Raw genomic sequence first — 50500 nt, forward strand, 5'->3', positions numbered from 1 at the left:
AAGCCCGAGGCCCTGCTGCACCGCGTGCTGCTGGCCTCGACCCGGCCCGGCGATGTGGTGCTGGACCCCTTCTTCGGCACCGGCACGACCGGGGCCGCAGCCAAGCGCCTGGGCCGCCACTACATCGGCATCGAGCGCGAGGATGACTACATCCGCGTGGCCGAAAAGCGCCTCGCTGCCGTCGTGCCCGCCAACCCCGAAGACCTGGCTGTCATGGGCTCCAAACGGTCCGAACCGCGCGTGCCCTTCGGCGCCCTGGTCGAGGCCGGCCTGCTGCGGCCCGGCGACCGCCTGTACGCCCCCGACGGCTCGCGCGAGGCCCGCGTCCGCGCCGACGGCAGCCTGATCCACGGCGACCTGACCGGCTCGATCCACAAGCTTGGCGCCCTGATGGAAAACGCCCCCGCCTGTAACGGCTGGACCTACTGGCGCTTCAAGACCGATCAGGGCTTCAAGTCCATCGACACCCTGCGCGCCGAAATCCGCGCGGCGATGTAGGGGATAGCTCCTCCCCCGTTCACGGGGGAGGGGGACCGCCGAAGGCGGTGGAGGGGGCGGACAGGGCACGCCGTCTTCCCAAGCGCCTTCAGACTGCAGACTTTCAAACGCCTTAGGTGCGGTCGCCCCCTCCACCACTCCGTGGTCCCCCTCCCCCGCTGCGCTGGGGAGGATCAGGCAGCCAGCGCCCGCACCAGCACCTTTCTGAACACCGTCGGCAGGGTCGCCTCGGCCTCAGCCACCTCGCGCCAGATCAGGTCGGCCTGCCCTTCGGCGCGCATCACCTCCAGCTCCAGCTCGAAATGGGTGAAGACGTGGCGCACCGTGCCGGCCTCGACCCAGTCGGCGACGACGGGCGGTCCGCTGGCCTCCCCGGCATCCCAGCCCGAGGTCGGCAGGCCCAACATTCCGCCCAGCAGGCCCTTGTCCGGCCGTTTGACCAGACCGACCCGGCCGGCCTTGTCGACCAGTACCCAGACCACGCCCTCGCGCCGGGGCTTGGGCACCTTGGCCAGCTTCTTCGGCCAGGCCTCGGGCGGGCCGCTGGCCCGTGCCTGACAGTCCCCGGCTAGCGGACACTGCCCGCACAGCGGTGATCGCGGCCGACAGATGCGCGACCCCAGATCCATCAGGGCCTGGGCCCAGTCGCCGGGGTCGAAATCCTCCGGCTCCGGCGTCAGGGCATCGGCCAGCACCCGCAGTTCGGGGCGGGCCTTCGGCAGGGGCGTCTCGACGGCGAACAGGCGCGCCATCACCCGTTCGACATTGCCGTCGACCACCACAGCCCGACGGCCAAAGGCGATCGCCGCGACGGCTGCCGCCGTATAGGCCCCCAGCCCCGGCAGGGCGCGCAGCTCCGCCTCGGTATCAGGAAACACCCCGCCATGGTCGCGCGCCACCGCCCGGGCACAGGCCAGCAGGTTGCGCGCCCGGGCGTAGTATCCCAGCCCGGCCCACGCCCCCATGACGGCCCCGTCCTCGGCCGCCGCCAGCGCCCTGACCGTCGGCCAGCGCGTGGTGAAGGCCTCGAAATAGGGCGTCGCATGCGGCACGGTGGTCTGCTGCAGCATCACCTCCGACAACCAGACGCGATAGGGGTCAGCCCGCTCCGCAGATCCCGGTGCCATGCGCCACGGCAGGTCCCGGGCATGGACGCCATACCAGTCCATCAGCGCGCTGCGGATCGTGGCCAGTCTGTCAGAATCGGGAGGGCTCATCGTCTCCAGCATAGGAGCGCATGACATCCCGGGGTATAGTGACACCATGCCCCGCCCGCTGCCCACGGAAGACGAAGCCCGCGCCATCCTGGCCCGCCGCAAGACCCGGCCCCTGCCCCGTCCTGCCCCGCGTGTCGGCCGGGCGCTGGAAAAGCTGATCCGCACCCTGGACGACCGCTACGGCCGGGGGGCTGACGCGCTTGACGCCCGCTGGCCCGAAATCGTCGGCGAACGGCTGGCCGCCGTCACCCGTCCCCAGAAACTGACCCGCCCGCGCAAGGGTGCAGACGGTCAATCGACCGGTGTCACACTGGAGCTTCGGGTGGCCGGCCCCGCCGCCCTGCTGGTCCAGCATCAGTCGGCGGACATTCTGGAGCGGGTCAATCTGTTCCTTGGCCAGAGCGCGGTCGAACGCCTGCGCATCGCCCAGGGACCGATCGGCCCGCGCGCCGCACGCTCGCACGCACCCCTGACCAAACCTGCCGCCCCTCCCCCGCTCGGTGCTGCCGACGAAGCCGCACTCAGGGCCTCGGTCGCCGCGGCCCCCGCGCCACTGGCCGCAGCCCTCGAACGGCTGGGCCGCAGCGTGCTCAATCGGCGCAGCGGCAGGCCCTAGAACAAAACTTTGCCGCAAGGCGTCTCGACAAAGCCGGGGCGGGGTCCTAGCCAAGGACTCGCTGTATATGACCCGCCTTTCGCGCGCTGACCGTCAAGAGGATTGACCCATGTCCACCGGCCCCAAGACCGCCCGCTTCCGTTTCAGCGCCATGAGCCGCCGCGCTGCCATGACCGGCGCCGCCCTCGCTGCCATGGGCACGCTCGCTGCCTGCGGCGGGTCCGACGGTGGACAGGCGGCCCAGGGCGACATGGCCAAGGGTGCCCCTGAAGGGGCCAAGGTCACGGTCGTGGAATACGCCTCGGTCACCTGTGGTGCCTGCGCGGGCTGGCAGGAGCAGGTCTGGCCCGAGTTCAAGGCCAAATATGTCGACACCAATCAGGTACGCTTCATCTTCCGGGAGTTCCCGACCCCGCCCGCCGATGTCGCCGCCGCCGGCTTCCTGCTGGCCCGCTGCGCCGGTGAGGATCGATATTTCGAAGTGGTCGAGGAAATCATGGCCAGCCAGCGCGAGTGGGGACAGGGGATCCCGCCGGCCGCCACCCTCAGCCGCATCGCCACCTCCGTCGGCCTCAGCGAGGAAGAATACCGCACCTGCGTCACCGACCCCGAGGCCCTGGCCGCCCTCGAAGGTCGCATTCAGTCCGCCCGATCTGAAGGCGTGACCGCCACCCCAACCTTCTTCGTCAACGGGACGCGCGTGCCGAACAGCTCGATGGAAACCCTCTCGGCCGCCGTCGACGCCGAACTGGCCAAGTAAACCTCATGCGCGTCGCGGGTCTTGCCACACTGACTGCTCTGGCGGTTCTCGCCCTGGGCCAGCCCGCGCTGGCCCAGCAGGCAGTGCGGCCGGCCCCGCCGCCCATGGCCGCGCCCGAGCGGGTGCTGGCGGTCGATCCCGCTGATCGCACCCTCGGCCGGGAAGACGCCCCCGTGACCCTGACCGCCTATCTTTCGACGGTCTGCAGCCACTGCGCCACCTGGCATGAGGCGGACTTCCCCGAGATCAAGCGTCGCCTGATCGACACCGGTCAGGTTCGTGTCGTCTGGCGCGACCTGCCGACCAATCCCCCCGAGCTGGCCTTGGCCGGAGCCGTATTGGCCCGCTGTGCGGCACCCGAACATTATGACGACGCGCTGGGCGCCCTGTTCCGGGGTCAGGCGACCTATCTGCAAAGCGGAAACGTCGATGGCTGGCTGATCTCAGCCGCAACAGCCGCGGAATTGCCGCTCGATCAGGCCCAGGCCTGCGTCAGCGACGACGCTCGCTACGCCGAGATCGAGACCCGCGCCCGTCAGGCCTCCAGCCTGGGTGTGCGCAGTACGCCGACCCTGTTCCTCGACGGTGTCGTGACGTCGGCCCGCACGGCCGACGAGATTGAGGCCGCCATCGCCGGTCAGCCGCGTCCCGCACCCCCTTCGGCCGACTGACGCCCCGGCCCGATGCAGTTCCAGCGGCTCAGGCTTGTCGGGTTCAAATCCTTCGTCGATCCGACCGAGGTGCACATCACCCCGGGCCTGACCGGCATTGTTGGACCGAACGGCTGCGGCAAGTCCAATGTGCTGGAATCCCTTCGCTGGGTCATGGGCGCCAACTCCGCAAAGGCCATGCGCGGTCAGGGCATGGACGACGTCATCTTTGCCGGGGCCGCCGACCGCCCGGCGCGCAGTCACGCCGAGGTCTCGCTCAGCATCGACAATGCCCAGCGCCGCGCGCCGCAGCCCTTTACCGATTCCGCCGTGCTCGAGGTCTCGCGCCGTATCGACCGGGGTCAGGGCTCGACCTACCGCATCAACGGCAAGGAGGTCCGCGCCCGCGACGTCCAGCTGCTGTTCGCCGACGCCTCGACCGGGGCCAACTCGCCCGCCCTCGTGCGTCAGGGTCAGATCTCCGAGCTGATTGCCGCCAAGCCCCAGAACCGCCGCCGCATTCTGGAAGAGGCCGGGGGCGTCTCGGGTCTGCACACCCGCCGGCATGAGGCCGAGCTGCGCCTCAAGGCCGCCGAGACCAACCTCGACCGGCTGGACGACATCGGCAAGGAGCTGGAAACCGCCCTTACCCGCCTGAAGCGCGAAGCCCGTCAGGCTGAGAAATACCGCAAGATTTCCGCCGAGATCCGGGCCCTGCAATCCGCCGTGCTGCTGGCCCGCTGGAAGGAAGCCGTCCAGGCTCGCGACGACGCCACAGCCGCCCTGCGCGAGGCGGAGGTCGAGGTCGGCAAGACCGAGGTCGCCTCGGCCCACGCGCGGACCGAGGCCCTCAAGGCGCAGGAAGGCCTCAAGCCCGCCCGCGAAGAAGATGCGGTGGCCGGCGCCGTCCTGCACCGGGCCACGCTGGAGCGCGACCGTCTCGACATGGCCGAACAGGCCGCCCGCGCCGAGGTCGAACGACTGGAGCGCGAGGCCGCCCGCATCGCCGCCGACCTCGCCCGCGAAACGGCCATGGCGGGCGATGCCGAGAGCGAACTGACCCGCCTGTCCGACGCCGTGGCGGCGCTCGAGGCCGAGATCGAGGCCGCACCGACCCGTGGCCCCGAACTGGACCGCGCCCTCGAACAGGCCGAGTCTGCCCGCCAGACCGCCGAGGCCGAGGTAGAACGGCTGACCTCCGAACTGGCCGCCGTCGAGGCGCGCGCCCGCGCCGAAGCCGCCCGACGTCAGGAGGCCGAAACCCGGCTGGCACGCCTCGAGGCCTCCCGCGCCCAGACCGCCGCCGAGCGTGAGGCGCTCGCCCCCTCCGACACCCCCGAGCAGGCCGAGGCCGACGCGACGCTGGTCCGCGCCCAGGCCGATCTGGCCGCCGCCCGCGAGGCCGTCGAGCAGGCCGAGGCCGACCGTGCCGAGCTGGCCCGTGCCGAACAGGATGCCCGCACCACCGCCCGCACGCTCGAGGACAAGCTGGGCCGTCTGCAGACCGAGGCCCGGGGCCTCGCCCAGCTTCTGGCCCGCGGCAAGCGCGACCACCCCCCGGCCCTCGATTCCGTTCAGGCTGCCCGCGGCTATGAGGCGGCGCTGGCCGCAGCCCTGGGCGAAGACCTGGACGCCGCCCTCGACCCCGCCGCCGCCGCCCACTGGTCCGGGGCCGAGGCCGCGCCGCCCGTCTGGCCTGAGGGCGTCGCCCCCCTGTCCGATCACGTCACGGCCCCCGAGGCCCTGTCGGCGCGTCTGGCGTGGTGCGGGGTTGCCCCGGCCGATCGGGCTCCGCACCTGTCGCGCCTGCTGCCCGTCGGCGCCCGTCTGGTGACGGCAAAGGGCGACCTCTATCGCTGGGACGGGCTGGTCGTCCGGGCCGAGGCCCCCCGCCCCGCCGCCATCCGCCTTGAACAGCGCACCCGCCTGTCCGAGGTCGAGACCGAGATCGATCAGGGCCGCCCGGCACTGGACGCCGCCCAGACCGAGCTGAAATCCCTCACCGAACGCCTTCGGGGCGCCGACGAAGCGGTCAAGGCTGCCCGCCTCGTGCCGTTCACCCTCGACAAGGCCGTCGCCGCCGCCCGCGACCGGGTCGAGGCCCTCGCCCGCGACACCGCCCGCCGCGAAGCCCGCGCCCAGTCGCTGGATGAGTCCCTGGCCCGCCTCGACACCGAGATCGCAGCGGCCGTCACGGCGGTCGAGGACTCCCGCGCCATCGAGAGCCCCGCCACCTCGCCCGACGAGCTCCGGGCCCGGGTTGCCGAGGCCCGGGCCGCGTCCGAAACCGCCCGCACCGCCACCGCCCAGGCCCGGCTTGAGCGCGACACCGAGGCCCGCGCCGTCGAGGGCCGCACCCGTCAACTGCAAACCCTGACCCGCGAGCGTGATGCCTGGTCCGGCCGAGGCCAGGAGGCCCGCACCCGCCTGTCCGCCCTCGAAGCCGAACAGGCCACCACCGCCGATCAGCTCAAGGTCGCCGCTCAGGCCCCGGAGCAATTCACGGGCAAGCGCAATGCCCTGCTGGACACCCTGACCGCTGCGGAAACGCGCAAGAAGGCCGCGTCTGACGCCCTGTCCGTGGCCGAAACCCGCGCCACCGAAGCGGACCGGGCATCTCGCGCGGCCGACGCCGCTGCTTCACAGGCCCGCGAGGCCCGCGCCGGTCTGGTCGAGCGCGCCCGCGCGACCGAGGACGCCCTCGACCTCGCCGTCAATCGCCTCCGCGAAACCTCTCAGCTGACGCCCGAAGCCCTTGAAGCCAAGCTGTCGGAAGACGCTGTCGCCCGCCCCGCTGACGTTGCCGGTGCCGAAAGCCTGCTGGCCGGACTGGAGCGCGAGCGCGAGCATCTGGGCGCCGTCAATCTGCGCGCCGAGGAGGAGGCCGGCGAATACGCCGACCGGCTGGAAGCCATGCGCACCGAACGGGCCGACCTGACCGGCGCCATCGCCCGCCTGCGCGACGGCATCGACGAACTGAATGCCGAGGGCCGCGAACGCCTGCTGGCCGCCTTCGACATCATCAACGACAACTTCAAGGCCCTGTTCGAGGCCCTGTTCGACGGCGGTCAGGCCGAGCTGAAACTGGTCGAGAGCGACGATCCGCTCGAGGCCGGCCTCGAGATCTACGCCTGCCCCCCCGGCAAACGGCTGGCGGTCATGAGCCTGATGTCCGGCGGCGAGCAGGCCCTGACGGCCGCGGCCCTGATCTTCGCCGTCTTCCTCGCCAATCCGGCCCCCGTCTGTGTGCTGGATGAGGTCGACGCGCCTCTGGACGACGCCAATGTCGATCGCTTCTGCCGCATGCTGAACGAGATGCGCAACCGCACCGACACCCGCTTCATCGTCATCACCCACAATCCGGTGACCATGAGCCGCATGGACCGCCTGTACGGCGTCACCATGCCCGAACGCGGTGTCTCACAGCTCGTCAGCGTCGACCTGAAACAGGCCGAGAAGCTGGTGGCCTAACGCTTCAGCGCGGCCTTCAGATCGTCCATGATCGGGCCGATCAGGTGCCAGGGTTCCACGCAATAGCGGTGGAACAGGCGCCGGGGATCGACCGCCAGCCGGTACAGCCATTCCAGCCCCGCCTTGCCCATCCAGCGGGGCGCGGCCTTCTGAACCCCGGCCTCATAGTCGAAGGCGGCGCCGACGTTCAGCACCACACAGTCGGGCAGGGCGTCCAGATGGTCGGCGATCCAGATTTCCTGCCGGGGCATGCCCATACCGACCAGCAGCACCTGCGGCGCAAACTGGGCGACCTCGGCCACCAGTCGGCGGTTGTCCTCTGATCCCGGCGCCGCATCGAAATAGCCAGACCGAACTGCCAGATCGACACGACCGTGCCGCGCCTTCAGTCGCTCGGCCGCCATGTCGGCCACGCCCTCGGCGCCACCGATGAACATGACCCGCCAGCCCTTGCGATCGGCCAGGCTCCAAAAATGCTCGCGCCAGTCCAGATAGGTCGAGCGATGCTTGCGTCGTGTGCCGCGCCCCACCAGACGCCCGAAGGCGATCAGCGGCGTGGAGTCGATCTGCACCAGATCGGCCAGGGCGAAGAATTCGGCCACGCGCGGCTCGGTCCGGATCAGGTGCAGGCTGTGCAGATTGTGGTTGGCGATGACCGCCTTGACCTCGGCCTCGACCCAGGTCTCCAGCTGGTGCATGACCTCCTCGGGCCGCACCTTGTCCATCAACTGGCCCAGCAGGCGGATGCGTTCTCCCTCGCGACGAGCCAGCCGATGCGGTGCTCGCGACCGAACCCGCCGGTCCGGCGCGGCAACCACATTGGAAAGGGCCATCTGCTGGTCAAACATGGTGGGAAGATACAGCGGGCCTCTAAAAGCGGGATGATCGGATGCAGTTAATGAAATCCATCCCCGCGGCCCTCGTCGCCGGGATCGCACTGGCGGGATGCCAGACAGTCGCACTCGCGCCGGCAGGCCCGGAACTGCTTCTGACCGGGGTCGGCCGGTTTGCCATCTTCGCCGACCTTTCGACCCGCTCCCGCTCGGGCGATCAGGCCCGCATTCGGTCCCTTCAGGTGGCCGAACCGGGGTTCGAGGTCGAGGGTCAAGCTTTCTGGGGCGGCTGGTCCTGGTGGGCGTTCGACTGCGAGGCGCGCACCGCCGACCGACTGGATTTTGCCTCGGTCCTCGCCGACGGCGTCGAAGGTCCGTCCGTGCCGGAGGATCAGCCGCCCTTTCCCGTATCACCGGGCGGTGACGCTGAGGAAATGCTGACCGTGGCCTGCACAGGCACAGCCCCTGAGGGGCCGGTCCTTGGCAGTGTCGAGGCCGCCGTCGAAGAGGGCCATCGCCGGATCCTGATGTGACTTTCCGGTCCTAGGCAAGCTCCCCGTGATCCGTCATGGTCAGGAACAGTCAGGGGGGCCTGACAGGATTTTGCGGTACCAGAGGTACACGCAACAGGAGCACGATCATGCTGACCACCAAATTTACCCTCGCGGGCGGCATTGCTGCTCTCGCCCTGCTGGCCGCAGGCACGGCTTCGGCCCAAAGCGCACCGCTGAACTATCAGCAACATCTGACCTGCTCGGCCATGTTCTTCGCCTTCTCGAAGATCCAGGCCGACCCGGAAGACGTCAGCGCCCTTGAAGCCGCCACCGGCGTCATGCTGAACCGCGCCCAGGCCCTGCCGGCCGCCCGTGGCCTGTCGGAAGACCAGGTCATCGAGGCCGCCGTCGCCGAGGCCGTCCAGATCATGGAACGGGTCGACGCCCAGTCCGGGATGACCGCCAAGCAGCAGGTTATCTACAGCTGGGGTCCGGGTCTGGACCGCTGCCTCGAAGCCGTACTCGAAGAAGAATAGTCGATTCCTGACCTGATCAGTCTGCATCAGGCCCCGGCCAACGCCGGGGCCTGATGTCTTTCTGGCCTTCCCTTTCTCAACTTCGAGATAGTGATGATCCTCTCCTCCCTCATCGCCCTGTCACTGGCCTCCGTTGGTGCGCCCTCACAGGATCCGGCCATCGAGCCACTGGACCTCGACGACAGCATCGCCTGCGCCGGCATCTTCTTCGCCCATTCGCGTCAGCCCGAGATCGCAGCACTGGACGGTGTCCAGATCTATGAAGACATGACAGTCGTCTTCCTTGATCGTGCGGAAGCCCTCGGCGGTCGTGTGGGCCTGACCCGCGAGAACGTGATTGAGCGCGCGGCGGGTATTTCCGATCAACTGACCCGTATCCTGGCCCTCCAGGAAACGCCCGAAGCTCGCGAGTCCATGCTGGAGGACTGGTTCGAGGTCGAACAGCTGTGCGTCGCGGGCGGTCAGGTGCCGATCCCTGACGCCTGAGGCCGTTTAACCGGCGGAGGCCTCGACCAGATCGGCCAGCCGCGCCGCCGCATCCGGCAGAGCTACCGCGCTCGCCCCTTCCGCCATGGCTGCCAGACGGCCCGGCTCTCCCAGAATGCCCGACAGGGTCGCGGTCAAACCTTCGACGGTGAGATCATCCTCGAGGATCAGCACCGCCCCGCCCGCTTCGACCAGACCCCGCGCATTAAACCGCTGGTGGTCATCGGTGGCGATCTTCAGCGGCACCAGAACCGACGGCAGGCCGACCACCGCCAGCTCGGTGCAGGTCGAGGCCCCGGCCCTGCCGATGGCCAGATTCGCCTCGGCAAGCCGCGATGCCATGTCAGAAAAGAAGGGCGCGACCTCGGCCGCGACGCCCGCCCCGGCATAGATGGCGGCGGCGGCGTCCAGAAACTCCGGCCGTGCCTGCTGCACCACCTTCAGCCGCTTGCGCAGCGCCTCGGGCAGGGCCGCCACCGCGCGCGGCACGGTGTCCGACAGGATCCGCGCGCCCTGACTGCCGCCCGTCACCAACAGGTGGATGTCGCCCCCGGCACCCGGTGCACGATAGGCCTTGCCCGCCAGCTCCGCGATCGGCGGACGAACCGGATTGCCGACCACCTCCAGCCGGTCCTTCAGCCCGTCAGGCAGACGCCCCAGCGTGGGAAAGGCCGAGGCCACTGTCCCGACCCGTCCGGCCAGCAGCCGGTTGGTGCGCCCCAGCACCGCATTCTGCTCATGGATTAGCGTCGGCAGGCCCATGCTCATCGCCGCCAGCAGCGACGGGGCCGACGGATAGCCGCCAAAGCCCACCACCACCGAGGCCTCCAGCCGCCGAAACGCCTTGCGCGCCTGGGCCACGCCTATAGCAATCTTGACCCCGGCCTTCAGCAGGCCGATCGGCCCGCTGCCCGTCGCCGAGTCGAGCGCCAGTCGCTCGTCCGCCGGGAAATGCTCGGCAAAGGCCTGACCCCGCCGATCCGTGGCCAGCACGATCCGCCAGCCGCGCCGCGCCATCTCCTCGGCCAGCGCCTGGGCCGGAAACAGATGCCCGCCGGTTCCTCCGGCAGCAACGACACAGACCTTGGTCATGGATGTCCCTATGGAAGAATGCGGCCCAGCTTGGGCGCCGGGCGTCGACCGGTGCCGGGCTCGTAGGCCCCCGCTCGCCTGCGGGTCAAGGCCAGGGCCAGCCCCATGGTCAGCCCCATGGCCACCATCGACGACCCGCCATAGCTGATGAAGGGCAGGGTCATGCCCTTGGTCGGGATCAGGTTCAGATTGACCGCCATATTGATCGCCGCCTGCAGGCCGATCAGCATGAACAGCCCCGCCGCCGCCGTCTGTTCAAACGGGTCGTTCAGCCGCATGGCCCGCGACAGGCCTCTCAGCACGATGAAGGCATAAAGGCTGATGATCACCAGCGACAGGATCAGGCCGAACTCTTCCGCCCCGACCGAATAGATGAAGTCGGTATGAAGGTCCGGCACATGGCGCTTCATCACGCCCTCGCCGACGCCGCGCCCGAACAGGCCCCCGGCCCGGATCGCCTCGGAGGCGCGGTCGATCTGGTGGGTGTCCTCCTGACCGGGCGCGAGGAATTTGGCCACCCGTTCCCGCACGTGATCGAACAGGAAATACAGCGAGAAGATTCCCGACATGACCAGCCCGCCGAGCACCGCCATCCACTTCAACGGCACGCCCGCCATGAAGAAGACCGCCATGAAGGTCGTCGTGATCAACAGCGTCTGGCCGATGTCTGGCTGGATCAGCAACAGGCCAACCGTCACGGCATAGAAGGCAAAGGCGATCGACACGCCCGGCACGCCCTGACCCTTCTGCCCCTCGGCGAACATCCAGGCCGCCAGCACGATCAGCGCCGGCTTGGCGAACTCGGACGGCTGCAGGCTGAACGGTCCAATCAGGATCCACCGGGTCGCCCCCTTGGCCTCATTGCCTAGGATCGGCAGGATCGCCATGACCAGCAAGGCCCCCACCAGCGCAAAGGCCGCCACTCGCCGCACACCCCGCGGCGACAGCAGCGACGCCCCCAGCATCACCCCGACCCCCGCCGCCACGAACGCGATCATGCGGATCGAATAGTGGAACGGGTTGGACAGTCCCTCGTCGGCCAGAATGGCTGCGGGGCTTGAGGCGAACGACAGGGCCACGCCGATGCCCATCAGAACCATGGCGGCGATCACCAGCCCGCGGTCCACCGTCCAGAACCACCGGGCCAGCAGGCTCTGGTCGCTGCGGGAAAAGGGCGGCACATAGGTCTGGGTCATGCCGCCCCTTCAGGCTGGGCACCAAGGGCCAGGGCAGCGGCGCGGAACGCCTCGCCCCGCACCTCGAAATCCGGAAACTGGTCAAAGCTCGCGGCCGCGGGGCTCAGCAGCACCACCTCCTCGCGCCCGGTGGCAGACGCCGCCTCAAAGGCCTGCTGGACCGCGCTGGCCATGTCGCCGCTGATCCTGTGCGGCACCTCTCCCAGCGCCGCCGCGAACGGACCCGCCGCCTCGCCGATCAGGAAGGCCTCGACCACGCGTGGGAACAGTTCGGTCAGGTCGTCGATCCCGCCTGCCTTGGCCCGGCCCCCGGCGATCCAGAACACCCGCTCAAACGCGCCCAGCGCCTGACGCGCCGCATCAGCATTGGTCGCCTTGGAGTCATTGATGAACCGCACACGGCCGACCCGCCCAACCGGCTCCATCCGATGCGCCAGCCCGGGGAAGGACAGCAGACCTTCGACCGCGGTCTCATGATCCACCCCCAGCTCCCGCGCGGCCCCATAGGCAAAAGCCGCGTTCTGCGCATTGTGACGGCCGGCGAGGGAGCGGGCGGCAGTTAGGTCGATCGACTGGCCCGGCAGTCGAATCCATCCGTTGTCATAGAGAATGTGGTCGAGGGGGGTTGAAAATGCTTTCGAACTGATCTGCTGGGTCCGCCGTCCCGCCAGCGCGAGCTGGGTCTCAATTCGTTGGCCCTCCTGCTCATCCACCCCGACCAGCGATAGGCCTGCATGCTCGAATATCCGCGCCTTGGCCGCCACATACCCGTCCATCCCGCCGTGCCGGTCCAGATGGTCCGGACTGATGTTGGTCAGGATGGCCACATCCGGCGCAAAGCGGGTGGTCAGGTCCAGCTGATAGGACGAGCATTCGATCACATAGACCGCGCCGGGCACAGGCTCCGGAAGGGCCAGCACGCCGATGCCGATGTTGCCGCCCATATGCACCGTCAGCCCGGCCTGCTTCAGCACCCAGGCGATCAGCGCCGTGGTCGTCGACTTGCCGTTCGTCCCGGTGATCGCCACAACCCGCGGCCGCTTGCCCGCGGGCAGCGCCGCCAGCGCCCGCGCGAACAGCTCCAGATCGCCGACGATCTCGACCCCGGCCTCCTGCGCCTTCTCGACCGTCCAGTGCGGCACCGGATGGGTCAGCGGCACACCCGGCGCCAGCACCAGGGCGGCAAAGCCCGACCAGTCGGCGGTCGTCAGGTCCTCGACGACAAACCCTTCGGCCTCGGCCTGCATGCGACTGCTGATGCCGTCATCCCACAGCACGGGCTCTACACCCCCGGCCTTCAGCGCACGCGCCGCCGTCAGCCCCGACCGTCCAAGGCCGAAGACCGCGACCCGCCTGCCCTCAAAGCCCGGGACCCGGATCATCGTCTATCTCAGCTTCAGGGTCGCCAGACCCGCCAGCGCCAGCATCGCCGACACGATCCAGAACCGGATCACCACGGTCGACTCGGGCCAGCCCATCTTCTCGAAATGATGGTGGATCGGCGCCATGAGGAAGACGCGCTTCTTCGTCGCCTTGAAATAGCCGACCTGGATCATGACCGAGAGCGCCTCCAGCACGAACAGGCCACCGACGATACCCAGCACCAGCTCGTGCTTGGTGGTCACCGCCACCGCGCCCAGGGCCCCGCCCAGCGCCAGCGATCCCGTGTCGCCCATGAAGATCTTGGCCGGCGGCGCATTGTACCAGAGGAAGCCCGTGCCGCCGCCAATGATGGCCGCGAGGAACACCGCCAGTTCGCCCGACCCCGGCACATGGTGGATCTGCAGATATTCCGAGAAGACGAAATTGCCCGCCAGATAGGCGATCATGCCGAACGCCGCCGAGGCCATCATCACCGGCACAATGGCCAGCCCATCCAGCCCGTCGGTCAGGTTCACCGCATTGGAAAAGCCGACGATGGTGAAGGCGGCGAACGCCACATAGAACCAGCCGATGTTCAGCAGCACATCCTTGAAGAACGGGAAGGCAATGGACGTTTCCAGCCCGGCCGAGGTCGAGGGCGTCATCCACAGCACGGTCAGCACACCCGCGATCACCGCCACAATGGTCTGGGCGATCAGCTTCTGCTTCGAGGTCAACCCGGCCGAGGTCTGCTTTGAGACCTTGGCGTAGTCATCGACAAAGCCCAGCACGGCAAAGGCCGCCGTCACAAGCGACACGATCCAGATATAGGGGTTGGTCAGATCGGCCCACAGGAACACGCCCGCCGCGATCCCGGCCAGGATCATCAGCCCGCCCATGGTCGGCGTGCCCACCTTCGACAGGTGCGAGACCGGCCCGTCCTCGCGGATCGGCTGGCCCTTGCCCTGCTTCTTGCGCATCCAGGAAATGAAGCGGCTGCCCATGGCCACGGCCACGATCATGGCGGTGGCCAACGCCAGCGCCACGCGCACCGTCTGGTACTGGACCAGGTTCAGAAGCGGATAATCCTGAGCGACATCCGCATAGTAGAGATAGAGCAGGTAAAACACCGGACGGCCTCCTTAAGCCCCATCGTCAGAATGCAAGCCAGCCAGGGCGGTCGCGATCTGCCCGGCGCGAGAGCCGTTAGATCCCTTGACCATGACCGTATCTCCGTCGCGGACCAGAGCCGCGACCTCGTTCGACAGCTGCGCCGCTGTCTCGCGCCAGTCCCCACGCCGCACAGGCGGCAGGGCGTCATGCAGGTGGCGCATCATCGCGCCCGCAGTATGAACGACATCGACCTTTGCCGCATCCAGCGGCTCGGCCAGTCCGGCATGCATCGCCTCGGCTTGATCGCCCAGTTCCAGCATGTCGGTCAGGAACACCACCCGGCGTCCGCCCTCCGGCACGATGCGCGCGCCCAGGCTTCTGAACCCGGCCGTCATCGACAGCGGATTGGCGTTATAGCTTTCGTCGATCAGGGTGAAGGTCCCGCCCGACGCCAGCCGGACCTGCCGCACCTGTCCGCGACCCGCCAGCGGCGAGAACCCGGCCAGGGCCTCCAGCGCCGTATCCAGCGACACATCCATGGCCCGCAGTACCGTCAGCACCGCCAGACTGTTCAGCCCCCAGTGATAGCCCGACTGTCGCAGGCGAAACTCCAGTGCCTGCCCGGCGAAGCTCGCCGAGACCGTGGCCCCCTCCGCATCCGGCTGAAAGTCCAGCAGGCGCGCATCATGATCGGCCGCGCTGCCGAACAGCCGCACCTCGGCCCCGTGCTCGCGCGCCACCTCGGCCAGTAACCGCGTCCAGGGGTTGTCGCCGTTGATCACCGCGATGCCGCCCGGCTCGAGGCCCTCGAACACCGCCGCCTTCTCGCGCGCCACCCCGGCCTCGCCATCGGCAAAGGCCTCGATATGCACCGGCCCGACCGTGGTCACACAGGCCACGTGCGGCCGCACCATTTGCGACAGGGGCGCGATCTCGCCCGGCGCATTCATGCCGATCTCGAACACGGCGCGCGCCGTCTCTCGTGGCATGCGCGCCAGCGTCAGCGGCACGCCGATGTGATTGTTGTAGCTCTTGACCGAGGCATGGGCCGGCCCCGCCAGATCCAGCCCGGCCTTGATCGCCTGGGTCACGCTGGTCTTGCCGACACTGCCGGTCACCGCCGCCCGCCGCGCCGACGACCGGTCGCGCGCGGCCTGTCCCAATGCCTCCAGCGCCCTCAGCGTGTCGGCCACCGTGACGCACGGCCCGCCATCCACGACGCGTTCGACCAGCGCGCCCGTCGCGCCCGCCTCGAACGCCGTCCCCGCAAAGTCATGACCGTCGCGCACCCCGCGCAGTGCCACAAACAGCTTGCCAGCGTCGATCTCGCGGCTGTCGAAAGCGACCCCGTCGACGGCAAAGTCCGCACCATGGCGCTGGCCACCCGTCGCACGGGCGATTTCGTCGGCGGTCCAGAGCGGCGAAAGGGGGGTCTCAGGCATGAACGCTCAGGGCCTCACTGGCGACAGTCACATCGTCGAACGGATGCACCGTTGCGCCGACAATCTGTCCCTGCTCATGCCCCTTTCCGGCGATCAGCACCACATCCCCGTCGCGCGCCTGGTCGATGGCAGACTGGATGGCCAGACGCCGGTCGCCGATCTCCTCGGCGTCGGGACAGCCGTTCCGCACCTCGGCCCGGATGGTCGCCGGGTCCTCGGATCGCGGATTGTCGTCTGTGACGATCGCAAGGTCCGCCAGCTCGGCCGCCACCTGTCCCATCAGGGGCCGCTTGGCCCGGTCCCGGTCGCCGCCGGCCCCGAACACCACGATCAACCGCCCGCGCACATGGGGTCGCAGCGCCTTCAGAACCGTCTCCAGCCCGTCCGGCGTATGGGCATAGTCGACATAGACCTCTGCGCCGCCCCCGGCCTCACCCACCCGGACGCGCTCCAGCCGTCCCCGGGCGCCCTCGATATGTTCCAGCGCCGCCAGAACGTCGCCGACCGCCGCGCCGCCCGCGATACACAGACCGGCCGCCACCAAGGCGTTCGACGCCTGGAAGGCCCCGGCCAGCGGCAGCAGCACCTCATGGCTCTCGCCGCGATACTCCAGCACCAGCTTCTGGCCTTCCGGCCGGGCCTCGCGCCCCATCAGCGTCAGGTCACGGCCTCGCTCGCCGACGCCCAGAATGTCCAGCCCCGACATGATCCCGGCGGCCGCAAAACGCGAATAGGCCTCAGAGTCGGCATTCAGAACCGCCGTCCGCCCCCGGGGCAGCAGTGTCTCGAACAGGCGCAGTTTGGCCGCGCGATAGGCGTCCATGTCGCCGTGATAGTCCAGATGATCCTGGGTCAGATTGGTGAAAGCCGCCGCCTTCAGGCTCACCCCGTCCAGCCGCCGCTGGTCGATCCCGTGCGACGAGGCTTCCAGCGCCAGATGGGTCACACCGCCCGCCGCCATTTCGGCCAGCAGGCGCGCGGCCTCGGCGGCATCCGGACTGGTCAGGCCGGGACCGGTCAGGGCGCTGACCTCCGCGCCCCGCTGGACCATCGCGCCCAGTGTGCCGAGGCTGGCCGAGACCAGACCCATGCGGGCCCAGATCTGGCGACAGAAGGTGGCGACCGAGGTCTTGCCGTTGGTGCCCGTCACCGCCACGCAGGTCTTCGGCTGGGCGCCGTAAAATCCCCGCGCCGCCAGCGCATAGGCGCGGCGCACATCGCCGGCCGTCACCAGCACCGGCGCGGTGCCGACCGGCGTATCAACGGGCGCCAGCACAGCGGCCGCGCCCCGGGCCAGTGCCTGCGGGATGAAGGCGCGCCCGTCCTGTACCGTTCCGGGCAGGGCGACGAACAGACTACCGGCATCGACCCGGCGACTGTCGGCGGTCACGCCGGTGATCATCGGATCGGACGGCACATCCCGCTTCAGCAGATCGGACAGGCGCTGGCTGTGCATCACAGCGAGGCCTCCATGTCCTTGAGCGTCGGGTTCGGGCGACCATCGGCCAGCTGCCAGCGGTCATCGGCGCGTTCAACGCCAACGAACGGGGCGATGCGGTCGGCGATCCGTCCCACGGCGGGCGCGGCGACAAAGCCGCCGGTGCGCGGATACTGGCCCGGCTCATCGACCAGCACCAGAATGGCATAGCGCGGCGCATCCAGCGGCCCGTCCGCAGGGAAGACGCCGATGAAGGTGCCCACCGCCACCGCCGGATCATAGCCGCTGCCGGTCCATTTGTTGGCCGAGCCGGTCTTGCCGCCGACGCGCAGGCCCGGCGCATTGGCCCGTCCACCCGAGCCGCGCACCACATTACGGCGCATCAGGTCCAGCATGTTCAGGCTGGTCTGCGGCGTGACCACCGCCCTCGGCTCAACACCGACAGCACCGCCCTTGCGCAGGCTCAGCGGCACATAGCGCCCGCCATTGCTCAGCGAGCCGACCGCCGCAATCACCTGCACCGGCGTCACCATGATGCCGTAGCCAAAAGACAGCGATGCCAGGGTCGAGGGGGTCCAGTCGTCGGGCAACTTGGGCGCCGCCGACTCCCGCAGCTCGATGGGCGCTCGGTCCAGCAGGCCCAGCCGCCCGAAATAGTCCTTCATCACCACCGGACCCATCTGCACCGCCAGTCGCGAGGTGCCGATGTTGGACGAGTGCAGATAGACCTCTTCCAGCGTCATGACGCGGTTCTGGGCGTGGAAGTCCGTGATCCGGCGCTTGCCGATCATGAAGGGCTCGGACGCATCGAACAGGGTGGTCATATCGGCCGCCCCGGTATCTAGCCCGGCCGCCACGGCAAAGCTCTTGAACACCGAGCCCATCTCATAGTGGCCCGAGGTCGCCAGATTGCGCGACCCCGTCTCCGGCCAGCTGGCCATGGCCAGAACCTCGCCGGTCTGGACATTGGTGACGATCGCCACCCCGGCCTTGGCCCCGGTCTCGGCCATGGTGGTGGCCAGTTCGCTCTCGACCACCCCCTGAATCCTCAGGTCGATCGACAGCTCGAACGGCTCGCCCGCAGCGCCCTCGGCCCGCAGTTCCTTGTCGAAGGCCAGTTCGACGCCGGAGATACCCTGCCCGCCCGTATCGGTTGCCCCGATCAGGTGTTTGGCCTCGCCCTCCAGCGGATAGACGCGGCCGTCCTCCATGGCGAAGGTCACGCCGCCCAGCCCCAGATCATGCACCCGCGCGCGCGCGTCGGGCGTCAGGCCGCTGGCGACGATGACCTGCCGGTCACCCCAGATCGCGCCCTTCAGCCGGTCCGCGTCCAGCCCCGGCATCACCCGGCGGATTTCCCGATAGGCCACATCGCGGTCCCAGACCTGCGACGGGTCGATGAACATGGCATAGAAGATCACATCGGTGGCCAGCAGCCGCCCGTTCCGATCCACCAAATCGGCCCGGCTGCGATCCGAAGCGGCGCCGCGATAGCCGACGTCCACCGGCTCGAACAACGCTGCATACCCGGCCTTCAGCCCCAGACCGGCGAACACCAGCCCGAAGGCCGCCAGCACCAGAAAGATGCGAACCCGACTGTCCTCTTCGGGGCGGGCATGGGCGCGGGCGCGCTCGAACCCGTGCTCGATCCACCAGACACCCTCGGCCAGCCAGCGCCACGACGGCGTCTGGAGCCTCGGCCGTCGCCCGGCCGGACGGCGCACGGACGACGGATGCGGCTGCACGCTCATTGCGCCCCCTCCTCGACCGGAGCGGGCTCAACCGCCTCATCGTCCACCGGCGGCTCTTCGGCGACCGGCGCCTCGACGACCGGCGGCTGGCCGATCGGGGCCAGACCGGCTTGCAGCGACAGGGCCTCCAGCCGCGCCGGGCTCTCCAGCCGCGCCACCTCGGCCCGCAGCATGCGCACGCGCATCGAGGACTGGTCGATCTCGCGCTCCAGCTCGGCGATGCGGTTCGACTGGCGCGCCGCCGCCGCCTTGGTCAGATAGACCGACAGCAGCATGGCCGCGACGCACAGGATGCCGAAGATCTCGACCCAGCGGATCCCGCGCACCTTCCAGTCGAACAGGCGTTTCAGGGCCGTCATGCCGCCAGCCTCCCCCAAGCCGGGGCATCGGTCCGCACCGCCGCCCGCAGCCGGGCCGAGCGCGCCCTGGGATTGACCGCCAGCTCCTCATCCGTCGCGTCGACCGAGCCCTTGAACTGCAGGTCAAAGCTGGGCTTGCGCGTCTCGATCACCTGCGGCGCGTGGCGCGATCCGCCGGGCGTATTGCCGGTGCGCTCGGTCAGGAAATTCTTGACCATCCGGTCTTCCAGCGAGTGGAAGGTCACCACCGCCAGCCGCCCGCCTTCGGGCAGCACCGCCTCGGCGCCTTCCAGACCGCGCGCCAGCTCGCCCAGTTCGTCATTGACCGCGATCCGCAGCGCCTGGAACACGCGGGTGGCCGGATGGGTCGGCGCACCGCGCCTGCCGCCCAGCGCCGCCTCGACCACATCGGCCAGATCCAGCGTCCGCTCGAACGGGCGCTCGACCCGCCGGCGCAGGATGGCTGTAGCGATCCGGCCGGACTGACGCTCATCCCCGTACAGTTTGAAGATGTGTGCCAGCGGCCCGTGTTCCCAGCTGTTGACGATGTCGGCGGCGCTTTCGCCCTCTCGCGACATCCGCATGTCCAGGGGCCCGTCCTTCATGAAGGAGAAGCCGCGCTCGGCCTGGTCCAGCTGCATCGACGACACGCCGATGTCGAACACCACCGCATCGACCGGCGCCTCATCCGCCAGCACCTCGGCCAGCTCGGAAAAGGCCGCCCGGATCAGGCGGAACCGCTCGGGATAGTCACGACCCAGCGCATCGGCATAGGGCTGGACCGTCGGATCGCGGTCCAGCGCGATCACCTCGGCCCCGGCCTCCAGAAGCGCGCGCGAATAGCCGCCGGCGCCGAAGGTGGCATCCACCACCCGCTGGCCGGGCGCGGGCCGCACGGCCTTGATCACGGCATCCAGCAGCACCGGAATATGCGGACGGGGCGCGTCGGTCATGACCCGCCCCCTTCAACCTTCAGCTGGGCCGCCAGCCGCAGGGCGCCCAGTTCAGCAACACCCGACCGCGCCATCTGCCGGCGTTCGGCCCGGCGCGCCACCCAGGCCTCGCGGTTCCAGATCTGGAACCGGTCGCCCAGCCCCACGATCACGACCGTCTCGCCCAGACCGGCATCCTGGATCAGGCTTTCCGGCAGGGTCACCCGGCCACCGCCGTCAAACGTCAGCCGCGTCTGCTCGCCCAGCACCTGCCATTCCAGCGCCGAGCGCTGCTCAGAGCCGAACGGCAGCGACCGGATCATTTCGACATAGGTGGCAAACAGGGGGTCGCCGCCCGCCTCAAGACAATCGGCCTCGATCGACGGAAAGACGAAGATGGCGTGCTCGGCCCCGTTTTCGGAGGTGCGGAAGTCCTGCGGGATCAGCAGTCGCCGCTTCGCATCCAATTGTTTCTCGACCGTCGAGAGAAACACCCCGTCCCATTCGGACCTTCCGGCCCGCCCCTTGGCTCTTGTCGCGACGTCCAGGCGACGTCAGGCACCCCAAATCATGTGACTGGGATAGCATGGGATGAAATGGGTCTCAATGGGATTAGTTGATGATCCTTAACCATGAACCGGGACAACTCTTGTCATCAGGACTGTAAAGATCAGAACATACAGCGAACATCGAAAGTATTAACAGCCTGTGGACTCAGTGTGCGCCACCTTTGCGGCCAAGAGGTTAACAGGCCCCAACCCGTCTCAAGCAGCGAGTGACCGCGTTGCGAGCGGTAGGCAAAGACCCCGCCTCAAGCAGCGAGCCGCCGCGCGGCGAGCGTTAGGCAACAAACCCGCCTCAAGCAGCGAGCGACCGCGTCGCGAGCGTTAGGCGCACAGAGAAATTGCCAGACGGTCTGTAAGCCGGGTTCTGTCCCGCCCCCGAGGGAGCATGGACGGTCATTCCTCTTGGCCGCTCGTTGCCGACCGGCTCCAGCAACCTACCCGGACATCTGGGGCGGTGACCCCCGCAGGCGAACCTGCACGACATCCCTATTCGGTCTTGCTCCAGGCGGGGTTTACCGTGCCGTCTCCGTTGCCGTCGACGCGGTGGGCTCTTACCCCACCCTTTCACCCTTACCGGCCTCGAAAGGCCGGCGGTTTGCTTTCTGTGGCACTGTCCCTCGGGTCACCCCGGGCGGGCGTTACCCGCCGCCTTTTCACCGTGGAGCCCGGACTTTCCTCGACAGGCCGAAACCTGCCGCGACCGTCCGACCGTCTGGCGAGGGACAAATGCGCCTTGCCGCACATGCCGTCAATGTCAGGCGGCCTGCTCCGGCGGCCCCAGTGTCGGATCGCCTCCCGAATAGCCCTGGATCCAGAACCCCCGCGCGTCTTCAAAATAGGGCACATGGGCACGGTTCAGTTCGCTCCGCAGGGCGATGCTGCAGTCTACGACCAAGGTAGGCGCTAACAGGGCCCCGTCCTGTCGCCAGAGCCGCGGAATGATCCACATCCACTCAATGGCATGAAACGGCCCCAGGCATTCGGCGCACCAGCAACCCGTGCTCGTCGACTTAAAGTCCCACAAGAGCGCCTCGCGGGGGCCCAGCACGTCCTGAACATAATAGGCCGGCGCAAAGGGCAGCCGCTGGATCGCTGCGACGAGCTTTTCCCAGCGCGTCTGGTTCATGACCGAGGCGAGGCCGCGTCGCTGCACCGCCTCTCGCACGCGCTGGCGACAGGTCTCTCGCGCCTCCGCGTCGCGGCGCACCAGTTCGTCGCGATCCGGCTTCTGAGCCATGGGCTAGGCCATGCCATCGACGGCCGTAAGCCGCGCCAGCTGCAACAGCCCGACCAGCCGCGCGCGGGTCTCGCCGTCGGCCACGCCGTCCACCCGCCCCGGCCGCCAGTGCCGCTGGAACGCCGTGACCGCCAGCCTCAACGACTCATCGAACTCGCCGCGCGGCTCGACGCCATAGCCCAGCTTGTGCAGGCCGGCGCTCAGCACCGTCGCGCCCAGCCCCGCATCTCCGGGCCGCAGAGGCTCGCCCAACGCTGCCACCCGCTCCGACGCCGGCTCGAACCACAGGCCGTGTCCCTCGCCCGCCAGCCGCTTCCACGGAAAGCGCTCGCCCGGATCTTCCTTGCGGTCGGGCGCCAGGTCGGAATGGCCGATGATGCGGTCGTCGGGAATGGTCCAGCGGCTGCGGATATCGGCAATCAGGGCGATCACCGCATCGATCTGGACGTCCGGAAAGTCGCGATAGCCCCACTCATGGCCCGGATTGACGATCTCTATGCCGATCGAGGCGGCATTGCAGTCGGTCTCGCCCTGCCAGACGCCCTTGCCCGCATGCCAGGCGCGGCGCTCCTCGGGCACGAGGGCATAGAGGGTGCCGTCCTCATCGACGACATAGTGAGCCGAGACCCGCGCCTCGGCATCGCGCAGGCGGGCGATGGCCTCCTCGGCCGTCTGCATACCCGTATAGTGCAGCACCAGCATATCGGGCGGGCCGCGCCGGGCATCGAAATTGGGAGAGGGCGTGGTCTGGAACTGCAGCGTCACGACCGACTACCGGCCCGACCGTTCCCAGCCATAGGCGACCCAGGTGCCATCCACCTTGTGCGCCTCGATGACCGTGTCATCGTCATCGGTGCGGCGGCGGCCCTTGCGCGCCCCGCCCGTCTTGCGGCGCGCCCGGCTGGACATGCCCATCAGGAACATCACCACCCCGGCGACCACGGCAATCACGGCCACGGCAATGGCGGTGAACACGGCCAGCAGGGCCCCGACCGCCATGGCACAGCCCGCCGCGATCAGCCCGCCCAGCCACATCAGCGGTCGCAGGAAACCGCCCGGGCCTCCGACGCTCGCCGTCGCGGCACCCAGACTGTCAAAACGCGGTCCAGTCGAACTCATGCCTACTCCTTGTCGGCTCCGGATCGGGGCCAGCCCACCCTTAACGCCGAACCCTCAATGTCGGTCCATCCTGCCTTCGGGTCAAGCAACCGGGGGGTGCGGCAAACCCGCCGCCCGTTAACCCAAAGGCCGATCCGCCAGCACCACAGCCCCCTCGCGACGCATGCGGTCGGCCTCGATCCGGCGCATCACCGCCTGGGCCTGCGGGTCCTCGACGGCGCCGCCGATCAGGATCAGCGCCCGCGCCGCCTCGCCCGACACGCCAAAGGCATTGGCGAGGGCCTCGAACGGCGACTGCTGCTCGGGGAAGCGCTTGATGCGGACCGAGGCATCGGCGTCGATCCCGGCCAGTTCCTTGGCCTTGGCAATGGCCTCATTCATGCCGCCCAGCTCATCGACCAGACCCAGTTCCAGCGCCTGGGCACCCGTCCAGACCCGGCCCTTTGCGATTTCTCCAACCCGCGCAGGCGTCAGGTCACGGCCGCGCGCCACCAGGGTGATGAAGTCGCCATAGATCCGGTCCATCGAACCGGCGAAGGCCTCGCGCTGCGACGGCGTAAACTCGTCGCTGATGGCATAGGCGTCGGCATAATCGCCGCCGACCGACAGGCCGCGCACATCGACGCCGAACCGCGCCAGCGCATCGCGCAGCACCATCTTGCCACCGAACACCCCGATCGACCCCGTCAGGGTCGAGGGCTGGGCCACGATATGATCGGCCTCGGCACTGATCCAGTAGCCGCCGGACGCCGCATAGGTGCCCATGGACACCACCACCGGCTTGCCCGCCGCCTTGGCCGCGCGCACCGCTGCGGCAATCTGCTCAGACGCTTCCGGCGAACCGCCGGGCGAGGACACGCGCAGCACAATGGCCTTCACGTCCTTGTCCTTGATGGCGTCATAGATGGCCTCGGCCATCACGTCCGAATGGATCGACGACCCGCCACCAAACGGATCGGCATTGCCGCCCGATCCGGTGATGATCGCGCCCTCGCCACCAATCACGGCGATGGCGTCACGGCCCGAGCCGTTGTCCGGACCCTTGGCGCTGGAATATTCGTCGAACGGGATGATCCGCGATCCCCGACCGGCACGGCGCAGGGCCTCGTCCTCGGCCTCCTCGACATGGCCGACCTTGTCGATCAGATTGCGCTCCAGCGCCTCTTCGGCGGTCCACGGGCCGGCCTCGATACTGGCCTTCAGCGCGGCCGGCGCGATCTTGCGATCCTGCGCCGCCTGGGCGACTGAGGTGTCATAGATCGACCCCATCCACGCCAGCATCGCCTCGCGGTGCGGGCCGGTGAAGTCGTTCTGCGTATAGATGTTGACCGCGTTCTTGTACTCATAGCGCTGCTCGAACTCGGGCTCGACGCCATATTTCTCGAACGCCCGGCCCAGGAAGATTTCTTCGGCGCTGAATCCCGTCGCCTGGAAGCTGGCGGTGTTCTGCATCCACAGTTCCGACGCCGACGCCCCCACCATGTAGCTGGACATGACGGCCCCCGCGGGCAGGAAACCCTGCGAATGGGCGATGACCGGCTTGCCCGAGGCGCGGAACCGGCGGATCGCCTGACGCACTTCATCGGCCGCAGCCGGCGTCATGCCGGTCTCCGGCAGACGGATCAGCAGCACCTTGACGTTGGCGTCATCCTCGGCCTGGGACAGGGTATCGACCACCTGCATGACCGACAGGCCCCCGCCCCCGAACAAGGCAAAGGGCGAGGCCGGTGGCTGATCGCTCAGGCCGGCGCGCAGATCCAGTTCCAGCACCGCATTGCGGGGAACGTCAGGGCCCGAAGAGCTGGCTGCCGCCATGGTGATCAGCACGATCGGCACCACGACCACAAACAGCACAAGGCCGGTAAAGACCCCCAGCACGGTCAGGAAAAACTGTTTCATATCGGTTGGAAGTCCCGTCGAGGCCCGAATGCGCCGGAGGATCGACCATAGAGGGCAAGCCGTCACCGTCAAATGAACGTCCCGTAACACGCGAACCTGTCGTACCGGGCAGTGCTGCGTTGCAGCATCGCGATTGATGCCCGTCGGGGAAGCCCCTATATGAGGCATCCCTCAGCGGGGGCTGTTCCCCGCGCCGAACCGGAGACCGCACTCCCCATGCTGGTCACCCTGATGAAATCCAAGCTGCACCGTGCGACGGTGACCCAGGCCGACCTCGACTATGAGGGGTCGATCGCCATTGACCGCGACCTGCTGGACGCGGCCGACATCTTTCCGAATGAACAGGTCGATGTTCTGAACATCACCACCGGCGCGCGCTTCACCACCTACGCCATCGAGGCGCCGCGCGGCTCGCGCGTGATCGGCGTCAACGGCGCCGCCGCCCGTCTGGTCCAGAAAAACGACAAGGTGATCATCGTCACCTATGGCCAGCTTCCCGCCGAGGAAGCCCGCAACTATTCCCCGACCGTCGTGCTGCTGGACGACGCCAACCACATCAAACGCGCCGCCTGACTGACGGCACGAAAAAGGGGTGACGCCGCGCGCCACCCCTTTCCGGTCTGATCGAGAAGCCGCCTACCGGATCAGGTCATAGACCCCGCTGATATCCACCCGCACCGTCAGTTGACCCGGCGACACCGAGGTCGAGGCATCGGCGGATTCCATGGCCATGGACCGGGCATAGGGCATCGGCGGCGGGGCGCTCATCGACGTGCCTTCGCTCAGACTACGGATACCGCCCAGCTGCACACCCAGCGCCTCGGCATACAGGCCGCCCTTGCGCTGCAAATCCCGCACGGCCAGACGCCGCGCCTGATCCTCGGCCGCCGTCCGGTCCGTCAGGCCAAAGCTGATGCCGTCGATCTGGTTGACGCCCGCGCTGACCACTGCATCCGCCGTCGTGCCGACCCGGCTCAGATCGCGCACCGTCACTGTGACCCGGTTGGTCGCCTGATAGCCACGCAGACGCGGCGGTTGGTCCTGCTGATAGTCATACTGGGCCGACAGGTTCAGGCCCGAGGTCTGGATATCGCGCTCGGCAATCCCGGCCCGGCGCAGGGCCGCCATGACCCGCTCCATATATTGGGCGTTCTGGCGCATCGCCTCCTCGGCGGTCGCCGCCTCGGTCATGACGCCGAAATTGATCGTCGCCATATCCGGCGCGACCTTGACCTCACCCCAGGCCGCCAGACTCAGATGGGGCGGCGCCACCATATGATGGCCCGCAGGCTCCGACATCGACTGCGCCAGCGCCGGCGCCGACACTCCGGCGAGCGCCACAGCAGCGGCCATCGGCATCAGCAGGCGAAGGGGGGAACGGATCATGGAAATCTCCTGAGGTTCGGACACGCGCCACCCGCGCACCCTGTCAGTCCAACCTGGACCATACCGCCTGAATGAACGTTCGCGCCCCGGGGTCAGGTTCCGTTCATCGGGGCGGGACGATCACCTTCTCCCATCGGGAGACGGAAGACTGACGGGCTCCCTCCCTACGACCCGGGCGGCCCGTAGCAGCCAAGCAGGTTCGTGCCCTTCTCCCCTTGCGGGAGAAGGTGGGCCGCGTGAGCGGCTCGGATGAGGGGTCTCTCAGAGGTTTGACGAAGAGTTCGCTTTATCCCGGTCGATGAACATCCAACCACAGCGTAACCCCTCATCCGCCCCCTTCTCAGGGGGCACCTTCTCCCACAAGGGGAGAAGGAATGCTGAGCTGACGCACTCAGATAGGATAACCGCCACCTAATTCCCCAACCCTTTCAACACCTCCACCGTTTCCCGGACCGTTCTGCCCGACCAGGTCCAGCCGTGTGCCACACTCCTCCCGTCCCGTTGCACGGAGGGCTCGTAAGGCCTGCGACCTTGTGAGCGGCGGGAGCGGATGGAGCGGGGTCGGGCCTCAGGGTCCGAACACCCCCATCACCGCCTCCGGGTGCGTGATCGGGCCAAGGGCTGAGGGGGATACTCAGTCGTTCCGGGAGCCTTCGCAGGAAGGCCCCGCCCGCCGGGGGCGCTGCGGTAAGGCGATAACACCGCCACCCGACGCAAGCTTCCGGAAAACCGTCTGCGCGGAGCGTCAGCCTTCGTCGAAACGGTAAAACACATCGTCTCCGGGCGAAGGCCCGGCGCTCCGCCTGCCCTCCAACCCGCCGCAAACACGGACGGGAGCTTTGGCTCATCTCCTCCATCGGGGAAGGGGCGGCACCGCCGCCCCCGCCCTCTTTGCAACATCCCGTGCGCCTGCTAGGCCCGGGCGTCGCCTCCGGGGGCCCGTAGCTCAATGGTTAGAGCCGACCGCTCATAACGGTCTGGTTGGGGGTTCGAGTCCCTCCGGGCCTACCAGAAGCCGCGACGGCGCGGTTCGACCCAGCGGTCGTCGCCGTAATAGTCGCGGTCTTGTATGTAGCGCCCCTCGCGGTCGTACCAGCCGTAGCCGTCCTGATAGGTGTCATAGCCCTGCAGGGAATAGCCGTCGTCATAGTAGTCGAGGCCCAGCAGACCGTCCTCTTCCGCCCACCAATCACGCGGATAGGCGCCATAGACGCACTCCCAGCCCTGGCCGCCGGACCAGTAGGGCTCATACCGGCCCCGGGTGCGTTCGCGGAACCGGGCCCGGCAGACATGGCGCGACCAGACGCGGTTGCCGCTGGCCTCGATGCTGGCGCGGTTCTCGCCATAGATGACCTCGCGCACGCCCGAGAAGACATTGTTGGTGATCACGGCCCGGCCCGACGCCACGGCCACGCCGACGCTTTCGGCCCGGATGCGGGTGTCGGTCAGGGTCAGCTCGCCGTTGTAGACGACCACGCCCTTGTCCGAGCGACAGACGCGGCTGCCCTGGATGTCGACCGAAGCCCCTTCGACGGCCACGCCCTCGACGAAGCCGCAGATGGCGGTGTTGGTGATCTCGACCCGGCCGTAATCGCGGCCCGAGCGGATGATCATGCCGATCGAGCGGGGGCCAAAGCTGTTCGGCGCGCCGATGCCCTTCAGAGTCGTCGAGTCGATCCGGGCCGTCTGACCGGGCCCGGGGATCAGCTCCATGCCGACATGGGCGCCGGTCACGACCACCTCCCACGCGGTCAACGAGGCCCCGTCGGCCACGATGGCCGGGGCCACGGTCTGGGTCTCCAGAACAGCGTTGCGGATGTCCAGCAGGCCGCCGTCCATATAGATGACCGCCTCGTCGCCGACATGGCGGAAGCCAACCCGGTTCATCAGGATCTCGGCGCCATAGCCGATGATGCAGGCGGCGTCGCCGGCGCGCTGGGACGAGAAGACCACGTCGCGAACATCGACCCGGACCCCCTGGGCCACGGTCATGCAGGGCAGGCCATCGGGGGCCTGCAGGGTGGCGGTAGGCTGGCGGTTCCAGTCGCGCGGATCGAACCCGCCCTCGCCGATGATGGTCAGCGGCTTGTTGATGTTCAGCCAGCCGACGCAAGGTCCGCCCCGCGCCCGCAGGATCAGGGTCCCGCCCGGGGCGACCCGGCGCACCGCGTCCTCGATCGCGCCCGATCCCGGATTGCCGCCACAGTCGACCAGCACGACCTGCTCGCCGCCCGCCGGATAGGGTCGCCCGTCGTGGGGACCGGGGCCGGGGTAGTAGTCGCGGCGACGGTCGCCGCTGGTCCAGCGCCGGTGCGTGGTCGCGCGGCTGCGACGCGGCGCCGGGGGATCCAGAAGGACGCCAAAGTTCGGCCGGGTCTCGCTTTCGACGCGCGCGGCTTCCTGGGCATTGACCTGCGGGGCCAGCGACATGGCCGTCGCCGCGACCGCGAGGCCCAGCGCGGGGGCGATCAGGGAGCGGAGGCGGAGGGGGGTGCGGAACGTGATCATGTGTCAACGCCCTCCTTAACGGCGCTGCTGGGAACGGGAGACCTGGGACAGGACGGCCTGCAGGCGGGCCACCGAGGGGGCGAACCCGGCCAGCGCCGAGTCGATCCGCATCACCACGGCCTCGGCCTTGTCCTGATCGGCGACGCCGGAGACGCCCAGGGCGAAGAAGGTCGACAGGGCGAACTTGGCCTCGGGGCTGCCCTGACGGGCCGCTTCCTCGTACCAGAAATAGGCGCGGGCATAGTCGGGCGGCACGCCGATACCCTCGGAATACATGACCGCCAGCACCAGCTGGGCCTCGGACGAGCCATTGACGGCCGCCAGCTGGATGGCCCGGACCCGCTCCTGATAGGACAGGCGGCCCTCGATCGGGTGACCCAGCACGGCCTCAAGCGATTCGACCTCGCGCTTGGACAGGTCCTCGGGGCGGGCGGCGGCCTTGTCGGCGATACCCAGATAGCGGATGGCCCGGCCGACATGGACGAAGGGCAGCTCGGTCACCCGCGACAGGGCGTACTCATAGGCGTCGCCGCGGGGACGGCTCTCGTCCGAGAAGGGCACGCCCGACGCCGGCGCTGCGTTGGGATAGAATTCGAACGGCGGCACCCACTGACGGGCCTTGGCCTCGACAAAGCCGCTGTACTGGGCCCGGCCGGGCGAGGAGCTTTCGAAGTCCTTCATCAGGACAAACGCCCCGACATCGCCGGTCTGCACCGCCAGATAGTTATAGAGATAGGCGTCGACCTCATTGCGCTGGAACAGGTTCAGCGCGGCGGGATAGCCCCCGCGGCGACGGTCGCGACCCGAGCCCCGGCCTATCGCTTCGCGGGCCTGAGGGTTGTCCTGCGGCTCGCCGAAGGCGCCGTAGAGCGCATCATGCAGGCGCGCCAGGGTGCGATAGCCGTCGGCCCCTTGCGTCGACAGGACGTAAATCACGCGGTCGCGCACCTCTTCCTGCTCGGCCAGGGTCATCCGCGACAGCTGGCTGTTCAGGCGTTGATAGGCGTTCTGGCGCTCCCAGGCGCGGCAGTCGTCATATTTGGACAGCGGCCGAAAGCCGCCGAACATGCCGCGCTCGACGCGGTTGATCGGGGCGAATCCATCCTCGTTGGCCAGCGCCATGGCCAGCCAGACCGAGCTTTCGATCGGGTCTTCCAGATTCTTGTCGGTGGCCCGAAGCGCCGCGTAACGCCCCCCCAGCTCCAGCTGGGCAAAGAAGTCGCCCCGGAACGCCGCCCGGCGCAGGGCGCGGACGCCGGTTTCCTGGGCGTTGAACTCGGACCCGGTCAGATTCGCTGGACGGGGGCACGGGTTCGCGGTTTCAGAGCGCTGGAAGAAGGTCGGGGTCCGCTCGCCGCAAGCCGCCATCGACAGCAGGGCCAGAATCAACAGCACGGCCACAGCCGCGATGGCGATCGGGCCGGTGCCGCCCCGCATGCCCCTGTTCCTGCCGTTGTCGCTCATAATCCCCCACACCCCTTGCCGCACTCAAAGGCCGCACGACGTTAACCTTTTCCCAATCTTGCCGATCGGTCCAGTGAACATCGCGATATGGTTAACGCGACCGGTGCCATACCGTTGCCGCACAGTGACCACATTGTGTCCGAGCTAGACTTTTCCCCAGATGGTTGCTTGCGAATTCACCTGCGGGGCGAGGGGTTTACCCCTTCCGCTGCGCCAATCCGGGCCCATATGGCCAATCTGACACGAGCCCAGGATTTCTGCCCCCATGGCCTATATCGCCCGAGACGACCGCCCCGAGGACAAGGCTGCGCGCTATGCCGAGGTCGCCGAGGAAATCATGGCGGTTCTGGAAGGCGAGCCGAATCGCACGGCCCGCATGGCGACCGTCGCCTCCATGCTGCACGACGCCTTCGAGACCTTCTTCTGGACCGGCTTCTATGTCGTCGATGAGGACAAGCGCGCCGCCGGCACCGACGAGCTCGTGGTCGGGCCCTATCAAGGCACCCTTGGCTGTCTGCGGATTCCCTTCGGACGCGGCGTGTGCGGAGCGGCTGCGGTGACGGGCGAGACCCAATTGATCGACGACGTTCATGCCTTCCCCGGTCATATTGCCTGTGACAGCCGCTCGGCCAGCGAGATCGTGGTGCCGGTCCGGGATGCAGAGGGCCGACTGCTCGCCGTGTTCGATGTCGACTCGACGGAGAAGGCCGCCTTTGACCGCGTCGACCAGGCGGCGCTGGAAGACCTGCTGAACCGGGCCTTCGCGGTGTGATCCCCGGTTTGATCCCAAGTTTGATCCATGGGCGTAGCCGCCTATGGTCCGCCGAATGAACAGCGGGAGACATGAGGCATGAGCGACAGGGTATTGGTCATCACCGGCGGTCAGGGCCAGCTGGGCCGGGCCGTGATCACGGCGGCGCTGGCCCGGGGGCTCAAGGTCGCCGCCATCGACCATTCGGCGGTGGACCCGTTCGACTCGCAGGCCTGTCTCGAGATCGGCGGCGTCGACCTGACCGACGCGGCGGCGGCCAAGAAGGCCGTCGACCGGGCCCAGGTCCATTTCGGGCGACTGGATGCCGTGCTGAACATCGCCGGCGGCTTTGTCTGGCAGACCGTCGACGACGCCGAGCCCGCCTGGGACCGGATGTATCGCCTGAACCTGGTCACCGCCCTGAACACCAGCCGTGCCGCCCTGCCCCACCTCAAGGCCTCGGCCGAGGGCCGGATCGTCAATGTCGGCGCCGCCGGCGCGCTGAAGAGCAGCATGGGCATGGGCGCCTATGCCGCCTCGAAATCGGCGGTGCATCGCCTGACCGAGAGTCTGGCGGAGGAGACCAAATCCAGTTCGGTGACGGTCAACGCCGTCCTTCCGTCCATTCTGGACACGCCCCAGAACCGCAAGGACATGCCCGATGCGGACCCTGCCACATGGGCCAAGGTCGAGGATCTGGCCGAGGTCATGCTGTTCATCGCCTCCCCCGCCTCGCGTGCCATGACCGGGGCGCTGGTGCCCGTCACCGGTCGGGTCTGAGAGGCATGACGCCCCATCCCTGCCGAAGCGTGCTGTTCGTGCCCGCCTCGAACCCGCGCGCCGTAGCCAAGGCCAAGGGGCTGAACTGCGATGTCGTCATTCTGGATCTGGAGGACGCCGTGGCCCCCGATGCCAAGGAGGCCGCGCGCGACGCTGCCTGTGCGGCTGTTCAAGCGGGCGGATTTCGAGCCATGGTCGGGGTGCGGATCAATTCCCACGAGAGCGACTGGGGGGAAGCCGACACCCGTGCCCTGGCCGAGGTCGAGCCCAGATTGATCGTGTTGCCCAAGGTCGAGCGGGCCACGCAGATCAAGGCCGTCTCGCGCGCGATGGGCGGCCACACATCGCTTTGGGCGATGATCGAGACGCCCCGCGCCCTGTTCAATCTGGAGGAGATCGCCCAGTGCGAGGCGCCGATCGATGCCCTGATGCCGGGGGTCAACGACCTGGCCGTGGCGCTGGGCGCTAAGCTGGGTCCGGACCGCGAACCGATCAAATCCTGGCTGGCCATGATTGTCGCGGCGGCGCGCGTGTCGAACAACCTTGCCATCGACGGCGTCTACAACAGCATCGACAACCTCGACGGCCTTGCGACCGAATGTGCCCAGGGCGCCGCCTTCGGCTTTGACGGCAAGAGCCTGATCCACCCATCACAGATCGACACCGCCAATGCCGCCTTCGCACCCGATGCCGCCGCCGTGGCCCACGCGCGCGAGATCGTCGAGGCCTTTTCCTCGCCCGACGCCGAGGCTCTCGGCGTGGTGCGGATCGACGACCGGATGGTCGAGCGACTGCATCTGGAGCAGGCCAAGCGCCTGCTGGCGAGCCACGACGCCCTGGTGGAGGCCCAGTCGCGCGAATGAGCGACGACAGGCCCCATGCCTGGGTTTCGGCGCCGGGGCTCTGGAAGATCCGGGGGCTGGCGGCCTTCCTGTCCGACTACCGGCTGCAGGGCGTCCCAACACCGGCCACACGGGCCGTCGTCGGATGGGGCCGAAAGGGCACGTCGCTGGTCGGCCGCACCTGGGCGGAGCAGACCCGGGTGCCGTATCTGGCGCTCGAGGACGGCTTCCTGCGATCGGTCGGACTGGGCGAGGCCGGGGCCGCACCCCACAGCCTGCTGATCGACGATCTGGGGGTGCACCATGACGCGCGGCGCCCGTCGCGACTGGAAAGCCTGATCCGCGAGCCAGAGCCGTGGTTCGATACCGCCATGGAGACCCGGGCCCGCGCCCTGATCCAGACCCTGCGCGACGCCGGCCCGAGCAAGACCAGCATGGGCCGCACCGACCTCGACCTGCCGCCCGCATGCGGCCCGCGCATTCTGGTCGTCGACCAGACGGCGGGCGACGCCTCTATTGCCGGGGGACTGGCCGACCGGGACAGTTTCGCCCGGATGCTGGAGGCTGCCCGGTTCGCGACCGGATCAGGTCAGTTGCTGGTGCGTCGGCACCCGGCCACCGTTGCGGGGCTCAAACGCGGATGTCTGGCATCCGAGGCACTGACGGGCGCTATTCCGGTCGATGACGTCGCGCTGGATGTGCTGCTGCCGCAGGTCGACGCCGTCTTCACCGTGTCCAGCGGACTGGGGTTCGAGGCCCTGATCCGGGGTCTGCCGGTCCACTGTTTCGGCCTGCCCTTCCATGCCGGCTGGGGTCTCACCACCGATCACCTCGCCTGCCCGCGTCCGGGCATGACCCGCTCGCTCGAGGTGCTGGTGGCGGCGGCCCTGATCGTTCAGGCCCGCTATGTCGATCCCGTGACGCAAACTCCCTCGACACCCGAGGCCGCCGTGTCGCGACTGTTGCAGCAACGAGACCGGGCCCGCAGGCTGGCGGGCTATTCGGCCTGTGTCGGCTTTTCCCCGGCCAAGCGGGGCGCGGTTCGGCGCCTGATGAACAGCCCGCTCGGCGAGACGGCCTTCTTCACCTCGACGGCAGCAGCCGTGACGGCGGCGAGGCAGCGCGGCGGCCGGCTGGTCGTGTGGGCAGGGAAAGAGTCGCCCGGCGTCGCTCCGGCGGCCGAGGCGGCATCCCTGCCCCTCTGGCGGATGGAGGACGGCTTCCTGCGCTCGCGGGGCCTGGGGTCGGACTTCCGTGCGGCCCTGTCGGCCGTGCTGGACCCGACCGGTATCCATTTCGACGGATCGCGGCCGTCCGCGCTGGAACAGGCCCTGGAGGCCGGACAGACCCCGGCCGCAGACCTCGTCCGGGCCCGCGCCCTGCGTCAGGCCCTCGTCGAGCGAGGGCTGAGCAAATACAATCTGGGCGGGGCGACGCCCCCGCCGGACTGGCCGACCGACCGTGATCGCGTGTTGATCGTCGGTCAGGTCGAGAATGACCGGTCCATCCTTCTGGGGTGTGAGGACATCCGCACCAATGCCGGCCTGGTCCGGGCGGTCCGCGCTCGCTTGCCGGATGCCTTCCTGATCTATCGCGACCATCCCGATACGGTGGCGGGCAACCGGCCGGGCCGGCTGGACGCTGACACCGCAGGGCTGGTGGATGCGCGCGCCGAGGGCCTGGACATCACCGCCTGTCTGGACGCCTGCGACGGGCTGGCCACGATGACCTCACTGACCGGGTTCGAAGCCCTGCTGCGCGGGAAGCGGGTGATGACCTGGGGGCGGCCCTTCTATGCCGGCTGGGGGCTGACCGAGGATACGCTGAGCTTTCCGCGCCGTACCCGCCGGGTCGATCTGGACACGCTGATCGCCGAAGCCCTGATCCGTTATCCGCTGTATGTGACCCCCGACGGATACCCCTGCGAGGCCGAGGATGTGGCCCGGCAACTGGGCCAGCCGGGGCCTTTGACCGACACCGGTCGCACCGGCGGGTTGCAGCGCTGGACACGCGGCCTGATCGCCAGCCTCGACCGAAGCGATCCACCGGCCTATTGAAGACCAGCATCAGAACACGGATACCCTTGTGAGCGCCTCTTCTCCGACTGCCGTCATCGCCGCCACCGGCCTGTTCACGCCGGAACAGTCCATCTCCAACGCCGAACTGGTCAAGGCCTACAACGCCTGGGCCGAGTTGGAGAACGCCCGCAACGCCGAGGAAATCGCCGCCGGCACCCGCGAGGCCCTGACCCCGTCCTCGGTCGAGTTCATTGAAAAGGCCTCGGGCATCAAGAGCCGGTTCGTGCTGGACAAGACCGGGGTTCTGGACCCCGAGCGCATGGTCCCGCATCTGCCCGAACGCTCCAACGAAGAGCTGTCGATTCTGGCCGAAATGGCGGTCAAGGCGGCGCAGGAGGCTATCGCTGCCTGGGGCAAACCCGTCAGCGAGATCGGCGCCGTGCTGTGCGCCGCCTCGAACATGCAGCGCCCCTATCCCGCCATGGCCATCGAGGTGCAGCAGGCGCTGGGGATTGAGGGCTTTGCCTTTGACATGAATGTCGCCTGCTCCTCGGCGACCTTTGGCCTCAAGACCGCCGCCGACTTCATCGCCTCGGGCTCGGTCAAGGCCGTGCTGATGGTCAACCCCGAGGTCTGCTCCGCCCATCTGAACTTCAAGGACCGCGACAGCCACTTCATCTTCGGCGACGTCGCCACCGCCGTGATCGTCGAGTCCGGCGACCAGGCGGGGTCGGGTGGCTGGGACATTCTGGGCACGCGGCTGAAGACCGTCTTCTCGAACAACATCCGCAACAATTTCGGCTTCCTGAACAATGCGGCGCCGGAAGGCATCGGCAAGCCCGACAAGCTGTTCGTTCAGCAGGGGCGCAAGGTGTTCAAGGACGTCGTGCCCATGGTGTCCGAGATGATCGTCAGCCACGCGAATGATCTCGGCCTGGAGCCGTCCGGGCTGAAGCGGCTGTGGCTCCACCAGGCCAATATCAACATGAACGAGATGATCGGCCGCAAGGTGCTGGGCCGCGATCCGGAGCCGTCCGAGAACGTCATCATCCTGGATGACTATGCCAACACCTCCTCCGCCGGGTCGGTCATCGCCTTCCACCTGCATCAGGAGGATATGGCCGCGGGCGATGTGGGCCTGATCTGCAGCTTCGGCGCGGGCTATTCGGCGGGAACGGTGTTCGTGCGCAAGCGCGGCTGATCGGCTCGCCTTTCGATCATTTTTTACAGCGCCGCTTGCACGCGGCAGGCGTTTTTGCGAACGGGTACCTCAAGTCTTGGAGACCTGACGGGAGCCCCAGTCCATGACCCAGTATGCTGCCCCTGAGTTTTCCGGTCCCTGGATGGCCCGGATTGACGAACCCCTGGTCCGCGATGTGGCCACTGTGCTGAAGAGCATGGGCGGGTCCTGCCATCAGGCGCAGGTGGTGCAATGTGTGGCCGCTCTCAAGCGACAGCGGGGCGAGACGGTCGCCCAGGATCTGGCCCAGAAGATCGTCGACGTCTTTGAACGCTATCGCGACCTGTTCTTTCGTCCCTTCGGCGAGGGCTCCATGCGCTGGGCCCTGAATCCCGAACTGGCCTGATCCACGGCTCGGACACAGAAACGGCGCGCCACCGCAGGGTGACGCGCCGTTGTTCTGTCTGGCGACAGCCCTAGAACTTGCGGACGAAGTTCAGCGACCAGACGTCGGCGTCGCCGTCGTCACCGAAGTCGCGGCGGGTCCAGTCGGCACGGATGCCGTTCTGTCCGTCCAGCGAGTACTGGGCGCCCACGCCGTAATTCCAGCTTTCACCGTCAGCCGAGGCCGAGACGGCACCGCTGGACAGCTTCACTTCGCTGGTGCCGTAGCCGACGCGGCCGAACAGTTCGAAGTTCGGGCTAAGCGGCACATAGCCGACGCCGTAGATGGCGGCGTCATATTCCAGCTCGGCGGTAACGGTCGTCGCGCCGACGGTGAAGTCTTCGTCCTTCACGCCGAAGGAGGCTTCGCCTTCGATGCCGAAGTTCGGGGTGAAGCGGGTGCCGAGGCGTGCGGTGACAGCACCGAGGTCAACGCCGTCAGCGTCCAGCTGGCTGTAGCCGATGGTGCCATAGACGTTGGAAGCCGGATCCTGGGCCAGGGCGGGCGAGGCCATCAGGGCCAGGGCGGCGGCAGAGAGTACGAGACTACGCATGCGTGTAGTTCCTTTTTTATCGTTGATCAGTTACCAGCCATCCCGACTGGCAGAGGATCAAGTATGTACGGGTTCGGGCAGTTCCAAGGCCGAACGATTACATGGCCGTAACCGTGCGATTGTTGCCACATACCGCGTTCCGCTAAATGCGACATAATTGTGTATACTTGAAGCCTGGACCGCCACAATCATGGCGCCGGGGTCATGAAAGCGGCGGCCGCCCGCTGGGACGACCGCCACATTTCATCGCAAAGCGTCAGCTTTAGTTCGGCACACCCACCACGGCGTCAACCGAGTTACTGGTTACCGGGTGATAGAGGGGGCGCGCCTCGGCATAGATGCGCCGCGCCAGGTCGCGGCCCCATTCGCCCTCGCCCCAGAGGGTCTGGAACAGCGGCAGGACGAATTTGCGGCGCCCCATCCCGGTCAGGAAGGCTTCGGTCGGCGCCACCGCAGGTTCATAGCGATGGGTCATGGCAATCTGCAGCCAGGCAAACAGCACTTCGGAATTGCCGGCCGCCGACAGGCCGAGACCTTCGTCCAGTGCCTTGAGTTGCGCATCGCTTAGCCAGTCCTGACCGGCCTGATGCCCCTCGGGCCGCCAGGCGAGGAAACGCTGGCGTTGCTGGGTGTTCCAGCCCTGCCACAGGGATTGCGGCGGTGCGCCGCCTTCGAGGAAGACGCTGCGGGCCGCCGCATCGACCGGATCAAAGGCCTGCGACAAGGGGGCCATGGCATTGGACGGCAGGCCAGGTTGATAGACCCAGGCGTCCATCATCAGAGCCTCTTCCAGCGCGGCGTCGCCCCGGATCAGGTAAGTGCGGATATCCTCAAGGAACATCGCCGTCGTCATGGGCCGATAGGCATTCCTCTCGAAATAGCCCTTCAGCCAGCCATCGAACCGGTCGCGCCCGACGATCCGCTCGATCGTCCGCAGGAAGAAGGCGCCCTTTTCATAGGCGATGTTGGTCATGCCCTCGTCCGGATCGCGCCCGGCGAGGTCCAGCTTCAGGCGGGTGTCCTCGGGCGGCAGGTCGGCCAGTTCGCCCTGAAGGTCCTCCCAGCCCAGCACCTGCTCCTGCATGGCGCGGTCGCGGCCATAAACCGCCTCCATGATCCGGTTCTCGAAATAGACGGTGAAACCTTCATTGAGCCAGAAGTCGTCCCAGGTGGCATTGGTCACCAGATTGCCGGACCAGCTGTGCGCCAGTTCGTGGGCGACCAGGGCGACCAGCGACTGGTCCCCGGCGACGATGGTCGGGGTGGCGAAGGTCAGGCGCGGATTTTCCATGCCACCGAACGGGAAGCTGGGCGGCAGCACCAGCAGGTCGTAGCGGCCCCACAAATAGGGCCCGTAGAGGGCCTCGGCCTCCTCGACCATCGACTCGACGGCGGGGAATTCGGCGCGCACCGCCTCCAGCATGGACGGCTCCGTGTAGACGCCGGTCCGCTCACCCAGCGAGGCAAAGGCGATGTCACCCACGCCGATCGCGATCAGATAGGGCGGAACGGGGTTCCTCAACCGGAAGCGGTACGCCCGCTGGCCGGGCCCCGCCGGCTCACCTTCGGGCGTCAGCATCTCGGCGCTCATGACCGCCTTGAGGTCCTCGGGCACCACGATGCGGGCGGAGTAGGACTGGCGGATGCCGGGGCTGTCCTGGGTCGGGATCCAGGTCCGGGTCAGGATCGCCTGGCCCTGGCTGAACAGATAGGGCTGCTCACCGCCCGCCGTCTGGGACGGGTTCAGCCACTGCAGGGCCGCGGCATCGGGCCGGGTGGCGTAGTTGATGACAAGCTTGCGGGTTTCACCGGCGCTGAGGGGCGGCAGGTCGATCTCCAGCGCCTGCCCCAGGATCGGATCGCTGGCGCCCAGTCGCCAGGTCATGGCGCGACCGGCGCCGTCGCTCACCGACTCGATGTCCAGATTGCGGACATCCAGAATGATCTGGTCGGCGCCCGCGCGCCCGCTGATGTCCAGCGTCGCCGTGCCGGACAGGACCTTGCGGTCGAAGTCGGCAGTCAGGTCCAGATCGACGTGGCCGACCCGCGCGATCTCCGGCCGGGCGTGCGAGTGGACGTCGCGCACCCACTGGACCTGGGCCGGGGCCTGGACGGCCGGATTGGTCCCCGCTCCGCCCCAACCCGGCATGGAGGTACAGGCCGCCATCGTCATGCCCAGAGCGGCAGTAAGGGCAAGCGTGGAGACGGAAGCGAGCTTGAAGGCCATCGGGGTTTCCTCATGGTGTCGTTGTGGCTCCCGCCGGAAATGAGTCCCGGGGCGCCTTCGTTCCGGCCAACCGACCAGTCCGGCCGCCCAAGGTCAAGCTCAGGCCGGCCGGCTCTCGGTCTCGATAGTGCTGAACAGCTTGCCGCGCTCAGCCACCATCACGGCAACCAGCGCCAGAATCCCGCAGGTGGTGATGCCGATTGTCATCGGCGCGGCCGTCCCGTCAAAGCTCTGCCCGATCAGGAACCCGGTCAGCGAGCCGAAGGTGGTCGAGACGAATCCCTGCACCGACGACGCCGTGCCGGCAATCCGGCCCATATTGTTCATGGCGAGAGCGCCGAAATTGCCTGCGATAAAGCCGAAGCAGAACATGGTCAGCCCCTGCAGCACGGCAAAGCTGATCAGACTTTCGTTCCCCGACAGGGCCACCCCCGCATGGACGGCGGCCGAAGTGATGAAGCCGATCAGCGCCAGGTGCGACAGCCGCCGCGAGCCCAGCCGCTCGACCAGCCGCGCATTGGTCAGCGACGCGACGGCGATGCCGGCCGCCATGAGGCCAAAGACGGTGGTGAACAGTCCCGGCTGCTGGAACACATCGAAGAAGATCTGCTGGCTGGAATTGATGAAAGCAAACAGGGCGCCGGTGATCGCCGTCATCGCCAGGGTGTAGCCGACCGACAGCCGGTCGCTGAGCACCGCGCGGAAAGCCTCGGCGATCCGCCCAAGACGGATCGGCAGGCGGTTTTCGGGGGCCAGCGTCTCGGGCAGGCGGATCAGGGCCCAGACCATGAAACCCGACCCCGCCAGTGCCAGCACCCCGAAAATCCAGCGCCAGGGCGCAACGAACAGGACCAGCTGCCCCAGGGTCGGCGCCAGGATCGGTACACCCAGGAAGACGAGGAAGCTCAGTGACATGACCCGCGCCATCGTCCGCCCGGAATAGCGATCCCGCACGATCGACACCGCCAGCACACGAAGCGCCGCCGCGCCCAGCCCCGTACCCAGACGGGCCAGGATCAGGGCCTCGAACGTGGTGGTAAAGGCCGCCGCCACGCTGAACAGCACATAGAGACCCAGTCCCACCATCAGCACGGGCTTGCGGCCATAGCGGTCCGCCAGCGGGCCATAGATCAGCTGGGCCACGCCGAAGCCCAGCAGATAGGCGGTGATCACCCACTGGCGTGAGTTCTCGGAGGCCACGCTCAGGGCCTCGCCGATGGCAGGCAGCGCCGGCAGCATCATGTCGATGGCCAGGGCATTCAGCGCCATCATCATGGCGACCAGGGCGACGAATTCCGGAAAGCCCGGGCCGCGCACAGGTTTGGGACTCGTTACATCGCCGGCTTGCATCGCGTGCAGATGTGACCCGACAGCGGATTTTGCAACTGCGAAAAGCCCCTCCCCTGTCAGTTCCGGGTCGACGCCCTGTCGGCCTCTGCTAATCCTGACGGATGACGACCGATCCAGAGCAGCCCAACCCGGACGAATCCACGCGTGAGATCGCTGAGCTGCGGACGCGGGTAGAACTTCTCGAACTTCAGTTGCGTGAGTTGTCAGCCTTGCGGCAACCGGACGAGGGCCACTGGCTGGGCCAGCCCGTGCTGCGTAACGACCGCAAGCCCGGCGTGGACGTGCTCAACCACTCCCGCCCTTGTCGGCAGGCTGATTTCGAGACCCCGTGGTTCTCCTATTGGTCGGAACGGCTGGGGGAACGCCTCCGCTATCACCGCAAGCTGTGGGAGTTCGTCTTCATCGCCCAGGCCCTGCATGAGCGCCGCCAGTTGCGCTAAGGCGCCCGGGGTCTTGGATTCGGGGTCGGGCGGGAGCCGCTGGCCGCCTATTTCGCGTCGCGGGGCTGCCGGGTCACGGGCACCGATCTGGCCCCGCAGCAGGCCGCAGACGCCGGATGGACGGCCACCGATCAACATGCCGAGGGCAAGGCCGCTCTGATGCGCCCGGACCTTTGTGACCCCGACGTGTTCGAGACCGCAGTCGATTTCCGGGTGGTCGATATGAACGCCATCCCGGACGACCTTACAGGCTACGACTTCTGCTGGTCGGCTTGCGCGCTTGAGCATCTGGGCAGTCTGGAGGCCGGCATGGCCTTCATCGAACGATCGATCGACACCCTTCAGCCCGGCGGTTTTGCGATACACACGACCGAACTGAACCTGACATCGGACCAGTGCACGCTCGAAACGGGCGGGACCATTCTCTATCGCCGCCGCGACCTGACGGCCCTGGCCGAGCGACTGACCGCTGCGGGCCACATCGTCGCCCCGCTGGATTTCGATGCCGGAAGCGGCCCTGTCGACAGCTTCGTCGACATCCCGCCCTATCTGCCGGAGCCCCACCTGCGGCTGGCGCTGGCCGGATTCGCGACCACGTCCGTGAGCATCATCGTCCAGAAAACCGGCCAGCCCTGAGGGCCATGGTGCGGGTGGTCGGGCTCGAACCGACACTCCTTTCGGAACCGGATTTTGAGTCCGGCGCGTCTACCAATTCCACCACACCCGCGTGACGTCCGGCGGATTTAGCGGATCATCGCCGGGTGCGCCATCCTCTGTCACGCCGAAGATGGCTAATCCACGAACAGGCTCAGGGTGAAGTGGACGAGCCTGGCCGGAACGGGTGCGTCCGGGTCTCCGGCAACCTCGACGCGCGCACGGCGGGCAGCTGCCGAGCTGGATCGCGCGGCCGTTGCCCCACGCGGGTGTTCCGACTCCACGACACAGTCGTGAAGGCGACCATCGGGTCGGGTGAGACAGCTGATCACGGCAAACCCCGAAACAAGGTCACTTGCTCGTGGCACGAAGTCTGGTCGTTCTGCCCAGACAATGCGAGTCGGCAGCCCGCTCGTCCCCACCTGGTCAAGAAGCTCGTCGCGGGGATCAACAAGCGGGCGACGGCAGGTGTTCAGGACTTCATCAATATTGAGCGCTGAGGGCGGCAAATCGACCTGATAGGTCAGCGTCTGCCCCTCACTGCCGGCCTCCGGAACCCCCAGCTCCAGGGTTCCGCCTTGACGCAGCTGGCGCGCAAAGGGTGCCGGAAGGAGGCTTACCGCGAGCGTGTTGTCCGTCCCTACTGCCCAAAACTGCCGCCGGTCTTCCTCGCCGCGGAATCGCAGGTCAAAGGGACGTTCCCGGAACCCCAGACGGTTGGGTGTTGATCTGGCCGGTGGAAGTCCGCCCACCATCACGTCAAGGGACCTGTCCTTGCACTGGACCACTATGGCCAATCCGTTGCTGAACTGCAGATGGGCCATCTCCGCTCGCCCGCGCCGGTCGCGGACAATGTCCCAGTCGTCGCCAGGATCCTGAGCCAGGCCGGGCGTGGCCTGCGCCAGCCCGAAGATGACGACGAGGGCTGCTGTCCACGGTCGGAACCCTGTCGAACTCATCAGTTCACCAAAGTCGTCAGCCGGATCGAAACAAGACGGCCGGGCGGGACCTCGCCGCGGATACGGGATTCCTCCAGCGAGCGGACACTGGCTTCGCCATAGCCATAGCCAGCAGGGCTTTCAGCCTCGGCCTCGCAATCGGTCAGGCGACCGCCCTCGGCCGTCATGCAGGTGACATAGGCCCAGCCTGACACACGGTCGCGGGCGGCGCGCGGCGGAATGATCACCCGGCCTTCGCGGAGAAAATCATCGCCCCCTGCAGACAGGCGGAGTGGCTCGGCCTCGTCCCGTTCGTGGAACAGGGGCTGACCACAGGCCGTCAGTACGCCCTCCATCCCGGAGGTATCGGCGGGCGGGGTCACAGTGAACTGGACTGCCCCGTCCCCTTCGCCAAACTGCAGCATGGCCGTGCGGGTATTGACGAAGCCCCGCATCAGCTGGGTCGGCCGCTCGGCAATCAGGTATCGCCCGTTCTCGGAGGGCATCCACGACCCCCAGTGGACCCGGCCGTCCCCGAACCGCGCGGCGACATCGATGGTCGGCATGCGAATCTGAAGCCCCTGAATCAGTAGCTCGGGCGTGCCGGCCTGACACCGGGCGATCACCGCGATACCCTCGGGGAAGACCGCATAGGCCAGGGTGAGGTCATCCGCAGTCTGGGCCGTCCAGGCCTCTGGCTGCTGCGCCAGAACCGGACCGGCGGCGAGGGCTGCAATCAGGGTCAGGGCGACGGCTTTCATCCCAAGGGTTCCACCGTCTGTTCGATCGTGCCGAAGATCGAGTGGTGCTTTTCGTCCAGCATTTCGATGCGGACGGTGTCGCCATGCTGCAGGAAGGGGGTCTCGGCCTTGCCGCGCTGGATGGTCTCGACGGTGCGGACCTCGGCGATGCAGGAATAGCCCAGCCCGCCTTCGCTGACCGGCTTGCCCGGCCCACCGTCGGCGTCGCGGTTCGACACCGTGCCGGACCCGATGATCGAGCCCGCCACCAGCGACCGGGTCTTGGCCAGATGCGCGATCAGGGTGCCGAAGTCGAAGGTCATGTCGTCGCCGGCGTCGGCCTGACCAAACGGCTTGCCATTCAGGGTGACGGTCAGGGCGCCGTGCAGCTTGCCGTCTTTCCAGCGATCACCCAGCGAGTCGGGCGTGACGAACACGGGGGTAAAGGCGCTGGCGGGCTTGGACTGGACGAAGCCAAAGCCCTTGCCCAGTTCGGCCGGGATCAGATTGCGCAGGGACACGTCGTTGACCAGTCCGACCAGCCGGATGTGGCCCAGCGCCTCGTCGCGCGACACGCCTTGGGGCACATCACCGGTGACGACCACGACCTCGGCCTCGAGATCACAGCCCCAGGCGGGATCGGCCAACGGAATGGGATCGCGCGGTCCAAGGAAGCCGTCAGAGCCGCCCTGATACATCAGGGGATCGGTCCAGAAGCTCTCGGGCATTTCGGCACCCCGGGCCTGTCGGACCAGGGCGACGTGGTTCACATAGGCCGAGCCGTCGGCCCACTGATAGGCGCGCGGCAGGGGGGCCGAGGCCTCGCGCTCATGAAAGCGGCCGCGCGGCACGGCTTCATGTTCCAGGCTTTCAGCCAGGGCACGCAGGCGCGGTTCGCACCGGTCCCAGTCATCCAGAGCCGCCTGCAGGGTCGGGGCGATCAGAAAGGCGTCGGTGAACCAGTTCAGGTCTTCCGACACCACGACGAGGCGGCCATCACGGCCATGTTTCAGGGATGCGAGTTTCATTTCTCTCGATTAGGCGGTTTCAGCCCGAAGGAAAACCTCAGTCCGCCGACAGCTCGCGATGAGCGTCCCGCATCTCGCCGATCCGGGCGTCCTTGTCCCGCCACCAGTCGTTCAGATCCGCGATGGCTGCCCGGATGGCATGGTCCCGCTCACGCGGCGACAGCGAGCCCCCATGGTCAGGGTTGCGACCGCCAGCGCCGTGACCGGTCCCGCTTCGCCGACCGTCCCGGTTGCCATTGATGACCGTGATCTGGGTGACAGAGGCCGACGACGATTCCTCGGCGCCATGGTCGTCGTCCGCATGATCGTCATGACCGTGGTCGCCGTGATCATCATGCGCTTCGGCGTGGCTATGAGCGTGCGGCACATGGCGGCGCCCGTCCAGCGCAGACCTGAGGCTGTCGAGCCCCGGATTGAGGCCGTTGGCGATGGACAGGGTTGCGCCCAGCCGTTTGCGGATGACTCGCTCGACCTCCTCAGCCTTGCCCACAAGGGCTCCGCCGTCGGCCTTCATGGCGGCCTTCAGCGCCTCATCAATCGCCTTCCAGATGCGCTCGGCGGCATCGGTGTCGCGGCTCGTCTGGCTGTTTCTCAGTTGCCAGCCCAGAAAGAACAGGACGGCGCCGATGGCCACCAGCAGGGCCAGCAACAGCGGCTCGAGGCCGAGGAACACAGGCGGGTCGACAGGCTCGAACGTGCCGCCCCCCTGAAAATCGGTCGCATAAACAGCCACGATCACCCTCCCTCAACCGCGGCCATGATGGCAGGGTCAGCCCGCTTGGCAACGGGAAAGGTTAACGGCCGCCCGTCAGCGTGACGGTTCGATCACGGCGCGGGCCTCGGCGCCCTGTCGCGTGCCGGGCAGGCGGACCTCGACCTCAATGGCGATGGCGTCCTCCGGCTGGTGGGCCCAGATATAGCGGCGCTCGACCTCGACCTCGAGCCCGCCGGCCGTCAGCCCCTCATAGGTGTCGCCCCAGGGGGTAATGCGCTTCATCTCGGCCCAGCTGAGCGCGCAGGCGGCGTCCAGCTCCTCTATGGCCAGGGCGGACAGGTCGTCGGGGCGTTCAGTACTCACAGCCAGCGCCTCACCCGGTTGCGATAGGCGTCGTATTCGGCGCCGAAGGTGCGGGCCAGATAGGCCTCCTCCTTGCGGATCACGGCCCAGTCGATGACCACCAGACAGGGGATCAGCATCAGCAGGGCGACGGGCGAATCCATCGCCACCGCCAGCCCGGCGTAGGTGATGGCGAACCCGACGTAAATGGGGTTGCGGCTGAAGCGATAGGGCCCTTCGGTCGCCAGCGCCGTCGAGGGCTTCCACGGTTCAACCGCCGTGCCCAGTCGCCGGAACAGCCCCGCCGCCATCCCATCCAGCAGCAGGCCGCCGAGGATCAGGGCGAGAGCGATCCCGCGCCGCAGTTCGGTCCCGAGGCCGAGGCTGATGTCCTCACCCGCCGGCAGGCCGATCTGGACGCCATAGCGATCCAACGCCCAGCCGAGACCGAGGAAGGCGAAATAGATCAGCGGCGGCGGCACCGCCACATTCGGATGATCGCGGGTGGTCACGGCTCAGTCTTCCTCGGCAGAGTATTCGGGATCATCGGCATAGATCGCTACCCACGCCGGTTCCGTCGATGAAGCGGCTCCGCGATACATGCCGGAGGTATTCATTTCGAACCATGCCTCACCGCGACCCGTCATGACGATGACGCCGCCTTCCCCGCCGAGCTCGCCGACTTCCCGAATCTCCGCGCTCGCGGCGATGTAGATCGGGCGTCGCATGTGGGCCGTGCAGATCATTTCGGGATCGCAGTCTTCAAGCACTTCGTCGACCCGGCCTCTCTCCCACTCAGGATGAGCCGTCTCCATGGCATACCGCGCGCAAATGTCCCGGGCCACGGTCGCGCGAATGAAATACTCGCCCGAGCCGGTCGCCGACACCGCACAGCCGTCGGCGTTCGAGGCATAGGTGCCGGCGCCGATCACCGGCACATCGCCGACCCGGCCCCAGCGCTTGCCGGACATGCCGCCGGTCGAGGTGCCCGCCGCCAGCCGTCCTTCGCGGTCCAGCGCGACTACGCCGACCGTGCCGAATTTGCGCTCGTCGAGCGGCGGGGCGACCTCGGCCATGGCCCCTTCCGGCGGAGCGCCTTGGGGCCGGACGGGCACGGGCAGGCCGTCGCGCTCCAGCTGCCGCACCAGTCCGCGCCAGCGCCGCTCGGTGAAGAAGAAGGCCGGCTCGACCTCGTCCAGTCCCTGCGCGCGGGCAAAGGTCTCGGCCCCCTGCCCGATCAGGAAGACGTGCGGCGAGTCCTCCATCACCGCGCGGGCGGCGCTGATCGGGTGGCGGGTGCGGGTCAGGCCGGCGACCGCCCCGGCGTCCAGGGTCGTGCCATCCATGATGGCGGCGTCGTGCTCGATCCGGCCGTCGGCGGTGAAGACCGCCCCGCGCCCGGCATTGAACAGGGGATCGTCCTCCAGCACCTGAATGACGGCCTCGACCGCATCCAGCGCCGAGCCACCGTTGTCCAGCACCCCTGCCCCGACCTGAAGCGCGCTGTCCAGCGCCGCGCGATAGGCGGCGTCCTGCTCCGGCGTCAGACTGCCCCGCTCGATCACCCCGGCCCCGCCGTGGATGGCCAACGACCACCCTCCGTCCTGGGCAAGGACCGGCGAGGCCAGCGTTACAGTCAGAGCGCTCGCAAGCGCCGCAAGCCAGGTCTTCATTGGTCCGCCTCCCCGATTGGGCGTCATCGCTCGTGATGCGCCCGTTTCCACAGCTGATAGCCGATCACCGGCACCAGTCCCATCAGGGTGGCGACGATCACCAGCGGCCAGAAACCGAGGTGCGGCGCGGCCAGCCCCGCCGTCACCCCCGCTGCGACCGGTCCCGTAAACGGGATCCAGGCCGGAGGCCTCGGGAGCGGCCTCACTCGGCCGCTCCTCGAATCCTTGCCTGTGCGCCGGGCGCGTGGCCCGGCGTCACGCATCCACCTTGATCACGCCGCGCCGGATCTGGTCCAGCTCGATCGAGTCGAACAGCGCCTGGAAATTGCCCTCGCCAAAGGCCTGATTGCCCTTGCGCTGGATGATCTCGAAGAAGATCGGGCCGAAGGTGTCCTGGGTGAAGATCTGCAGCAGGATACCGTCCTCGTCCGAGCCGTCGATCAGGATGCGGTTCTCGCGCATGCGCGCCACGTCCTCGCCGTGCCCGGGCAGGCGCTTGTCGATCAGGTCGAAATAGGTCTCGATGGTGTCCTGGAAGGGGATGCCGCGCCGCTTCATCTCCTCGACGGTCTCGAAGATGTTGTCGGTGTGCAGGGCGATGTGCTGGATGCCCTCGCCGTTGTAGCGCTTCAGGAACTCCTCGATCTGGGAGTTGTCGTCCTGGCTCTCGTTCAGCGGGATGCGGATGGCGCGGTCCGGCGCGATCATGGCCTGGGACAGCAGGCCGGTCGCCTTGCCCTTGATGTTGAAATATTTCTGCTCCTCGAAGGCGAAGACGTCGCCATAGAAGCCCGACCAGGTGCGCATCTGGCCGCGACGCACATTGTGGGTCAGGTGGTCGAGGCTGAACAGGCCGACGCTGTTCTTGCGCTCGGCCTCCTCCCAGCCCTCGATCTCGTCCCAGCCGTCATAGAGGGAGCCGGCCTCGCCGTACTTGTCGACGATATAGAGCAGCGAGCCGCCGATCCCCTGGAGCACATAGGAATAGCCGCCGCCAAGGGCGCCGCCGTCATGACCTTCGGCCGGCTTGGCGCCGCGCGACACGGCGCCCTCGAAGGCCGCCTTGGCGTCGTTGACGCGGAAGGCCATGCCGTTGGCCGAGGGGCCGTGGTCGGTCGCGAACTCGGCGGCCTGACCCTTGGGCGTGCGGTTGACCAGCATGGTGATGTCGCCCTGCTTCATCCGGACCACGTCATTGGCCGGATTCACATGGGTCTGGGTGAAGCCCATCAGCTCCAGCCGCGCAATCATGGCCTTGGGCTCGGGACCCGTGAACTCGACGAACTCGAAACCGTCGACGCCGAGCGGGTTTGCGGCATTGATCTGTTGGGCCGTGGGGGTTTGGGTCGCGTCGTCCATGGTCGCGTCTCCTGATCCTGAAGGGTTCACGGCGGCACGCACGGCCGCCTTTGTGGCCGGAACCTAGTCATCCGGACCGCTCAAGCCAAGCGACGCGGCTTCACCTTGTGGCGAGCAGGCCTCAGCCCAGCCCCGGAACATGGTCCGTGACCAGCCGCATCGCCCAGTCCGCGCCCAGCAGGAAGGCCACGGCGAGCGTGGTCAGCAGGCCGATCCAGGCGGTGGCCACGATCGCTCCCCCGATGACGAACAGGCCGTCGCGCTGGATCAGGCCCACGGCCAGAAGCGACAGCGCCACCGACGGGATGGTGTTGGTCATGGGCAGGACGATGGTCAGGGTCGCGAGAATCATGAACAGAGCCGCCAGCTTTTCCCCCGCACCCGAGGCGAAGGCCGACAGCCTCGGCCGCGAGAACCGATCGATCCAGCCCAGACGCTGCTCGGCGAAATCGGCCATCGCCTTCAGCCAGCTGGCCCGCGCGCGCAGCCTCAGCACCCACTGCGGCAGCCACGGCTCTTCACGCCCGACCAGCAGTTGGGCGGCCAGGATCACGATGACGATGCCGACCACCTGCGGCACGCCATACAGACCCGGCACCAGACAGGGAATGGCCAGGATCAGGATCAGCAGGCCGTAGGCCCGCTCGTCCAGCCGGTCGCGGATCTGGTGCAGGGTCAGACCGTTTTCGGCCCCGTCATCGGCCAGCCGCCGTAGCAGGCGCGCCAGATTCTGGCGGACGTCGTCCTGTTCGGAGGACGGCGGGAGGGGCGCGGGTTCGGTCGTCATGACGCTCGTCTAGCATCCCGGTGTGTCAGGTCCAGCCGCCGACGATGATGGATCGACGTTCCCGCAGGACCGCGCTAAGCATCGCAGCATGATGTCGGCCTATCGTGTCCTGACCCGCTGGTGGACGGTGTTCGCCCTTGCGGCGTCCCTGAGCCTCCTCGCTGCCGCCCACGCCTTTGAGCGGTTCGGCGGACTGGCCCCGTGCAACCTGTGTCTCAAGCAGCGCGAGGTCTATTGGGTCGCGGTCGCCATCGCCCTGACCGCCAGCCTGTGGGCCCTCGTCAGCCGGGCCAGCCGGGGCACGCCGCGGGTCGCCGCCTTCCTGCTGTTCATCGTCTTTCTGACCGGAGCGATCACCGCCGGGTTCCATGCCGGGGGTGAGGCTGGCTGGTGGGAACTGCCCGCCGTGTGCTCGGGCGGGGCGGGCGAGATCAATCTGGAGCGGCTGGCGGCGCTTGCCATGGGCACCGCCGAGGTCGAGCCCATCGTGGCGTGCGACGCCGTGACATGGCGCTTCCTGGGCCTGTCCATGGCAGCGTGGAATACCCTGATTGCTGCGGCCCTCGCGATCTTCAGCCTGCTGGCCGCGAAACGTCCCAAGGATGCCCGTGCCCCCAGAGGTTGATCCCTCCACCGACCCGCTGAACGACCCGGAGATCACGGGCCGCAAGGGCTCGCGCGACATTCCCCTGCCCCGGCCGGGCGCGGGTATGAGCCGGACGCGGATGGCCGAGATCCTGCGGGTCGACCATGCGGGCGAGTATGCCGCCGTTCAGATCTACCGCGCCCAGCGCGCCGTCTTTGAGGGGCGGAAGGGCAAGGATGCCATCGCCGACGACCTGACCGGGATGGAGGGGCACGAGCAGGTGCACCTGTCGCGGTTCGAGACCCTGCTGAACCAGAACCGGGTCGCCCCGACCGCCGCCCTGCCCCTGTGGCATCTGGCCGCCCAGGCCTTGGGAGCCGGCACGGCCCTGCTGGGCGAGAAGGCGGCCCACGCCTGCACCGAGGCGGTCGAATCGGTGATCGAGCAGCACTATGCCGACCAGATCGCAGAACTGGCCGACCGTGACCCCGAGCTGGCCCGCGAGCTGGCCCAGTTCCGGGCCGAGGAAATGGCCCACCACGACCACGCCGTCGAACACGGCAGCCGCGAGGCGCCCGGCTATCGCCTGCTGTCCTCGGTGATCAAGACCGGCTGCCGCGCCGCCATCAAGGTCAGCGAGCGGGTCTAGGTTCTGGACTCATAAGCT

At 67.9% G+C, this 50500-nt stretch carries 50 protein-coding genes, 2 tRNA genes, 1 other RNA gene and 1 pseudogene; 20 read left to right on the forward strand and 34 right to left on the reverse strand.

Going from position 1 to position 50500, the window contains the following annotated elements; genetic code table 11:
• A partial coding sequence (locus B4K74_RS01460; protein ID WP_286691446.1) for a site-specific DNA-methyltransferase occupies window positions 1-498 on the forward strand: 498 nt, incomplete at its 5' end.
• Between the two features lie 173 nt (window positions 499-671).
• Here the strand turns inward: B4K74_RS01460 and B4K74_RS01465 are convergent.
• The gene (locus B4K74_RS01465) at window positions 672-1715 is read right to left on the reverse strand and encodes an A/G-specific adenine glycosylase (RefSeq protein WP_286691447.1); all 1044 of its coding nucleotides are present in this window, start codon (window positions 1713-1715) and stop codon (window positions 672-674) included.
• Window positions 1716-1761: 46 nt separating this feature from the next.
• Between B4K74_RS01465 and B4K74_RS01470 the strand changes: the two genes are divergently transcribed.
• The 4 genes from B4K74_RS01470 to smc all read left to right on the forward strand — a co-directional run bounded on the left by B4K74_RS01470 (window position 1762) and on the right by smc (window position 7212).
• On the forward strand, window positions 1762-2331 hold the full coding sequence (locus B4K74_RS01470; protein ID WP_286691448.1) for a DUF721 domain-containing protein: 570 nt from the start codon (window positions 1762-1764) through the stop codon (window positions 2329-2331).
• 109 nt (window positions 2332-2440) lie between these two features.
• On the forward strand, window positions 2441-3091 hold the full coding sequence (locus tag B4K74_RS01475) for a DsbA family protein (RefSeq protein ID WP_286691449.1): 651 nt from the start codon (window positions 2441-2443) through the stop codon (window positions 3089-3091).
• A 5-nt stretch (window positions 3092-3096) separates the two neighbouring features.
• Window positions 3097-3762 carry a thioredoxin domain-containing protein gene (locus B4K74_RS01480; RefSeq protein ID WP_123287617.1) on the forward strand — a complete coding sequence of 222 codons (666 nt, stop codon included), beginning with the start codon at window positions 3097-3099 and terminating at the stop codon, window positions 3760-3762.
• Window positions 3763-3774: 12 nt separating this feature from the next.
• Complete coding sequence (gene smc / locus B4K74_RS01485) at window positions 3775-7212, forward strand: chromosome segregation protein SMC (RefSeq protein WP_286691450.1); 3438 nt, start codon at window positions 3775-3777, stop codon at window positions 7210-7212.
• On the opposite strand, the gene B4K74_RS01490 is transcribed toward smc, so the two are convergent.
• Window positions 7209-8045 (reverse strand): WecB/TagA/CpsF family glycosyltransferase, encoded by an 837-nt coding sequence (locus B4K74_RS01490; protein ID WP_286691451.1) that lies wholly within the window; start codon window positions 8043-8045, stop codon window positions 7209-7211. The two genes, smc and B4K74_RS01490, sit on opposite strands and share 4 nt — an antisense overlap.
• Window positions 8046-8110: 65 nt before the next feature.
• Between B4K74_RS01490 and B4K74_RS01495 the strand changes: the two genes are divergently transcribed.
• From B4K74_RS01495 to B4K74_RS01505, 3 genes are all read left to right on the forward strand, one after another.
• Window positions 8111-8578: a hypothetical protein gene (locus B4K74_RS01495; RefSeq protein WP_286691452.1), complete on the forward strand. Its 468-nt coding sequence runs from the start codon at window positions 8111-8113 to the stop codon at window positions 8576-8578.
• A gap of 107 nt (window positions 8579-8685) precedes the next feature.
• A complete protein-coding gene (locus B4K74_RS01500) occupies window positions 8686-9075 on the forward strand; it encodes a hypothetical protein (RefSeq protein WP_286691453.1) in 390 nt (129 codons plus the stop codon).
• 93 nt (window positions 9076-9168) lie between these two features.
• Window positions 9169-9561, forward strand: a complete 393-nt coding sequence (locus tag B4K74_RS01505; RefSeq protein WP_123287622.1) for a hypothetical protein — start codon at window positions 9169-9171, stop codon at window positions 9559-9561.
• Window positions 9562-9567: 6 nt separating this feature from the next.
• Here the strand turns inward: B4K74_RS01505 and murG are convergent, their stop codons facing one another.
• The 15 genes from murG to sppA all read right to left on the reverse strand — a co-directional run bounded on the left by murG (window position 9568) and on the right by sppA (window position 25067).
• Window positions 9568-10653, reverse strand: coding sequence for an undecaprenyldiphospho-muramoylpentapeptide beta-N-acetylglucosaminyltransferase (gene murG / locus B4K74_RS01510; protein ID WP_286691454.1), 1086 nt, complete (start codon window positions 10651-10653; stop codon window positions 9568-9570).
• Window positions 10654-10661: 8 nt separating this feature from the next.
• Complete coding sequence (gene ftsW / locus B4K74_RS01515) at window positions 10662-11849, reverse strand: putative lipid II flippase FtsW (RefSeq protein WP_286691455.1); 1188 nt, start codon at window positions 11847-11849, stop codon at window positions 10662-10664.
• Window positions 11846-13231: a UDP-N-acetylmuramoyl-L-alanine--D-glutamate ligase gene (gene murD, locus B4K74_RS01520; protein ID WP_286691456.1), complete on the reverse strand. Its 1386-nt coding sequence runs from the start codon at window positions 13229-13231 to the stop codon at window positions 11846-11848. The genes ftsW and murD overlap by 4 nt, the downstream gene beginning before the upstream one ends.
• 3 nt (window positions 13232-13234) lie before the next feature.
• Entirely contained in the window at window positions 13235-14341 is a 1107-nt protein-coding gene (gene mraY / locus B4K74_RS01525; protein ID WP_123287626.1) for a phospho-N-acetylmuramoyl-pentapeptide-transferase, read from the reverse strand.
• Between the two features lie 12 nt (window positions 14342-14353).
• Entirely contained in the window at window positions 14354-15766 is a 1413-nt protein-coding gene (locus B4K74_RS01530; RefSeq protein WP_286691457.1) for a UDP-N-acetylmuramoyl-tripeptide--D-alanyl-D-alanine ligase, read from the reverse strand.
• Window positions 15759-17222 carry a UDP-N-acetylmuramoyl-L-alanyl-D-glutamate--2,6-diaminopimelate ligase gene (locus B4K74_RS01535; protein ID WP_286691458.1) on the reverse strand — a complete coding sequence of 488 codons (1464 nt, stop codon included), beginning with the start codon at window positions 17220-17222 and terminating at the stop codon, window positions 15759-15761. Before B4K74_RS01535 ends, B4K74_RS01530 begins: the two co-directional genes overlap by 8 nt.
• On the reverse strand, window positions 17222-18955 hold the full coding sequence (locus B4K74_RS01540) for a peptidoglycan D,D-transpeptidase FtsI family protein (protein ID WP_286691459.1): 1734 nt from the start codon (window positions 18953-18955) through the stop codon (window positions 17222-17224). Before B4K74_RS01540 ends, B4K74_RS01535 begins: the two co-directional genes overlap by 1 nt.
• Entirely contained in the window at window positions 18952-19314 is a 363-nt protein-coding gene (gene ftsL, locus B4K74_RS01545; RefSeq protein ID WP_286691460.1) for a cell division protein FtsL, read from the reverse strand. The genes B4K74_RS01540 and ftsL overlap by 4 nt, the downstream gene beginning before the upstream one ends.
• Window positions 19311-20267, reverse strand: coding sequence for a 16S rRNA (cytosine(1402)-N(4))-methyltransferase RsmH (rsmH, locus tag B4K74_RS01550; RefSeq protein WP_286691461.1), 957 nt, complete (start codon window positions 20265-20267; stop codon window positions 19311-19313). Before rsmH ends, ftsL begins: the two co-directional genes overlap by 4 nt.
• Entirely contained in the window at window positions 20264-20740 is a 477-nt protein-coding gene (locus B4K74_RS01555) for a division/cell wall cluster transcriptional repressor MraZ (RefSeq protein WP_123287632.1), read from the reverse strand. The genes rsmH and B4K74_RS01555 overlap by 4 nt, the downstream gene beginning before the upstream one ends.
• 409 nt (window positions 20741-21149) lie before the next feature.
• An RNA gene (gene rnpB / locus B4K74_RS01560) (RNase P RNA component class A) lies at window positions 21150-21528 on the reverse strand.
• Window positions 21529-21566: 38 nt separating this feature from the next.
• Window positions 21567-22049 carry a DUF6678 family protein gene (locus B4K74_RS01565; protein WP_123287633.1) on the reverse strand — a complete coding sequence of 161 codons (483 nt, stop codon included), beginning with the start codon at window positions 22047-22049 and terminating at the stop codon, window positions 21567-21569.
• 3 nt (window positions 22050-22052) lie between these two features.
• Window positions 22053-22814 (reverse strand): N-acetylmuramoyl-L-alanine amidase, encoded by a 762-nt coding sequence (locus tag B4K74_RS01570; RefSeq protein WP_286691462.1) that lies wholly within the window; start codon window positions 22812-22814, stop codon window positions 22053-22055.
• Between the two features lie 6 nt (window positions 22815-22820).
• Entirely contained in the window at window positions 22821-23168 is a 348-nt protein-coding gene (locus B4K74_RS01575) for a hypothetical protein (RefSeq protein WP_241153180.1), read from the reverse strand.
• 117 nt (window positions 23169-23285) lie between these two features.
• The gene (gene sppA, locus B4K74_RS01580; RefSeq protein ID WP_286691463.1) at window positions 23286-25067 is read right to left on the reverse strand and encodes a signal peptide peptidase SppA; all 1782 of its coding nucleotides are present in this window, start codon (window positions 25065-25067) and stop codon (window positions 23286-23288) included.
• Between the two features lie 216 nt (window positions 25068-25283).
• Here sppA and panD point away from each other — a divergent pair, with 216 nt between their 5' ends.
• A complete protein-coding gene (panD, locus tag B4K74_RS01585; RefSeq protein WP_123287635.1) occupies window positions 25284-25640 on the forward strand; it encodes an aspartate 1-decarboxylase in 357 nt (118 codons plus the stop codon).
• Window positions 25641-25703: 63 nt separating this feature from the next.
• Here the strand turns inward: panD and B4K74_RS01590 are convergent, their stop codons facing one another.
• Complete coding sequence (locus B4K74_RS01590; RefSeq protein WP_286691464.1) at window positions 25704-26453, reverse strand: SIMPL domain-containing protein; 750 nt, start codon at window positions 26451-26453, stop codon at window positions 25704-25706.
• Window positions 26454-27388: 935 nt separating this feature from the next.
• On the opposite strand from B4K74_RS01590, the gene B4K74_RS01595 reads away from it, so the two are divergent.
• Window positions 27389-27464, forward strand: a tRNA-Ile gene (locus tag B4K74_RS01595).
• Here the strand turns inward: B4K74_RS01595 and B4K74_RS01600 are convergent.
• Both B4K74_RS01600 and B4K74_RS01605 read right to left on the reverse strand, forming a co-directional pair.
• Window positions 27459-28961, reverse strand: coding sequence for a hypothetical protein (locus tag B4K74_RS01600; protein ID WP_286691465.1), 1503 nt, complete (start codon window positions 28959-28961; stop codon window positions 27459-27461). The two genes, B4K74_RS01595 and B4K74_RS01600, sit on opposite strands and share 6 nt — an antisense overlap.
• 15 nt (window positions 28962-28976) lie before the next feature.
• Window positions 28977-30398, reverse strand: a complete 1422-nt coding sequence (locus B4K74_RS01605; protein WP_286691466.1) for a tetratricopeptide repeat protein — start codon at window positions 30396-30398, stop codon at window positions 28977-28979.
• 292 nt (window positions 30399-30690) lie between these two features.
• Here B4K74_RS01605 and B4K74_RS01610 point away from each other — a divergent pair, with 292 nt between their 5' ends.
• From B4K74_RS01610 to B4K74_RS01635, 6 genes are all read left to right on the forward strand, one after another.
• A complete protein-coding gene (locus tag B4K74_RS01610; protein ID WP_286691467.1) occupies window positions 30691-31197 on the forward strand; it encodes a GAF domain-containing protein in 507 nt (168 codons plus the stop codon).
• 78 nt (window positions 31198-31275) lie between these two features.
• On the forward strand, window positions 31276-31956 hold the full coding sequence (locus B4K74_RS01615) for an SDR family NAD(P)-dependent oxidoreductase (RefSeq protein WP_286691468.1): 681 nt from the start codon (window positions 31276-31278) through the stop codon (window positions 31954-31956).
• 5 nt (window positions 31957-31961) lie between these two features.
• Window positions 31962-32819, forward strand: a complete 858-nt coding sequence (locus B4K74_RS01620) for an HpcH/HpaI aldolase/citrate lyase family protein (protein WP_286691469.1) — start codon at window positions 31962-31964, stop codon at window positions 32817-32819.
• Entirely contained in the window at window positions 32816-34855 is a 2040-nt protein-coding gene (locus tag B4K74_RS01625; protein ID WP_286691470.1) for a capsular polysaccharide biosynthesis protein, read from the forward strand. Before B4K74_RS01620 ends, B4K74_RS01625 begins: the two co-directional genes overlap by 4 nt.
• Before the next feature lie 28 nt (window positions 34856-34883).
• Window positions 34884-36017 carry a beta-ketoacyl-ACP synthase III gene (locus B4K74_RS01630; protein ID WP_286691471.1) on the forward strand — a complete coding sequence of 378 codons (1134 nt, stop codon included), beginning with the start codon at window positions 34884-34886 and terminating at the stop codon, window positions 36015-36017.
• A gap of 103 nt (window positions 36018-36120) precedes the next feature.
• A complete protein-coding gene (locus B4K74_RS01635) occupies window positions 36121-36402 on the forward strand; it encodes a hypothetical protein (protein WP_123287644.1) in 282 nt (93 codons plus the stop codon).
• A 70-nt stretch (window positions 36403-36472) separates the two neighbouring features.
• On the opposite strand, the gene B4K74_RS01640 is transcribed toward B4K74_RS01635, so the two are convergent.
• The 3 genes from B4K74_RS01640 to B4K74_RS01650 all read right to left on the reverse strand — a co-directional run bounded on the left by B4K74_RS01640 (window position 36473) and on the right by B4K74_RS01650 (window position 40571).
• Window positions 36473-36994, reverse strand: coding sequence for a porin family protein (locus B4K74_RS01640; RefSeq protein WP_123287645.1), 522 nt, complete (start codon window positions 36992-36994; stop codon window positions 36473-36475).
• 262 nt (window positions 36995-37256) lie between these two features.
• On the reverse strand, window positions 37257-39221 hold the full coding sequence (locus tag B4K74_RS01645; RefSeq protein WP_286691472.1) for a M1 family metallopeptidase: 1965 nt from the start codon (window positions 39219-39221) through the stop codon (window positions 37257-37259).
• 99 nt (window positions 39222-39320) lie between these two features.
• Window positions 39321-40571 (reverse strand): multidrug effflux MFS transporter, encoded by a 1251-nt coding sequence (locus B4K74_RS01650; protein ID WP_286691473.1) that lies wholly within the window; start codon window positions 40569-40571, stop codon window positions 39321-39323.
• A gap of 101 nt (window positions 40572-40672) precedes the next feature.
• On the opposite strand from B4K74_RS01650, the gene B4K74_RS01655 reads away from it, so the two are divergent.
• Entirely contained in the window at window positions 40673-41011 is a 339-nt protein-coding gene (locus tag B4K74_RS01655; protein WP_286691474.1) for a hypothetical protein, read from the forward strand.
• A gap of 27 nt (window positions 41012-41038) precedes the next feature.
• Window positions 41039-41647: pseudogene (locus B4K74_RS01660) on the forward strand (class I SAM-dependent methyltransferase); the annotation flags it as partial.
• Between the two features lie 6 nt (window positions 41648-41653).
• Here the strand turns inward: B4K74_RS01660 and B4K74_RS01665 are convergent.
• From B4K74_RS01665 to B4K74_RS01715, 11 genes are all read right to left on the reverse strand, one after another.
• Window positions 41654-41738, reverse strand: a tRNA-Leu gene (locus B4K74_RS01665).
• A gap of 64 nt (window positions 41739-41802) precedes the next feature.
• A complete protein-coding gene (locus B4K74_RS01670; protein WP_286691475.1) occupies window positions 41803-42624 on the reverse strand; it encodes a hypothetical protein in 822 nt (273 codons plus the stop codon).
• Window positions 42624-43364 (reverse strand): hypothetical protein, encoded by a 741-nt coding sequence (locus B4K74_RS01675; RefSeq protein WP_286691476.1) that lies wholly within the window; start codon window positions 43362-43364, stop codon window positions 42624-42626. Before B4K74_RS01675 ends, B4K74_RS01670 begins: the two co-directional genes overlap by 1 nt.
• The gene (locus tag B4K74_RS01680; RefSeq protein ID WP_286691477.1) at window positions 43361-44371 is read right to left on the reverse strand and encodes a fumarylacetoacetate hydrolase family protein; all 1011 of its coding nucleotides are present in this window, start codon (window positions 44369-44371) and stop codon (window positions 43361-43363) included. Before B4K74_RS01680 ends, B4K74_RS01675 begins: the two co-directional genes overlap by 4 nt.
• A 37-nt stretch (window positions 44372-44408) precedes the next feature.
• Window positions 44409-45104 (reverse strand): hypothetical protein, encoded by a 696-nt coding sequence (locus B4K74_RS01685; RefSeq protein WP_286691478.1) that lies wholly within the window; start codon window positions 45102-45104, stop codon window positions 44409-44411.
• Window positions 45105-45179: 75 nt separating this feature from the next.
• Window positions 45180-45449: a hypothetical protein gene (locus B4K74_RS01690; RefSeq protein ID WP_286691479.1), complete on the reverse strand. Its 270-nt coding sequence runs from the start codon at window positions 45447-45449 to the stop codon at window positions 45180-45182.
• On the reverse strand, window positions 45446-45940 hold the full coding sequence (locus B4K74_RS01695; RefSeq protein WP_286691480.1) for a methyltransferase family protein: 495 nt from the start codon (window positions 45938-45940) through the stop codon (window positions 45446-45448). Before B4K74_RS01695 ends, B4K74_RS01690 begins: the two co-directional genes overlap by 4 nt.
• Window positions 45941-45943: 3 nt before the next feature.
• Entirely contained in the window at window positions 45944-47101 is a 1158-nt protein-coding gene (locus tag B4K74_RS01700; RefSeq protein WP_286691481.1) for an isoaspartyl peptidase/L-asparaginase family protein, read from the reverse strand.
• A gap of 23 nt (window positions 47102-47124) precedes the next feature.
• Window positions 47125-47307: a hypothetical protein gene (locus tag B4K74_RS01705; RefSeq protein ID WP_286691482.1), complete on the reverse strand. Its 183-nt coding sequence runs from the start codon at window positions 47305-47307 to the stop codon at window positions 47125-47127.
• A 49-nt stretch (window positions 47308-47356) separates the two neighbouring features.
• Window positions 47357-48460 carry a 4-hydroxyphenylpyruvate dioxygenase gene (hppD, locus tag B4K74_RS01710; RefSeq protein ID WP_286691483.1) on the reverse strand — a complete coding sequence of 368 codons (1104 nt, stop codon included), beginning with the start codon at window positions 48458-48460 and terminating at the stop codon, window positions 47357-47359.
• Between the two features lie 121 nt (window positions 48461-48581).
• Window positions 48582-49247, reverse strand: a complete 666-nt coding sequence (locus B4K74_RS01715) for an exopolysaccharide biosynthesis protein (RefSeq protein ID WP_286691484.1) — start codon at window positions 49245-49247, stop codon at window positions 48582-48584.
• 88 nt (window positions 49248-49335) lie between these two features.
• On the opposite strand from B4K74_RS01715, the gene B4K74_RS01720 reads away from it, so the two are divergent.
• Both B4K74_RS01720 and B4K74_RS01725 read left to right on the forward strand, forming a co-directional pair.
• Entirely contained in the window at window positions 49336-49872 is a 537-nt protein-coding gene (locus tag B4K74_RS01720; protein ID WP_123287656.1) for a disulfide bond formation protein B, read from the forward strand.
• 85 nt (window positions 49873-49957) lie between these two features.
• Entirely contained in the window at window positions 49958-50482 is a 525-nt protein-coding gene (locus B4K74_RS01725) for a demethoxyubiquinone hydroxylase family protein (RefSeq protein WP_286691485.1), read from the forward strand.
• The last annotated feature ends 18 nt before the right edge of the window (window positions 50483-50500 follow it).

Source organism: Brevundimonas sp. UBA2503, assembly GCF_002341485.1.
Lineage (GTDB): Bacteria > Pseudomonadota > Alphaproteobacteria > Caulobacterales > Caulobacteraceae > Brevundimonas > Brevundimonas halotolerans.

What these genes read in the sequence shown, in the direction of transcription:
- panD (WP_123287635.1), top strand. Translation starts at nt 25,284, where the DNA reads ATGCTGGTCACCCTGATGAAATCCAAGCTGCACCGTGCGACGGTGACC.
- B4K74_RS01500 (WP_286691453.1), top strand. Translation starts at nt 8,686, where the DNA reads ATGCTGACCACCAAATTTACCCTCGCGGGCGGCATTGCTGCTCTCGCC.
- B4K74_RS01655 (WP_286691474.1), top strand. Translation starts at nt 40,673, where the DNA reads ATGACGACCGATCCAGAGCAGCCCAACCCGGACGAATCCACGCGTGAG.
- ftsL (WP_286691460.1), bottom strand. Translation starts at nt 19,314, where the DNA reads ATGACGGCCCTGAAACGCCTGTTCGACTGGAAGGTGCGCGGGATCCGC.
- B4K74_RS01635 (WP_123287644.1), top strand. Translation starts at nt 36,121, where the DNA reads ATGACCCAGTATGCTGCCCCTGAGTTTTCCGGTCCCTGGATGGCCCGG.
- B4K74_RS01625 (WP_286691470.1), top strand. Translation starts at nt 32,816, where the DNA reads ATGAGCGACGACAGGCCCCATGCCTGGGTTTCGGCGCCGGGGCTCTGG.
- B4K74_RS01715 (WP_286691484.1), bottom strand. Translation starts at nt 49,247, where the DNA reads ATGACGACCGAACCCGCGCCCCTCCCGCCGTCCTCCGAACAGGACGAC.
- ftsW (WP_286691455.1), bottom strand. Translation starts at nt 11,849, where the DNA reads ATGACCCAGACCTATGTGCCGCCCTTTTCCCGCAGCGACCAGAGCCTG.
- B4K74_RS01490 (WP_286691451.1), bottom strand. Translation starts at nt 8,045, where the DNA reads ATGGCCCTTTCCAATGTGGTTGCCGCGCCGGACCGGCGGGTTCGGTCG.
- B4K74_RS01725 (WP_286691485.1), top strand. Translation starts at nt 49,958, where the DNA reads ATGAGCCGGACGCGGATGGCCGAGATCCTGCGGGTCGACCATGCGGGC.
- B4K74_RS01610 (WP_286691467.1), top strand. Translation starts at nt 30,691, where the DNA reads ATGGCCTATATCGCCCGAGACGACCGCCCCGAGGACAAGGCTGCGCGC.
- B4K74_RS01470 (WP_286691448.1), top strand. Translation starts at nt 1,762, where the DNA reads ATGCCCCGCCCGCTGCCCACGGAAGACGAAGCCCGCGCCATCCTGGCC.
- smc (WP_286691450.1), top strand. Translation starts at nt 3,775, where the DNA reads ATGCAGTTCCAGCGGCTCAGGCTTGTCGGGTTCAAATCCTTCGTCGAT.
- B4K74_RS01530 (WP_286691457.1), bottom strand. Translation starts at nt 15,766, where the DNA reads ATGCCTGAGACCCCCCTTTCGCCGCTCTGGACCGCCGACGAAATCGCC.
- B4K74_RS01600 (WP_286691465.1), bottom strand. Translation starts at nt 28,961, where the DNA reads ATGATCACGTTCCGCACCCCCCTCCGCCTCCGCTCCCTGATCGCCCCC.
- B4K74_RS01575 (WP_241153180.1), bottom strand. Translation starts at nt 23,168, where the DNA reads ATGAGTTCGACTGGACCGCGTTTTGACAGTCTGGGTGCCGCGACGGCG.
- B4K74_RS01605 (WP_286691466.1), bottom strand. Translation starts at nt 30,398, where the DNA reads ATGCGGGGCGGCACCGGCCCGATCGCCATCGCGGCTGTGGCCGTGCTG.
- B4K74_RS01495 (WP_286691452.1), top strand. Translation starts at nt 8,111, where the DNA reads ATGAAATCCATCCCCGCGGCCCTCGTCGCCGGGATCGCACTGGCGGGA.
- B4K74_RS01565 (WP_123287633.1), bottom strand. Translation starts at nt 22,049, where the DNA reads ATGGCTCAGAAGCCGGATCGCGACGAACTGGTGCGCCGCGACGCGGAG.
- B4K74_RS01505 (WP_123287622.1), top strand. Translation starts at nt 9,169, where the DNA reads ATGATCCTCTCCTCCCTCATCGCCCTGTCACTGGCCTCCGTTGGTGCG.
- B4K74_RS01540 (WP_286691459.1), bottom strand. Translation starts at nt 18,955, where the DNA reads ATGAGCGTGCAGCCGCATCCGTCGTCCGTGCGCCGTCCGGCCGGGCGA.
- B4K74_RS01465 (WP_286691447.1), bottom strand. Translation starts at nt 1,715, where the DNA reads ATGAGCCCTCCCGATTCTGACAGACTGGCCACGATCCGCAGCGCGCTG.
- B4K74_RS01535 (WP_286691458.1), bottom strand. Translation starts at nt 17,222, where the DNA reads ATGCACAGCCAGCGCCTGTCCGATCTGCTGAAGCGGGATGTGCCGTCC.
- murD (WP_286691456.1), bottom strand. Translation starts at nt 13,231, where the DNA reads ATGATCCGGGTCCCGGGCTTTGAGGGCAGGCGGGTCGCGGTCTTCGGC.
- B4K74_RS01620 (WP_286691469.1), top strand. Translation starts at nt 31,962, where the DNA reads ATGACGCCCCATCCCTGCCGAAGCGTGCTGTTCGTGCCCGCCTCGAAC.
- B4K74_RS01645 (WP_286691472.1), bottom strand. Translation starts at nt 39,221, where the DNA reads ATGGCCTTCAAGCTCGCTTCCGTCTCCACGCTTGCCCTTACTGCCGCT.
- murG (WP_286691454.1), bottom strand. Translation starts at nt 10,653, where the DNA reads ATGACCAAGGTCTGTGTCGTTGCTGCCGGAGGAACCGGCGGGCATCTG.
- B4K74_RS01675 (WP_286691476.1), bottom strand. Translation starts at nt 43,364, where the DNA reads ATGAAAGCCGTCGCCCTGACCCTGATTGCAGCCCTCGCCGCCGGTCCG.
- B4K74_RS01590 (WP_286691464.1), bottom strand. Translation starts at nt 26,453, where the DNA reads ATGATCCGTTCCCCCCTTCGCCTGCTGATGCCGATGGCCGCTGCTGTG.
- B4K74_RS01480 (WP_123287617.1), top strand. Translation starts at nt 3,097, where the DNA reads ATGCGCGTCGCGGGTCTTGCCACACTGACTGCTCTGGCGGTTCTCGCC.
- B4K74_RS01700 (WP_286691481.1), bottom strand. Translation starts at nt 47,101, where the DNA reads ATGAAGACCTGGCTTGCGGCGCTTGCGAGCGCTCTGACTGTAACGCTG.
- hppD (WP_286691483.1), bottom strand. Translation starts at nt 48,460, where the DNA reads ATGGACGACGCGACCCAAACCCCCACGGCCCAACAGATCAATGCCGCA.
- sppA (WP_286691463.1), bottom strand. Translation starts at nt 25,067, where the DNA reads ATGAAACAGTTTTTCCTGACCGTGCTGGGGGTCTTTACCGGCCTTGTG.
- rsmH (WP_286691461.1), bottom strand. Translation starts at nt 20,267, where the DNA reads ATGACCGACGCGCCCCGTCCGCATATTCCGGTGCTGCTGGATGCCGTG.
- B4K74_RS01640 (WP_123287645.1), bottom strand. Translation starts at nt 36,994, where the DNA reads ATGCGTAGTCTCGTACTCTCTGCCGCCGCCCTGGCCCTGATGGCCTCG.
- B4K74_RS01650 (WP_286691473.1), bottom strand. Translation starts at nt 40,571, where the DNA reads ATGCAAGCCGGCGATGTAACGAGTCCCAAACCTGTGCGCGGCCCGGGC.
- B4K74_RS01615 (WP_286691468.1), top strand. Translation starts at nt 31,276, where the DNA reads ATGAGCGACAGGGTATTGGTCATCACCGGCGGTCAGGGCCAGCTGGGC.
- B4K74_RS01670 (WP_286691475.1), bottom strand. Translation starts at nt 42,624, where the DNA reads ATGAGTTCGACAGGGTTCCGACCGTGGACAGCAGCCCTCGTCGTCATC.
- B4K74_RS01680 (WP_286691477.1), bottom strand. Translation starts at nt 44,371, where the DNA reads ATGAAACTCGCATCCCTGAAACATGGCCGTGATGGCCGCCTCGTCGTG.
- B4K74_RS01720 (WP_123287656.1), top strand. Translation starts at nt 49,336, where the DNA reads ATGATGTCGGCCTATCGTGTCCTGACCCGCTGGTGGACGGTGTTCGCC.
- B4K74_RS01475 (WP_286691449.1), top strand. Translation starts at nt 2,441, where the DNA reads ATGTCCACCGGCCCCAAGACCGCCCGCTTCCGTTTCAGCGCCATGAGC.